At 37.6% G+C, this 57671-nt stretch carries 46 protein-coding genes and 4 pseudogenes (1 of these 50 running past the window's edge); 25 read left to right on the top strand and 25 right to left on the bottom strand.

The features are described 5' to 3' along the window. From lepA to Q0093_RS06365, 4 genes are all read left to right on the top strand, one after another. On the top strand, positions 1–386 hold the final stretch of the coding sequence (lepA, locus tag Q0093_RS06380; protein WP_297303764.1) for a translation elongation factor 4. Its footprint begins 1402 nt before the window's first position; the window shows 386 of its 1788 coding nt (coding positions 1403–1788); the start codon falls outside the window, past its left edge; it ends in the stop codon at positions 384–386. 258 nt (positions 387–644) lie between these two features. Beyond that, the gene (nhaA, locus tag Q0093_RS06375; protein WP_297929079.1) at positions 645–1997 is read left to right on the top strand and encodes a Na+/H+ antiporter NhaA; all 1353 of its coding nucleotides are present in this window, start codon (positions 645–647) and stop codon (positions 1995–1997) included. 302 nt (positions 1998–2299) lie between these two features. After that, positions 2300–3235, top strand: a complete 936-nt coding sequence (locus Q0093_RS06370; protein ID WP_297929077.1) for an NAD(P)H-binding protein — start codon at positions 2300–2302, stop codon at positions 3233–3235. Positions 3236–3419: 184 nt separating this feature from the next. Next, the gene (locus Q0093_RS06365; RefSeq protein ID WP_297929075.1) at positions 3420–4199 is read left to right on the top strand and encodes an META domain-containing protein; all 780 of its coding nucleotides are present in this window, start codon (positions 3420–3422) and stop codon (positions 4197–4199) included. Between the two features lie 93 nt (positions 4200–4292). Here Q0093_RS06365 and Q0093_RS06360 read toward each other — a convergent pair whose 3' ends face one another. The 7 genes and pseudogenes from Q0093_RS06360 to cysQ all read right to left on the bottom strand — a co-directional run bounded on the left by Q0093_RS06360 (position 4293) and on the right by cysQ (position 11393). Continuing rightward, positions 4293–5399 (bottom strand): sulfotransferase, encoded by a 1107-nt coding sequence (locus Q0093_RS06360; protein ID WP_294176952.1) that lies wholly within the window; start codon positions 5397–5399, stop codon positions 4293–4295. 166 nt (positions 5400–5565) lie between these two features. Continuing rightward, positions 5566–7152: pseudogene (gene cysN, locus Q0093_RS06355) on the bottom strand (sulfate adenylyltransferase subunit CysN); the annotation flags it as partial. 11 nt (positions 7153–7163) lie between these two features. Further along, on the bottom strand, positions 7164–8072 hold the full coding sequence (gene cysD, locus Q0093_RS06350) for a sulfate adenylyltransferase subunit CysD (protein WP_009317243.1): 909 nt from the start codon (positions 8070–8072) through the stop codon (positions 7164–7166). A gap of 60 nt (positions 8073–8132) precedes the next feature. Continuing rightward, positions 8133–8741 carry an adenylyl-sulfate kinase gene (cysC, locus tag Q0093_RS06345; protein ID WP_294176947.1) on the bottom strand — a complete coding sequence of 203 codons (609 nt, stop codon included), beginning with the start codon at positions 8739–8741 and terminating at the stop codon, positions 8133–8135. 7 nt (positions 8742–8748) lie between these two features. Beyond that, positions 8749–9636: pseudogene (locus Q0093_RS14860) on the bottom strand (SLC13 family permease); the annotation flags it as partial. Between the two features lie 321 nt (positions 9637–9957). Further along, positions 9958–10563: pseudogene (locus Q0093_RS14855) on the bottom strand (SLC13 family permease); the annotation flags it as partial. Between the two features lie 26 nt (positions 10564–10589). Further along, the gene (gene cysQ / locus Q0093_RS06335) at positions 10590–11393 is read right to left on the bottom strand and encodes a 3'(2'),5'-bisphosphate nucleotidase CysQ (protein WP_297303754.1); all 804 of its coding nucleotides are present in this window, start codon (positions 11391–11393) and stop codon (positions 10590–10592) included. 404 nt (positions 11394–11797) lie between these two features. On the opposite strand from cysQ, the gene Q0093_RS06330 reads away from it, so the two are divergent. From Q0093_RS06330 to Q0093_RS06290, 9 genes and pseudogenes are all read left to right on the top strand, one after another. Continuing rightward, complete coding sequence (locus tag Q0093_RS06330) at positions 11798–12247, top strand: DUF2007 domain-containing protein (protein ID WP_297929051.1); 450 nt, start codon at positions 11798–11800, stop codon at positions 12245–12247. Between the two features lie 130 nt (positions 12248–12377). Further along, the gene (locus Q0093_RS06325; protein ID WP_297929049.1) at positions 12378–13148 is read left to right on the top strand and encodes a peptidylprolyl isomerase; all 771 of its coding nucleotides are present in this window, start codon (positions 12378–12380) and stop codon (positions 13146–13148) included. After that, complete coding sequence (locus Q0093_RS06320) at positions 13148–14395, top strand: pitrilysin family protein (protein ID WP_297929047.1); 1248 nt, start codon at positions 13148–13150, stop codon at positions 14393–14395. Before Q0093_RS06325 ends, Q0093_RS06320 begins: the two co-directional genes overlap by 1 nt. Before the next feature lie 157 nt (positions 14396–14552). Then, positions 14553–15326, top strand: coding sequence for a CRISPR-associated endoribonuclease Cas6 (gene cas6, locus Q0093_RS06315; protein ID WP_294176932.1), 774 nt, complete (start codon positions 14553–14555; stop codon positions 15324–15326). A 171-nt stretch (positions 15327–15497) separates the two neighbouring features. After that, positions 15498–17318 carry a DUF349 domain-containing protein gene (locus Q0093_RS06310; protein ID WP_297929045.1) on the top strand — a complete coding sequence of 607 codons (1821 nt, stop codon included), beginning with the start codon at positions 15498–15500 and terminating at the stop codon, positions 17316–17318. Positions 17319–17422: 104 nt separating this feature from the next. Continuing rightward, entirely contained in the window at positions 17423–18805 is a 1383-nt protein-coding gene (locus Q0093_RS06305) for an undecaprenyl-phosphate glucose phosphotransferase (RefSeq protein ID WP_294176930.1), read from the top strand. 79 nt (positions 18806–18884) lie between these two features. Beyond that, positions 18885–20201, top strand: coding sequence for a UDP-glucose/GDP-mannose dehydrogenase family protein (locus tag Q0093_RS06300; RefSeq protein WP_294176928.1), 1317 nt, complete (start codon positions 18885–18887; stop codon positions 20199–20201). Next, positions 20202–22013: pseudogene (gene recQ / locus Q0093_RS06295) on the top strand (DNA helicase RecQ); the annotation flags it as partial. Next, positions 21996–22331 (top strand): helix-turn-helix domain-containing protein, encoded by a 336-nt coding sequence (locus Q0093_RS06290; RefSeq protein WP_297929147.1) that lies wholly within the window; start codon positions 21996–21998, stop codon positions 22329–22331. The pseudogene recQ and the gene Q0093_RS06290, both read left to right, overlap by 18 nt. A 14-nt stretch (positions 22332–22345) precedes the next feature. Here the strand turns inward: Q0093_RS06290 and Q0093_RS06285 are convergent, their stop codons facing one another. The 6 genes from Q0093_RS06285 to Q0093_RS06260 all read right to left on the bottom strand — a co-directional run bounded on the left by Q0093_RS06285 (position 22346) and on the right by Q0093_RS06260 (position 29069). Continuing rightward, positions 22346–23863 carry a ClC family H(+)/Cl(-) exchange transporter gene (locus Q0093_RS06285; RefSeq protein WP_297929043.1) on the bottom strand — a complete coding sequence of 506 codons (1518 nt, stop codon included), beginning with the start codon at positions 23861–23863 and terminating at the stop codon, positions 22346–22348. Between the two features lie 73 nt (positions 23864–23936). After that, the gene (locus Q0093_RS06280) at positions 23937–24344 is read right to left on the bottom strand and encodes a YbaN family protein (RefSeq protein WP_297929042.1); all 408 of its coding nucleotides are present in this window, start codon (positions 24342–24344) and stop codon (positions 23937–23939) included. Then, entirely contained in the window at positions 24344–25309 is a 966-nt protein-coding gene (fmt, locus tag Q0093_RS06275; protein WP_297929040.1) for a methionyl-tRNA formyltransferase, read from the bottom strand. Before fmt ends, Q0093_RS06280 begins: the two co-directional genes overlap by 1 nt. Before the next feature lie 9 nt (positions 25310–25318). Further along, positions 25319–27094 (bottom strand): chloride channel protein, encoded by a 1776-nt coding sequence (locus tag Q0093_RS06270; protein WP_294176920.1) that lies wholly within the window; start codon positions 27092–27094, stop codon positions 25319–25321. A gap of 1 nt (position 27095) precedes the next feature. Then, a complete protein-coding gene (locus Q0093_RS06265; protein ID WP_294176918.1) occupies positions 27096–28505 on the bottom strand; it encodes a sugar transferase in 1410 nt (469 codons plus the stop codon). Next, a complete protein-coding gene (locus Q0093_RS06260) occupies positions 28506–29069 on the bottom strand; it encodes an L-threonylcarbamoyladenylate synthase (RefSeq protein ID WP_294176917.1) in 564 nt (187 codons plus the stop codon). It abuts the gene before it with no gap. 766 nt (positions 29070–29835) lie between these two features. Here Q0093_RS06260 and Q0093_RS06255 point away from each other — a divergent pair. The 6 genes from Q0093_RS06255 to Q0093_RS06230 all read left to right on the top strand — a co-directional run bounded on the left by Q0093_RS06255 (position 29836) and on the right by Q0093_RS06230 (position 40839). After that, positions 29836–32892 carry a SusC/RagA family TonB-linked outer membrane protein gene (locus tag Q0093_RS06255; protein WP_297929038.1) on the top strand — a complete coding sequence of 1019 codons (3057 nt, stop codon included), beginning with the start codon at positions 29836–29838 and terminating at the stop codon, positions 32890–32892. Positions 32893–32904: 12 nt separating this feature from the next. After that, positions 32905–34329 carry a RagB/SusD family nutrient uptake outer membrane protein gene (locus tag Q0093_RS06250; protein WP_294176914.1) on the top strand — a complete coding sequence of 475 codons (1425 nt, stop codon included), beginning with the start codon at positions 32905–32907 and terminating at the stop codon, positions 34327–34329. Positions 34330–34354: 25 nt separating this feature from the next. Further along, positions 34355–34822 carry a hypothetical protein gene (locus Q0093_RS06245; protein WP_297929037.1) on the top strand — a complete coding sequence of 156 codons (468 nt, stop codon included), beginning with the start codon at positions 34355–34357 and terminating at the stop codon, positions 34820–34822. 40 nt (positions 34823–34862) lie between these two features. After that, positions 34863–36359 (top strand): hypothetical protein, encoded by a 1497-nt coding sequence (locus tag Q0093_RS06240; protein WP_297929036.1) that lies wholly within the window; start codon positions 34863–34865, stop codon positions 36357–36359. A 143-nt stretch (positions 36360–36502) separates the two neighbouring features. Beyond that, complete coding sequence (locus Q0093_RS06235; protein WP_297929035.1) at positions 36503–39307, top strand: pitrilysin family protein; 2805 nt, start codon at positions 36503–36505, stop codon at positions 39305–39307. Further along, the gene (locus Q0093_RS06230; protein ID WP_297929034.1) at positions 39304–40839 is read left to right on the top strand and encodes a calcineurin-like phosphoesterase C-terminal domain-containing protein; all 1536 of its coding nucleotides are present in this window, start codon (positions 39304–39306) and stop codon (positions 40837–40839) included. Before Q0093_RS06235 ends, Q0093_RS06230 begins: the two co-directional genes overlap by 4 nt. Positions 40840–40992: 153 nt before the next feature. On the opposite strand, the gene Q0093_RS06225 is transcribed toward Q0093_RS06230, so the two are convergent. After that, a complete protein-coding gene (locus Q0093_RS06225) occupies positions 40993–42552 on the bottom strand; it encodes a hypothetical protein (RefSeq protein WP_297929033.1) in 1560 nt (519 codons plus the stop codon). A 14-nt stretch (positions 42553–42566) separates the two neighbouring features. Then, the gene (locus Q0093_RS14850; RefSeq protein WP_367175057.1) at positions 42567–42770 is read right to left on the bottom strand and encodes a putative phage abortive infection protein; all 204 of its coding nucleotides are present in this window, start codon (positions 42768–42770) and stop codon (positions 42567–42569) included. Positions 42771–43449: 679 nt separating this feature from the next. Here Q0093_RS14850 and Q0093_RS06220 point away from each other — a divergent pair. The 5 genes from Q0093_RS06220 (at position 43450) to Q0093_RS06200 (ending at position 47920) form a co-directional block, all read left to right on the top strand. Then, the gene (locus tag Q0093_RS06220) at positions 43450–44022 is read left to right on the top strand and encodes a helix-turn-helix transcriptional regulator (RefSeq protein ID WP_297929032.1); all 573 of its coding nucleotides are present in this window, start codon (positions 43450–43452) and stop codon (positions 44020–44022) included. A gap of 81 nt (positions 44023–44103) precedes the next feature. Then, the gene (locus Q0093_RS06215; RefSeq protein WP_297929030.1) at positions 44104–46320 is read left to right on the top strand and encodes a cation-translocating P-type ATPase; all 2217 of its coding nucleotides are present in this window, start codon (positions 44104–44106) and stop codon (positions 46318–46320) included. A 17-nt stretch (positions 46321–46337) separates the two neighbouring features. After that, on the top strand, positions 46338–46550 hold the full coding sequence (locus Q0093_RS06210) for a hypothetical protein (RefSeq protein WP_297929028.1): 213 nt from the start codon (positions 46338–46340) through the stop codon (positions 46548–46550). Further along, on the top strand, positions 46547–47368 hold the full coding sequence (locus tag Q0093_RS06205) for an MBL fold metallo-hydrolase (RefSeq protein ID WP_297929026.1): 822 nt from the start codon (positions 46547–46549) through the stop codon (positions 47366–47368). The genes Q0093_RS06210 and Q0093_RS06205 overlap by 4 nt, the downstream gene beginning before the upstream one ends. Positions 47369–47410: 42 nt before the next feature. Then, positions 47411–47920, top strand: a complete 510-nt coding sequence (locus Q0093_RS06200; RefSeq protein ID WP_222545721.1) for a nitroreductase family protein — start codon at positions 47411–47413, stop codon at positions 47918–47920. Positions 47921–47977: 57 nt separating this feature from the next. Here Q0093_RS06200 and Q0093_RS06195 read toward each other — a convergent pair whose 3' ends face one another. After that, positions 47978–48871: a radical SAM protein gene (locus Q0093_RS06195; protein ID WP_297929022.1), complete on the bottom strand. Its 894-nt coding sequence runs from the start codon at positions 48869–48871 to the stop codon at positions 47978–47980. 198 nt (positions 48872–49069) lie between these two features. Here Q0093_RS06195 and Q0093_RS06190 point away from each other — a divergent pair, with 198 nt between their 5' ends. Further along, positions 49070–49438: a helix-turn-helix domain-containing protein gene (locus Q0093_RS06190; RefSeq protein WP_004319736.1), complete on the top strand. Its 369-nt coding sequence runs from the start codon at positions 49070–49072 to the stop codon at positions 49436–49438. 30 nt (positions 49439–49468) lie between these two features. Here the strand turns inward: Q0093_RS06190 and Q0093_RS06185 are convergent, their stop codons facing one another. The 9 genes from Q0093_RS06185 to Q0093_RS06145 form a co-directional block, all read right to left on the bottom strand. Further along, entirely contained in the window at positions 49469–49987 is a 519-nt protein-coding gene (locus Q0093_RS06185) for a dihydrofolate reductase family protein (protein ID WP_297929145.1), read from the bottom strand. A 409-nt stretch (positions 49988–50396) separates the two neighbouring features. After that, positions 50397–50675 carry a helix-turn-helix domain-containing protein gene (locus Q0093_RS06180; RefSeq protein WP_010803745.1) on the bottom strand — a complete coding sequence of 93 codons (279 nt, stop codon included), beginning with the start codon at positions 50673–50675 and terminating at the stop codon, positions 50397–50399. A gap of 12 nt (positions 50676–50687) precedes the next feature. Then, positions 50688–52730: a bifunctional DNA primase/helicase gene (locus Q0093_RS06175; protein WP_297929018.1), complete on the bottom strand. Its 2043-nt coding sequence runs from the start codon at positions 52728–52730 to the stop codon at positions 50688–50690. Then, positions 52693–53052, bottom strand: a complete 360-nt coding sequence (locus tag Q0093_RS06170; protein WP_008775017.1) for a helix-turn-helix domain-containing protein — start codon at positions 53050–53052, stop codon at positions 52693–52695. Before Q0093_RS06170 ends, Q0093_RS06175 begins: the two co-directional genes overlap by 38 nt. A 218-nt stretch (positions 53053–53270) precedes the next feature. Next, complete coding sequence (locus tag Q0093_RS06165) at positions 53271–54116, bottom strand: RteC domain-containing protein (RefSeq protein ID WP_004319747.1); 846 nt, start codon at positions 54114–54116, stop codon at positions 53271–53273. An 18-nt stretch (positions 54117–54134) separates the two neighbouring features. Beyond that, entirely contained in the window at positions 54135–55478 is a 1344-nt protein-coding gene (gene asnS / locus Q0093_RS06160) for an asparagine--tRNA ligase (protein WP_149923494.1), read from the bottom strand. Positions 55479–55490: 12 nt separating this feature from the next. Further along, positions 55491–55910 (bottom strand): DUF1934 domain-containing protein, encoded by a 420-nt coding sequence (locus Q0093_RS06155; protein WP_149923493.1) that lies wholly within the window; start codon positions 55908–55910, stop codon positions 55491–55493. Then, complete coding sequence (locus Q0093_RS06150; RefSeq protein WP_297929013.1) at positions 55907–56791, bottom strand: radical SAM protein; 885 nt, start codon at positions 56789–56791, stop codon at positions 55907–55909. The genes Q0093_RS06155 and Q0093_RS06150 overlap by 4 nt, the downstream gene beginning before the upstream one ends. Positions 56792–57129: 338 nt before the next feature. Then, positions 57130–57671 (bottom strand): topoisomerase C-terminal repeat-containing protein (locus tag Q0093_RS06145; RefSeq protein WP_297929011.1); only part of this gene is annotated, 542 nt, incomplete at its 5' end.

Below are 57671 nucleotides of genomic sequence, written 5' to 3'. Positions count from 1 at the left end.
TCGATTATCATCTCCATGATTTCAGACCGTCGAAATTAGTTAAACTGGATATTTTGTTAAATGGTGAGTCGGTAGATGCATTATCTACTTTGACGCATTTTGACAATGCGGTTTCGTTTGGGCGGCGTATGTGTGAAAAACTGAAAGAACTGATTCCTCGCCAGCAATTTGATATTGCTATACAGGCTGCAATCGGTGCGAAGATTATTGCTCGTGAAACCATAAAGGCCGTGCGTAAAGACGTTACGGCAAAATGTTACGGGGGTGATATAAGTCGTAAACGGAAACTTTTGGAAAAGCAGAAAAGAGGGAAAAAACGAATGAAGCAGATCGGTTCGGTAGAAGTACCACAAAAGGCCTTTCTTGCCGTGTTGAAATTAGACTGAAATAAGCTTTATACCGGTTTTGATAAAGGAACATTCTTTACGAGGATGTTCCTTTCTTATATCGTTTTTTTGCCGAAAAATATTATTTTTGCACTGTATATCTGATACTGTTTAGATTTGAAGCGTCATATTGCGATATGAGTAGAATTATTTTTTTAATATTTCTGTATAGTTTAGACAGTTTCTTTAAAAAAACAGATAATAATTAAACTGTGATAGCTTGATTTCTGTTCTACAAAAAGTTAAGATTTTTAAGTTATGAAAGATTCTATTTTTGCAATCCGTCGTACATTACAAAATTATACGAATGGCGGGTACGTATTAATTATGGTAACGGTATTGGCCATGATTATAGCCAATTCTCCTTTAGCATCGATGTATTTTTCGTGGTGGAATGTTCCTGTCTCATTGCAGATAGGAAGTTTCAATCTGTTTAGCCACCACGGAGAGCCGATGACTTTGATGCAATTTATAAACGATGCTCTTATGGCAATTTTCTTTTTCTCCGTAGGACTCGAGATAAAAAGAGAAGTGTTGGTAGGTGAATTATCATCGGTGAAGCAGGCTTTATTACCGGTTATCGCTGCGGTAGGGGGTATTGTGTTGCCAATTTTGATATTCCGAATGGTTGCCGAAGGAGAAGATATATTACGAGGATGTGCGATTCCGATGGCTACCGATATAGCATTTTCTTTAGGTATTTTAAGTATGTTGGGCAGAAGAGTGCCTATCGGATTGAAAATATTTTTGGCTACTTTGGCAGTAGCGGACGATGTCGGAGGAATCTTGGCAATAGCGATATTCTATTCAGGAGAAATCTATTTTACCTATTTGCTGTATGCCTTTGGGCTGTTAGTGGTTCTGTTAATGGGCTCGAAATGGCATATTAATAGTAAAATGTTCTATATATTGATTGGTATTGCTGTTTGGTTTTTGTTCCTCAATTCGGGAATACATCCGACTATTGCTGGAGTTTTGGTTGCATTCTGCGTACCGGCACATCCTGTGATGCATACCGAAAAATTTATTAATAAGATCAGAGATACGGTTTCCCGTTTTCCGGCATCTGAAAATCAGGAAAGCGGAGAGACGCATATTTTGAGTAAGGAGCAGTTGAATTTATTAAAATGTGTCGAATCAGCTTCCGATAAAGTTATTAGTCCGTTACAAGATTTGGAAGACACATTGCATCCTCTCATAAATTATTTGATTATTCCTTTATTTGCTTTTGCTAATGCCGGCATAGCATTGGATGGTTTTGACCTTTCTTCTGTTTTTCATGGAGTCAGTCTGGCAATATTTTTGGGACTTGTGTTGGGGAAATTTTTCGGAATATTCTCTTTTACTTTTATCGCAATAAAGATGAGATGGGTGTCTATGCCTCATGGTGCTACATGGAAAACAATTGCAGGAGTATCTGCTTTGGGAGGAATAGGATTTACCGTTTCTCTTTTCATTGCAAACCTTTCGTACGGAGATATGCCCGGAGGCGAATTGTTATTGAATCAGGCAAAAATGGGGATTCTGTTAGGATCATTGCTGGCCGGTATTATCGGTTATACATTATTAAATTTGTTTTTACCGAAACATTTGTCCGATGAAGAATTATAAATAGATGAAAACCATAAAAAAGATAAGGCTGTCATCCCGACAGCCTTATCTTTTTTACTACTTAATTAACCTAAACCTTAATTCCATGAAAATCTGTATCAAATATAAAGATATGTTTTTATACAAAACAAATATGTCGATCGAAATAGTTTTTTATTTAACATGATTTGTTAAATGAGAATAATGTGTTAACAAAATAAAGGTTTCTTGTTAACATTTTTCGGTTTGCTTTTAAATAGACTCTTAGAATATTCGAAGAACTTTTCTCAATATGATATTGTTCTACTATAAAAACTATTTTTATGATATTAGTAACGGACATTGTCAATTGTTTAGGTAATGATGTACTGGTTGCTTTAGATGAAAAAAGATCTGTAATACCTGTTCGAGTAATGGCAGATCGACAGCAGGGTTTGCCATCTCTTAAATATTTAAATACCGAAGTATCTGAAGTATCCTTATTTGATATGCCTTCTTTAGATAAGGCTTTTCAAGGTATCGACCGACTTTTGATTTGTAATTCTAATTTTTTACAAGATTATCGGTCGGCATATACCAATTTAATAAGGTGTGCTCAGGGATCGAAAGTCGAACATATTATGTTTGTCAGTTCTGTTTCTCATTCTGGAATATCTTCCCGGATGGTACGTGAGGACAGGGAAATTGAAAATCTCATAAAGTCGTCGGGAATACCTTATACGATTCTTAGAATCAATATGTTAATGGAATATCTCCCTTTTTTTATAGGAACATCGATCGAAGGTCGGCATATCTATTATCCGGGAGGAAATGGTCGTATAGGTTTTGTATCTTCGAAAGATGTAGCAGAAGTCATTTCTGAATTGTTGATAGAAAATACTCCTGAAAATAGGATATTTACATTGACGCATGAGATTTCATACTCTTTTGAGGATATTGCAGATAAACTTTCTCGACAAATGGGGTATAAGATAGAGTATGAACCAATAGACCTCAGTATATATGAGGAAGCTCTTTTAGATATGAATTTATCGTTATTTGTTGTAAAACGATTGAGTTCTATCGCTGTTGCCATAGTTCGCAATGAATTCGATCAGACTGGTTATACGCTGCAAAAGTTGTTGAATAGGGAGAATTCTTTACCGAAATTGAAATCCGGAATTAAAAGTTGGTTTTTTAAAAAAGATTCTGCACCGTTGGAATGGACTCATTCTTTGACTTCATTATCGGATTATTTGCGTTTGGCGTATTCCGTATGATTTTGATTTGATTGTCTGTATTTTTCTTATCTTTGGAATATGGTTTTGACTTTTTGTGGTGAAATTTAAATCTTATCAAATTTTATGCGGAGTCTGGATATATTTTTATCTGAAAATTTAGATGAGTTTTTAGTAATGAATAAATGTTTTTTATACTGAGAAAATAATTAAAAGTATCAATATTATGAAAAAGAGTTTTATAATAGTATTATCCTTGACGGCAATATTATTGACTGCCTGCAAAGGGAAAAAGCTTATAGATAAACAAGAGTTGGCATCTCAAGAATGGATATTATCCGAGTTTAAGAATGGGGATACACTGCAAAAGTTACCAACTGAAAAATTGACGATACTTTTTACCGATACGAATACTGTTTACGGTATGGCAGGTTGCAATCGTTTTATGGGACGTTATGAGTTATCTAAAGAAAAAGGGTTCATGATGACCCCCGGAGGTATGACTATGATGGCTTGTCCGGATCTCGGATTTGAAGACATATATATGAAAGCATTGTCCGGTACTCATTTCGCATCGATGGAAAATGAGAAACTTATTCTTGAAGGGAATGATGGAAAGACTGTTTTAATATATGAACCTTATGTTGAGGAAGTGGGAGTGGCTATGGATGAACATGGTTGTAATGCCGCCGCCGGATATATGTGGTCTGAAGTGAGAAAAGATTGTATCCGCATATTTGAGACGGGAATACGGATGGATTCGCAAACTGATAAAAATGCTACTTCTTCGGCCTTTTTGGTTTTCTCTCCCGATTCATTGCAAGTAGAGTTATTCCTTCCTGAAGAAGAAATACAACCTGTGTTAGACCGCCGTTCTTTACCGAAAGGAGGATATGCATGGAATCAGGAAGATGATGATACATATAATGTGACGAAAGAAGATGACACCTGGATTATTAGTCGTCGAGGGATTGTTCTATACACTTCTGTTTCGAATGCGAAATGACAAATTTGTATTTATAATAAAAGTCACTCTAAATCATTTGATTTTAGAGTGACTTTTTTGTTTGGGAATGAAATATTTTTAGAGGATGAATGTTTATAATTCATATCCCCAGTCTTTCAAGGCGAAGTCCCAATTGTTTTCTACGATACGTACTGTTTCTTCTTCGTATTTATATTGGTTCTTTTTATATCCTTTTTTGGTATCCAAATAAGCTTCGATTGCCGGACGAGCATTTTCAAAACCGGGAATAGATAGTGATTCGTAAATATTCTTGGTCATCTCCAAGGCATTCTTTTCGAAATCTTCGAATTTGACTTCTATGAGATTCCCTTTGGGGATGAGGTTTTTATCTTTTTCATATTTGAAATATAAATCTCGGTACGTCTTGACAATATTATCTTGGATTTCCTGATTCGAGAACTCTTCTAATTTCAAAGGTTGTATAGTGTTTGTAAAAAAACTTCTTGTCGATTCGAATACGGTATATGGGTTTCTCATCAAATATATAAATTTCGCATTCGGGAACATTTCTAACAATTGAGGTATTCTTCCCGTATGGGGCGGATTCTTTGACAAAAAGCGGCTACCTTTCGTATTCCATAGCGATACTTTAATCAAACGTTCGAAAACAGATTTAAACGCTTCCAGTTCTTCGGGAGTAATATCTTCAAAAAGCAGATATTTTTTACTGTATTCTTGCCAATATTTTGGGAAAAACCAGAAATTGTAAAAAGAATACGGTATCATATTGGACAATGCGAACTCTTCTTCTTGAGGTAAATCGACTTTTAACTCCATGTTATCTGTCGGTCTTTTATCCGGCATGAGCAAAGATGTCTGTTTCTTAAAGAACGATTGTCCGAATAACATCAAGTTGGGAAATACGGTTTGATAAGTCGTATTATATCCGAATTGCTTATCACAAGAAAATACGTTATGGACAAAAGTTGTTCCGCTTCTCCAGTGACCGAGTATAAATATCGGATCATTTTCTATTTTTTTATCAGCAAGTAATTTTTTATACTTGCGGTCTTCGAACGGTTGTAATAGACTTAATAAACGGCATACTGATTTTGTCAGGTAATATTTTTGTTTATACCCTTTATCAACGATGCGTCCTTCGGTAACTCCTTTAAATGTTTTCCAGTCTGCACCTACAAGAGTGTTGATCGGAAGTTTCGAAAATTCTAATAAACCCATATTATGATAACTTGATGTTGATGATGTCCTCTACTGCTGAGGAGATGTTCTGACGGAATACAGTACATTGATCGCTATCGGCACTTATTGTATCGTTAGTCTTTTCGTCGGATAATCGTATCGTAACCGTCTTTTCCGGGACATCGATAATTTCGTCCCGTGAATCGATGCAAATTACAATAATACCTTGTTTTTGTAATGCTGAAGCTAAGGATATCATATCTTTTCCTGAAATGTCCAGTGTCTTAGAATCGAATACGACAGCAATGTGCCCTGTGTCGAATAAGCGTCGTTCCAATATTCCGGAAAGTTCTCTGACCGAAGAGAGCTCTTTCCCGGAAATGACGAATAATTTTCCTTGCTGTCCTAATGTTTTTATGCGTTCTTCTGTCGAGACGAGAGATTTTCCCTGTCTCATACGTTCACAATCTTCTTCTGTAATGGTTGATGCAAGGTCCGATGCATCTACCTGGTCGATGATCATTCCTACGGCACAGGTATTGTTGGTAATCGGGTCGATCAAAATAAATGCTCCGCAACTTTTATTTTGTTTGTAAGGATCAAAAAATAAAGGTTTGTTAGTCATGAACACGGCACGGCCGATTTCATTTAATTGGAGATTCTCGGTCATGGATTGTTCCATGGTATTAACATCTACTTTATAACGGATCTGGTCTATTCTGACCCGAGTCGTGTTTGTCGTATGTTTAATGTAATATTGTAAGTCCCTGTCCATAGGTTTTTCGTCCATCCATACGAGCATTGCTTCAAAATTTCTGCTGATACGAGGAAGATTATCGGGATGTACGAGCATTTCACCTCTCGATAAGTCTATTTCATCCTCTAATGTAATAGTAATCGATTGAGGAGAAAAAGCTTCATTCAATTCCCCTTCATATACATGAATCCCTTTTACATGGGATATTTTTCCTGACGGGATAGCCATGACCTTATCGCCTTTACGCACGATTCCGGAGGATATCTTCCCGGAAAAACCTCTGAAGTCTAAATTGGGACGCAATACATATTGTATCGGGTATCTGAAATCTTTTAAGTTATGGTCGTTGGCGATGTGTACGGTTTCGAGAAAGTCAAGCAAAGCAGGTCCTTCATACCAAGGCATATTGTCCGATTTATCTACGACATTATCACCTTTTAATGCCGACAATGGGATACAGTTGATGTCAGGAATACCTAATGGAGTTACAAATTGCTTGTAGTCTGCTACTATTTTGTCGAATACTTGTTGATCATACTCTACAAGGTCCATTTTATTAACCGCCAAAACTACGTGCTTAATGCCGAGAAGAGATACAAGATAAGTGTGTCGGCGTGTCTGGGTAATAACACCGGTACGTGCATCGACGAGAATAATTGCAAGGTTTGCTGTCGAGCCTCCGGTGATCATGTTTCGGGTATATTGTTCATGACCCGGAGTATCGGCAATGATAAATTTCCGTTTGTTTGTAGAAAAATATCGGTAAGCTACGTCTATTGTGATACCTTGTTCTCGTTCAGCTTTTAGTCCGTCTAATAATAAAGCATAATCGATATTGTCACCTGCATTTCCGACTCGCTTGCTGTCACGTTCCAAAGCATCTAATTGGTCTTCATACAATTTCTTGCTGTCAAAAAGCAAACGACCTATTAATGTCGATTTTCCGTCATCTACCGAGCCGGCAGTTAGTAATCGAAGCAAATCTTTTTTCTCGTCTTGGTCGAGAAAATCGGATATATTTAGTTTTGTTGCCATCTTTTCTGTCCTTAAAAATAACCTTCTCTTTTTTTCTGTTCCATACTGGCTTCTTGATCGAAATCTATTACCCGAGTCGTGCGTTCCGATTTTGTAGTAACCATCATTTCCTCTACAATTTTTTCAATGGTATCGGCATCAGACTCTATCGCTCCTGTAAGAGGATAACACCCTAAAGTGCGGAATCTGACTTTCATCATTTTTGCCTTTTTACGGTATTCTTCAGGCATTCTATCGTCATCTACCATGATTAGATTTCCATCTATGTTGACGATCGGACGTTCTTTAGCAAAGTACAGAGGAACAATAGGAATATTTTCTAATCGAATATATTGCCATATATCGAGTTCTGTCCAATTAGAGAGAGGAAATACCCGAATCGATTCACCTTTGTGCACTCGTGCATTATAAATATCCCAAAGTTCGGGACGTTGGTTTTTAGGATCCCATTGGTGAAAACGATCACGGAATGAAAAAATACGTTCTTTCGCACGGGACTTTTCTTCATCTCTGCGAGCTCCACCAAAAGCAGCGTCAAACTTATATTTATCAAGAGCGTTTAAAAGAGCTTGGGTTTTCATTAAGTCCGTGTGAACTTTACTTCCATGAGTAAAAGGACCGACACCGGCTTTGAAAGCTTCCATATTAGATTCTACGATCAAATTCCAGTCATGTTCTTTGGCATATTTATCTCTGAATTCGATCATTTCTTTAAATTTCCATTTAGAATCGATGTGCATTAAAGGAAAAGGTGGACGTCCCGGAGCAAAAGCTTTTTCTGCCAGACGTACCATTACAGAAGAATCTTTCCCTATAGAGTATAGCATTACCGGATTTTCAAACTCCGCCACTACTTCCCGTATAATGTGTATGGCTTCCGATTCCAGTTCTTTTAAATGACTTAGTTTATAAGTTGACATGTGTTGTTCAAATTTAATTTTAGGCGCAAAAATACTCATTCAGTAAGATACTGAACCGAATTAAATGTTAAAAGAAACTATTCTTGGAAAAACAGTTTTCTTAAGGATTGCTACACTCTCCTCTAAACTTTGAGTAGATGTATCGATTGTCAGATCAGGCTGTTCCGGAATTTCAAAAGGTGAAGATATACCCGTGAAGTCTTTTATTTCACCTTTTCTTGCCTTTTTATATAACCCTTTTACATCGCGTTGCTCACACACTTCAAGCGGAGTGCTTACATAAATTTCCATAAAGTCGTCTTTGCCTATTATATCGGCAGCCATTTGCCGTATTTCGTTTGTCGGACTGATGAACGCGGCGATAGTGACAATTCCGCAATCTACAAACAGTTTAGATACTTCAGCGATCCTCCGGATATTTTCAATTCGGTCGGCTTCAGAAAAGCCGAGATTGTTATTGATGCCGCTGCGAATATTATCGCCGTCGAGGATTCGGCATAATATGCCGTTTTGATACAATTCTCTTTCTAATGCAATCGCTAATGTGCTTTTCCCAGAACCCGATAATCCTGTGAACCAGAGCATAAGTCCTTTTTGTTTCAGAAGCTTTTCCCGGTCGCTACGTTGCAGCATTCGGTCGAATATAGGGTAAATATGTCTCTCTTCCATATTATAATTATTTTATAGGTGTAAATTCCCAAATGAGGGGGATCAATATGATAGATAAAATAAATATTATTAAATTGAGCGGTAATCCTATTTTAAGGAAATCTTTGAATTTGTAACCCCCGACACTTTGTACGATCAGATTGGTCTGGTATCCGATCGGAATAGAAAAACTTGCTGATGCAGCGACACAGATTGTAATAAAAAACGGCATAGGATCTACCCCTAATTCGGTAGAGAGTGATAATGCTATCGGAAAGGTAAGTGCTGCCGCAGCATTGTTCGTAATCGCTTCGGTACAGATGTTGGTGATAAGAAATAATGCAGCTAGTACGGCATGCGGGCCATAATCTTTCACTATATCTATAATTGCGCCGGCAATAATGTTTGCTATTCCTGAATTGGTCATTGCCTGACTGATTGCAAATGCTGAGGCTATGGCGATCAAGACATCCCAGCTTACATATTTTGTATATTTTTTTGCCGGGAATATTTTTAATGCGGTCATGGCAAATAAGGCTGCTGCAGCAAAGTAGAACATATCTATTTTCATACCGTTGACTCTGGGCATATATTCCCCGATTGTCGCTCCGACAATCATAAAAATAAGAATGACCGAGGCGAGCCAGCGACGGCTTTTTTGTTGGGGAGCTTCGAAATCTCCGGCATCGGATACAAGATAAAAAACTTTAGAATCTCCCCATGTCGGTATGAAGGAATCATCTGTAAGTAAGACAAGATTGTCACCCTCCTGCAATTTTAATTTATTCAAACCGGTAGTGATACGCTCTCCATTACGATTTACTGCAGTGACAATTCCTCCGTAATGTCGAAAAAAGTCGAATTTACCTAATGTCTGTCCGATACCGGGAAAACGTGGACCTAAGACTACTTCTACCAATTTTACGGCTGATTGGATGAAGTTTTTATCTGCATTTTGTAAACAAGTCAGTTTTATTCCTTCTATGTTGATAAGCGTTTTTAAGCTGGAAGATTTTCCTGCCAAGATAATTTGGTCTGATGCTCGTAAAATAATACGTTGTTTATCAGCCGGCATGAAGCTGTTGTTGCGATATATTCCGTAAACGCTCATTTGGGGAATTTCTTTAAAATGTCCGTGATCTATCACTGCTCCTGTCAAAAGGCTATTCTCAGGAACAATCGCATCGAAATAATATTCTTTTATTTCTTTTCCCGTATCACCGTTGAGACTATTTCCCGGAAGTAGTTTTTTGCTGGCAATGAAAATATAGATAAGTCCCGCGATTGTTATGATAATGCCGATTTTGCTTAGTTCGAACATTTTTAGACCTTCGTACCCTGATTCCTGCATCATTCCATGAACGACAAGGTTGGTCGAAGTTCCTATTAAAGTACAGAGCCCTCCCAAAATGGTAGCGTATGAGAGAGGAATCAAAAATTTTTGCGAAGGCATATTTACAAATTCCGCCCATTTTTTTATGATCGGGGCGAAAATAACGACTACGGCTGTGTTGTTTAAAAATGCAGAGATGAAACTAATCGTCGGAAGCATCCTGAATTGTGCTTTTCTGACAGATGTTTTAGTTTGGGGTAATATTTTTTTTATCAAGTAATCCAGAGCTCCGGATCTTCTGACTCCTTCACTGACCAGAAATAAGATGGCAACCGTTATCATTCCTTGGTTGCTGAATCCTGCCACCATTTCTTTGGGAGTAATGATTCCCATGAGCATAAAACCGATAGCGACCAGCAACAATGTAAGACCGGGTCTCATTTTATCCATTGCCAAGACGATTAACATGGCTATCAGGGCGGTTAAAACAATAATAGCATCTATACTCATTTCGATATATTCAAAATTGTTCAGGTTTATTCGACTATAAACCAGGGATTAAGTAAATTTTCTTTATTATAGGAGATTGGCGTTTGCCGGTCTGTATGATATATCTCTTTTCCCGCTGCACGGGCTATCGCATGTCCGGCGGCAGTATCCCATTCCATTGTCGGAGCGAAACGTGGGTAAATATCGGCGCTTCCTTCACTAACCAAACAGATTTTTATGGAACTTCCTACTGAAGTTGTTACTAAATCTGAGTGTATTTGTTGTAAATCTGCAATGAAAGACGCTGTTTCGGGACTCAAATGTGAACGAGATGCAACAACCGTGAATGGATTGTTTTTTCTTTTGATCGGTAATTGAATAGCATATTTTCGTAAGGTTTCTGTAGACAAATTTTCCGGTTTAGCATCGATATTTTCGACTTTATATGCTCCGTATCCGGTCAGTCCATAATAAAGAGTTTTCTTTACGGGAATATAAATTACTCCCAATTCGGGAATTCCATTTACAACAAGAGCTATATTGACAGTAAACTCTCCGTTACGTTTAATAAATTCTTTAGTTCCGTCTAAAGGATCTACTATCCATAATTTTTTCCATGATTGGCGGATCGAATAGTCAATGCTTTTCCCCTCTTCACTTAATACCGGGTAGGAAGTTTGATTCAGAAAGGATAAAATTATTTCATTTGATTTTTTATCAGCTATCGTGAGAGGAGAATTATCTGCTTTTTGTTCGATCTTGAAATCTGCGTTCGGATCGGTGTATATTTTGATAATCTCTGATCCTGCTTCGATAGCGGCACGGATAGCTGTATTTAGTTCATTTTGCATATTTTCGGATAAAAACAAGGTATAAGCAAATGCTTGATTCCCTAAAATGAAGTTACAAAGATAATAAAAACTTTATTATATACTGTGAGGAATTTGATAATGAGTAGAAGTTTGGTAGAGATTTTATTGAAGAAAGAATAAATATTTAAAAGAGGGAGGATTATTTTAGTGTCTGTTTAAGTTTTACTCGGATCAGATTTGAGATTTTTTCGAGGGAAATAGCGGGCTATCTGACGGGTGAAAATGCTAAAGTGACCGGATAATATTTATTTGTTGGAAAAATTAGACAGGCTTTTATTACCGGTTTAAATTTTGAATGAATTTTAATCGCTGAATAATAGATTTAAAATAGTATGAATTTATGATATATTCTATATATTTGATTCGAAATAAATTATTGCATCATGGCTGGAGATAGTATCGTCGTTTTTATGACTTTTGGTGATTTGACGGAAGCATATCTTGTTAAAGGGATATTAGATGATAATGCAATTCCGTCTTTTATATCGGATGAGAATGTCTTGTCGGTTTATCCTTTATATAATCAAGGACTGGGAGGAATAAAATTGTCTGTGTTTGAGAGAGATCTCGAGAGTGCGACAAGATTAGTTAAAGAGCAACAAGAGGCTTCTTTTATTCCTGAAGATCAAAAAGTCGTGAATAGTTTGGCGGATGACGGGCCTGTATGCCCTGTTTGTGGCTCACGAAATGTTGCTTATGGAGCTTCTGTCCAACATAAATATAATTGGTTGACTATATTTATATCCATATTCCTTCAGGTATATCCGTTTGCAGTCCGTAAGAGGTTTCATTGCTTTGATTGTGGAACAGATTTTAAATATAGGAAGAATTAAATATATGTCAAAAAGCTGTTTTTTTACGATATATTAGGGCTTGCTGATTATCTTTGTAGAGATTTTAGAGTGGTTTCTCCTTATGAAAAAAGGAATAAATAAATTAATAATCTGTTTAATTTTATTTTGTATGGGTTGTACATCTGTAAACAAAGAGCATGTTTATGTGTTGATTGAGACTGAATTGGGCGATATTAAAATCAAATTATATAATGAAACGCCTCTCCATAGAGATAACTTTGTCAAATTGGTAAAAGAAGGCTATTATAACGATCTTTTGTTTCATAGGGTTATAAAAGATTTTATGATACAAGGTGGAGACCCTGATTCTAAGGGAGCTGCTGCTGATAAAACATTGGGGAGCGGGGGACCGGGATATACCCTTCCTGCAGAAATCGTGTATCCTTTGTATTTCCATAAAAAAGGAGTTTTGGCTGCGGCTCGTCAGGGAGATGAAGTGAATCCGAAAAAAGAGTCTTCCGGATCTCAGTTTTATATAGTTACCGGAAACGTATATTCTGAGGGAAAATTGAAAAATTTGGAACAGCAGCTCACTCAAATGAAAGAACGGAATATCTTTAATCGTTTGGTGGGAGAACATAGATCGGAAATTATGCAGTTGCGTAAAAATCGCGATCAAGAAGGGTTGATGGCTTTACAGGATACACTTGTTGCACAGACTCATGAAATTTTGATGGATGAAGGACCGGTAATGTTTACTCCAGAGCAGAAAGAGGCATATACATCGATGGGCGGAGCTCCACATCTCGATGGAGAATATACTGTATTCGGTGAAGTCGTAGAGGGACTGGATGTCGTAGATAAAATTCAGTCGGTAGCTACCGGTAGAGCCGACCGCCCGAAAAAAGATATTTCAATGCGAATGAAAATTATAGAATAGTGATTCGAATCAATAAATATTGTTTGCCAAACGGATTGCGTTTAATTCATCATCAAGATAAAGAAACTCAGATGGTGGCATTAAACCTTTTGTACGATGTCGGGTCTAAGGATGAAAATCCGAACCGTACAGGGTTTGCCCATTTGTTTGAGCATCTGATGTTCGGTGGGTCTGTTAATATTCCCGATTTCGATACTCCGTTGCAAAAAGCCGGTGGTGAAAATAATGCGTGGACAAGTAATGATATAACGAATTATTATTCGGTAGTTCCGCGTCAGAATGTGGAAACAGCTTTTTGGCTGGAGTCGGATCGTATGCTCGGGCTTGATTTCTCGGAAAAGAGTCTGTCCGTACAGAAGCAAGTCGTAATCGAAGAATTTAAGCAGCGTAACCTGAATCAGCCGTACGGTGATATTCCGTTATTGATAAGGCCATTGGCATATAAAGTGCATCCGTATAGGTGGCCTACGATAGGGAAACGGGTTGAACATATCGAACAGGTAAAACTGGAAGATGTGAAGTCGTTCTTTTATAAACATTATGCTCCGAATAATGCTATTTTGGCAGTTACGGGAAATATCTCTTTTGAAGAGACCGTTGATCTTACCGAGAAATGGTTTGGTCCGATAGAGAGAAGAGATATAGAATTGCGGAATTTACCGATAGAACCTGTTCAGGAGTCTGCACGATTTCAGGAAGTTTCGCGCTCTGTGCCGTTAGATTCGATTACGAAAGTATATCACATGTGCCGGAGAATGGATAAAGAATACCATTGTTTTGACTTGTTGTCCGACATACTATCCAATGGCCGATCTTCCCGGCTGTTTCAACGGCTTGTCATGGATCGAAAACTGTTTGCCGATATAGATGCCAGTATTACAGGTGATATAGATGCCGGATTGTTTATGATCAAGGGAAAAGTCAATAAAGGAGTTTCTTTAGAGGATGCAGACCGTGCTATTGTTGAAGAGTTGCGTAGATTGGGAGAGAATGAGGTGTCGTCGTATGAATTGCAAAAAGTAGTCAATAAATTTGAATCGAACGATCTGTTTTCTAATATTAATTACTTGAATAAAGCAACTAATTTAGCCTATTACGAATTATTGGATAAAGCCGAAAATATCGATAGTGAAATAGAAAAATACAAAGGTGTCACTTCCCGTATGCTGAAAGAAGTAGCAGAAAGAGCATTTGTTGAGGAGAATAGTTCTACTCTATATTATCGTGCAGACGGTAATTTATTGTAAACCGTTTTTTGTGTATTATAGTAAGTAGAGCTGATAAAATCCATTTTGTGATTTTAGAGTAGTTAGATTAATATAATGAAAGACAATCAATACAGGTAGAAACAGGGCTGCAGAGATTTTGCCCGAAGACCTTTATTGTGGATAAATGGGGGAATATATGCGATTTAAGTTGATACTTACAGTAAAATCAGAACATTCGGGAAATGTACTTCCGGTGAGTTACCAATATGAATTATCTTCTTGCATTCATCGGATATTGACTGATAATAAGGAGCTGTATGAACAGTGGTTGAGGATGAATGGGTTTTTACCGGAAATGAGTGTGAAATATAGGTTATTATCTATTTCGAATTTTTATATTCCTAAAATAAAGGTCGAAGCCGATCGTCTTTTTATACTTTCGAAAAGAATACAATTGTGGATTTCTTGTTTGCCGGAGCGTTGTACCGAAGATTTTATAAAGACTCTTTTTGCGGGAAAGATTTTGTTGATAGGTGATCGTCATACTCAAGTAGAATTGCAAGTAGACGATATAATAAAAACGGATATGGATTCTTATCCTGAGACGTTGAGTTATCTTTCATTATCTCCTATTGTATTTGTGCATGTTCGTCCTAATAGAAGTATAGAATATGTGAGCCCCTCTACTCCGGGATACGGAGAGATATTATTGAATCATATTCTGGAAAAGTATCGTCATTTTTATGGGAAAGATTTTTCTGGCGATATGAATTTTAATTTTGAGCTCTTATCTGAACCTAAGCGAAAAGGTATATTTATAAAGCGTTTTACAAAAGAAGAATCGAAGATTATCGGTTATATGTATAAATTCAAGCTGACATTGCATCCTGTTTTGCATCAATTGATTCATAATACGGGATTGGGAGATAAAGTTAATCTGGGTTTTGGTTGCATTGAAATTTTAGAATAATCTGAGAGCCTGTCTGATTTTTTTATTGGAAAAATGAGACAGGCTTTGAATCTTTGTTTCCGAAAAAAAGAAATCTTTGAAAAAAGTGAGGCTTTTTATATGATTTGACAAAATAATTTTTTTATTTTGTCTCTCTAAAGTAATTAGCTTTTTTTCTTAAAGAATTTGAATATGATGGACCTTCATGAAGCTCCTTTGTTGGAGAAGTCTGCTCAGGCAGAGGAGAACATTACCACGGAAAATGTTTCTTTACCGGAAACTGCCAAAGAAAATAAATTGGTTGAAAACAAACTGTCGCGAGAAGAAATAGTAGCGAGAGTAAAAGAGCTTGTAAATCAACCTGTCGAGTCTGTAAAAGACGAGATAGATTTGTTGAAACAAAATTATTATAAGCTTCGTAAAAATGAAGTAGAAGAAGCTCGCCGGAAGTTTGAAGAAGAGACCGGTGACACTTCAGGATTTACTCCTGAGCCTGATGAGTGGGAAGAGGCGTTGAAAGGGTTGCTGAATGTGTTTAAAGAAAAAAAAGCAAAACTTCTTGAGCAACAGGAAAAAGTGAAAGAAGAAAATCTTCTGCGTAAAAAATCTATTCTTGAAGAAATAAAGAAAATTACCGAAGATTCTGATAATATCAATAAACATTATAACGATTTTCAGCAATTACAACAGGCATTCAAAGAAATTACAGATGTCCCGGCTTCTGCTGTTAATGAGTTATGGAAAAATTATCAGTTATATGTCGAGCATTTTTACGATTTATTGAAGATCAACAAAGAGTTGCGAGATTATGACTTTAAAAAGAATCTGGATCTGAAGTTGGCAATTTGTGAATCGGCCGAAGCGTTAGCTAAAAATGATGATATTGTAGCCGCTTTTAAATCTTTACAAGCTTTGCATGATGAGTGGAGAGCTATAGGACCGGTAGCAAAAGAATTGCGTGAAGATTTGTGGAATCGGTTCAAAGCAGCTTCTACAGTAATCAATAAAGCTCACCAGCAACATTTTGAAATTTTGAAAGCTGATGAGCAGAAAAACGAAGAGGCGAAGATTGCGATATGCGAGGAAATTGAAGCTATCGATATGACTGCATTGAAATCGTTTAGTGCTTGGGATGAAAAGACAAAGGATATTATAGCATTGCAAGAACGATGGAAAGGTATAGGTTTCGCCTCCCGTAAAGTGAATAACGCTTTATTCGAACGTTTCCGTAAAACGTGTGATGAGTTCTTTAGACAGAAGGCAGAGTATTTCAAACGGGTAAAAGATGAGATGTCTCTCAATCTTGAGAAGAAGAAAGCCTTGTGCGAAAAGGCTGAAGCTCTGAAAGACAGTACCGATTGGAAAAATACGACTGATCAGATGATTGCCATTCAGAAAGAATGGAAAACTATCGGTCCGGTTTCAAAGAAATATTCAGATGCTGTATGGACTCGTTTTATTGCAGCTTGCGATTACTTCTTTGAGCAAAAAAATAAGCAGACAGCTTCTGTACGTCAGGTTGAACAGGAAAACCTATTGTTGAAAAAGGCCGTTATTGAAAAATTGGATGCTCTTGATGAGGCAATGGCTACGACCGAAGCCATTGCTTTGGTAAGAACCTTGATGGCCGAGTGGAATCAGATCGGTCATGTACCTTTCAAAGAAAAAGACAAGATTTATAAGAGTTATCAGGCTGCTTTGGATAAGCATTTTAAACGCCTGAATATGAATGAAAATAAGAATCGTTTAAATTCTTTTACTTCTGCCGTTCAACAAATGGCGTCCTCTGACCAAGCTCAAAATAAATTATACCGGGAAAGAGAACGACTGATGCGTTCGTATGAACATGTTAAAGCGGAGTTGCAAACATACGAAAATAACATGGGCTTTTTAAATATCTCTTCAAAAAGCGGAGGAGGCATGCTCAAGGAAATGGAACGAAAGATGCAAAAATTAAAAGATGAAATGCAGCTGATTGCTCAAAAAATCGAATTGATCGACGAGAATCTATAAATTAGGTAAAGATTTGTACGGCTCGTAACAGACTGCGGTTTGTTACGGGCTGTTTTATCGATAATCACATAGATGCTTCTATAGTGAAATAAGTGTTTGATAATATGGAGAGAAGAGATAGAGGACGTTTTATAAGAGGATTGGTTGCAGTCGGAGATTTTTGTTGTATCAATCTCGTTTTCCTTATGGTTTATCTGTTTTTCGATTCAGATATGACCCATCAATTCAATCAAAAGATAGTTTGGCTTTTACTAAATATATCTTATTTCCCGGTCGTGTTGATGTTTAATCAGATACATAATACCCGTATTATCTATATCGATTCTTTATTATTGGCGGCTTCTGAGTCGGTAATATTACTGTTTCTGATTTTTATATCATTACTGACATTTTTGCAAATAGAGGTCGGGACGATTGTTTTGCTTACATTTTTTGTCGGTTTCTTTATATCCTTGAATCTTTGGTGGTTATTAGCAAGTAGGGTTCTTAAATATTATCGAAGTAAAGGATTTAATTTTAAGAGAATCATTATTGTGGGTGCTGGAAAAACCGGTTTGATGCTGTTTCGGGAATTACATTCAGATTTAGGATATGGGTATAAATTTTTGGGTTTCTTTGATGATAATGCAGAGTTGAAAGGTCAGATTCCCCAATTGTTGGGCGATACCGGTATGGTCGAAAAATTTGCATTAGAAAATAATGTTGACGAAATTTATTGCGCGCTTCCTGGATCTCAAGATGCTAAAATATTGAATTTACTACAGTTCTCCGAGCGTCATGCTATCCGCTTTTTTATAGTGCCGGAAATCAGCCGTTATGTCTTACGCAGGCTGCATTTTCAGATTATGGGACGAGTACCGGTATTGTCTGTTCGAGAAGAACCCTTGCAGAGGTGGGAGATGAGGGCAGTCAAACGTTTGTTCGATTTTGTTTTTTCTTCGGCTATTCTTTTACTTTCTCCTTTTTGGTTGTTGCCGATAGCTATATGCGTGAAATTATCTTCACCCGGACCTGTACTATTTAAGCAGAAACGTACAGGTTTTATGGGACGGGAATTCAATTGTTTGAAATTTCGGACGATGAAAGTAAATAATGAAAGTGATAAACTTCAAGCAACCAAAGGAGATCCCCGTATAACTCGTATCGGTGAGTTCTTACGAAAAACGAGTCTTGATGAATTGCCGCAGTTTATTAATGTTTTTAAAGGAGAGATGTCGGTTGTCGGACCTCGTCCTCATATGCTGAAACACACAAAAGACTACTCGGCGATTATCGATAAATATATGGTTCGTCATTTTATAAAACCCGGTTTAACGGGGTGGGCGCAAGTAAATGGATATCGGGGAGAGACAAAAGAACTTTGGCAAATGGAAAAAAGAGTAGAATATGATGTCTGGTATATCGAGAATTGGAACTTTATGCTCGATATGAAGATTATTTTTTTGACTTTGATCGGTATTTTTAAAGGTGATAAGAATGCATTTTGATTAAAAAATGTTGGATACTTGTTTAAATTTTGCCGGAATTAATTTGAGAATTAAAGTATTAAATATAGAAGCATAGATTATGAAAACTGCAATTGTCGGAACCGGTTATGTGGGTTTGGTAACAGGAACCTGTTTTGCTGAAATGGGGGCGAATGTTATTTGTGTAGATGTTGACCGGACTAAAATCGAAAAGCTTAAAAACGGTATAATTCCCATCTATGAACCGGGCTTAGAAGAGTTGGTTAAAAAGAATTGTAATGACGGACGATTGAATTTTACGACAGATCTGGCTTCATGTATTAATGATGTGGATATTGTTTTTAGTGCGGTAGGTACTCCTCCCGACGAAGATGGAAGTGCCGATTTAAGTTATGTTTTGGAGGTTGCACGTACTATCGGACGCACGATGAATAAGTACCTGCTTGTTGTTACGAAGAGTACTGTCCCTGTGGGAACTGCAGCTTTGGTGCGTCGGGCTATACAAGATGAGTTGGATATTCGGAATTTGGATATTCAATTTGACGTTGCTTCTAATCCCGAGTTTTTGAAAGAAGGAAATGCCGTGAATGATTTTATGCACCCTGATCGTGTCGTTGTCGGAGTAGAATCGGAAAAGGCGAAAGCTTTGTTGTCTCGCCTTTATAAACCGTTTTTGATCAATAATTTCCGTATTATATTTATGGATGTTCCATCGGCCGAAATGACTAAATATGCGGCAAATGCGATGTTGGCTACTCGCATTAGCTTTATGAATAATATTGCTAATCTTTGTGAGAAAGTCGGTGCTGATATAAATATGGTGCGTGCGGGAATCGGGAGTGATGAACGTATTGGCAGCAAATTTTTGTATGCCGGTTGCGGATATGGAGGATCATGTTTCCCGAAAGATGTTCGGGCATTGATAAAGACTGCGTCGGAAAATGATGTCGATCTTGAGATACTGAAAGCTGTAGAACGGGTGAATGACGAGCAGAAAATGATTTTGTTCAAAAAATTGTCTGCCTATTATTCAAATAAGTTGTCTGGAAAAACGATTGCCGTTTGGGGACTTTCGTTCAAGCCGGAAACCGATGATATGAGAGATGCTCCGTCTCTGTTGCTGGTTGATGCTTTGGTCAAGGCCGGATGTGTTGTAAAAGCTTATGATCCTATTGCGATTCCGGAGGCTAAGCGTCGTTTAGGCGAAGAGCATATTATTTTTGTCGATGATATGTATGACGCTCTGATCGATGCCGACTGTTTGATGCTGGTGACGGAATGGAAACAGTTTAGATTACCTTCTTGGGCGGTGATCCGTAAATTGATGAAAACTCCATATATATTAGATGGTCGCAATATTTATGATCGAGAAGAGGTGAAAGCTTTAGGTTTTGATTACGAATGCATAGGACGTTAGATGACTTTGAACCAGAACACTCCGTTACAGATTCTGAAAAAATATTATGGATATGATACATTTCGTATTCAGCAGGCCGAAATAATCGATACGGTCATATCTGGTCGTGATTGTTTGGTATTGATGCCTACCGGAGGAGGGAAATCTCTCTGTTATCAGATTCCTGCAATTATAAAAGGGGGGACGACAGTTGTTGTTTCTCCTTTATTGGCTTTAATGAAAGATCAGGTCGATACTCTTGATTCGAATGGTATCCCTGCTGCAATGCTGAATAGTTTACAAAATGAGACAGAGACGGCAAAGGTAAAGATTGCTGCTCGGCGGGGAGATTTGAAGTTGTTATATATTTCTCCTGAGCGGTTGATGGGTGAGATAGACGGGCTGTTGCTGGAAATGAATATTTCTTTATTTGCGATCGACGAAGCGCACTGTATCTCGCAGTGGGGGCATGATTTCAGACCGGAATATAATCGTCTTTCTGTTCTTAAAAAATATTTTCCGAAAGTGCCGTTAATGGCATTGACTGCTACTGCAGATAAGTTGACACGTGAGGATATCGTGACTCAGCTTGCTATGGATGACCCTCAGGTGTTTATATCCTCTTTTGATCGTTCCAATCTCACGCTTTCGGTGCGTAAAAATCTGAATAAGAAACAAAAATTATCAGCAATACTCTCATTTATAGAACAGCATCCGCGTCAAAGCGGAATAATTTATTGTATGAGTCGGAACAATACCGAGATGTTGGTCCGAGAACTGTCTCAGTACGGAATTTCGGTGACAGCTTATCATGCCGGGTTATCGTCTCGGGAGAGAGAAACGTCACAGCAAGCATTCTTGAATGATCGAGTGCAAATAATCTGTGCTACGATTGCTTTTGGAATGGGAATCGACAAATCCAATGTGCGTTGGGTCATACATTATAATATGCCTAAGAGTATAGAGTGTTATTATCAGGAAATCGGAAGAGCCGGAAGGGATGGAATGAAAGGCGATACATTACTGTTCTATTCTTTAGGTGATGTGGTAATGCTTTCAAAATTTGCTGAAGAAAGCGGGCAGAAGAAAATTAATTTGGAGAAACTTCGCCGGATGCAGCAATATGCGGAATCTCCGGTTTGTCGCAGACGTATTTTACTCAGTTATTTTGGCGAAACAGTCGATCATGATTGTGGAAACTGTGATGTTTGCAAAAATCCGCCTCAACGGTTTGACGGATCTGTATTGGCACAGAAAGCTTTGAGTGCTATCGTTCGCACAGACCAACAAGTGACTTTTAATTTGTTGATCGATGTTTTGCGAGGGTCGCATAAAGCAGAAATTCTCAAAAGAAATTATGATAAAATAAAAACATTCGGAGTCGGTTCTGATTTAACATTTCGACAATGGCAGGGATATCTTTTGCAAATGTTGCAGTTAGGATTATTCGAAATGCTTTATAATCAGGGTGAACGGTTATCTGTGACAGAATTGGGTTGGAAAGTCCTCCGGAATGAATTGGAAATTAAGCTTACATGGGTAACCGATGAAGTCGTGCAGCCGATAGCCAAAACTCCTAAAAAAACAATGCGTCATGAGGTTTCGGAATTATCTGATGACGAAAAACTTTTTGAAGCACTGCGTGGATTGCGAATGAAGCTTGCGGCAGAAGAAGATAAACCTGCTTATACGATATTTACAGATCGTGTCTTACAAGAGATGGTAGAGCGCAAACCTGTTACACTATATGATTTTGCTCGGATCAGCGGAGTCGGAGAAGCAAAAGTTTCTCGCTATGGTAAGCAATTTGTCGATTTGCTCCGTAAAGAATTGAATGTTAAACGAGAAAGAGGCGATTCATATATCGAGACTTTGATGCTTTTACGTCAAGGCCTAACGATCGAGCAGGTTGCAGAAAGCCGGAATTTAAAGCCTGTTACGGTTTATTCTCATATAGCAGAATTGATTATATCCCGGAAGTTGACAGATTGGAGTGATTATATTTCGGTTTTTGAAATCGAGTCTGTTGCGAATGTCATATCATCTTTCGAAAATAAAACTCAAAATTTGAAGCCTATATATGAAGCGTTAAATGGTGAAATAGATTATGGCAAGATCCGTTTAGCTTTAGCTGTTCTGTCTCTTGAATAATCCTCTGTTCATGTTTATTCATTCGTTATATTTCTCAAAGAACGGTATAACTTTTCCAAATCTTTAGAATAAAGAGATATGTTGATTTGATCTCCCGGTTTGAGTGTATAATTTTTATTAGAAATACATTCATTGTTTCGAATTATATTTTCTATACGGCAACCGTACGGGAGGTTAATTGTTTTATTTGTTCTGCCGGCGAGATAGGATTCCGTATTTATTTCAAACGGAATAGTAATTCTTTCATCCGATTGTGAGTAATCGGCAGGTAATAAGTTTTTGTATAGTTGATCATAAATAGGTTTTACTCCCCAAATCTCACTGATAAAATAAGTTATGCCTACAACAACGGTTATCGGTATTAACATATTGAATTTCTGGGTCATTTCGAGTATTAGAATGATCCCGGTAATAGGAGATCTCACTACCGCAGCAAACAACGCAGACATCCCGATTAGCATGAAAAAACCGAAATGCTCGGGCGAGAGCATTCCGATCCGAATCAAGAGAAGTGCGAATAATTTTCCCGTAAGTCCGCCTATGACCAATAGCGGCAGGAAGATACCTCCCGGAAAGCCAGTTGCATAACAAAGCGTTGTAAATAAAAGTTTTATGATAATAAGAATTACCAATATACCCATTTCGGTATGAATAGCATTTGCCTCTTTTAGTAAGAAATTCTCTCCTCCTGCAACTAATCCTGAAAAGAAATATCCTAAGATATAAGTAACAATGATTATTCCGAGAATACGTATGGAGACCGGTATCCGGCTGTCTCCATATTGCTTTTGAAATCGGAGTAATAAATAGTTGAAGGTTTTTCCTATAATAGTCAATAACGTTGAGAAAAGAATAAATGCAACAGCTATTTCGCCGATATTCATTTCATCAGGGTAGGCCGTATTGATCAAAGTATATGAGTTGACCGTGAATATCTGAGATGCTATCCAGCCGGATATGATTGCAGCTAAAAGTGACGATATGGCGATTTTTACGGAATCGAACTTTTCAACTTCTTCAATGATAAATATCGTAGATGCCAATGGTGCGGTAAAGGCAGAAGAGAGGCCTGCACTCGCTCCGCCTGTATATAAATAACGTTGTTCTGAAATATTAGCCTTTCCCCACTTTCCGATTAATTTTGCAATGAATCCTCCCATTTGGACAGACGGACCTTCTCTTCCTAAAGAAAGTCCCATACCTATTCCGGCAACGCCTCCTATAAATTTAGCTATCAATGTTTTTAGCGGATGGATAAATTGAAATCTTCCGAATATCGCACCTTCGATTTGCGGTATTCCGCTCCCTGAGATAATAGGATATTTTTTTACAAGATACCATATTGCTATTCCGATAATCCACATGATTGTTATGATTATCGGATGAAACCACCAAGAGTAAGATGATGAAAAAAGAATGTCCCGTAAATCAGAAGACTTCACGAGTAAATAACGGAAAGGAACAGTAATAAGTCCGGTCATTCCTCCGACTACGATACAGAGCAGATATAATTTTACATGAGAAAATTTCATTATGAACAAGAAGAATACATATTTTCATAGTATAACGTTTTTGTTTTATGCTCTGTTCGTATAACCCGGAATTTTAATGTATGTCTTTTTTCTTATGTATATCCGAACGTAAAGTCTTATATGATAGAATGTGTATGGTTATACCGGTGGATATTGCAATTAAAAGTATGGCTATCCATAATTCGGCTGTGACCCATATAGATATTCCTATAGTAATCCATAAAGTTGTTATGGTTATGACCTTTCCTCGTAAAGGGATTGCTTTATATTCATGAAAATTACGAATACAGTTTCCGAAAAGAGGAATGTTCATGACTTTATTATAAAGATATGGAGAACTACGAGTATAAAGCCAAGCGGTCAGTAACCAAAACGGAGTTGTCGGGAGTATCGGTACAAATAGACCGATACCTCCTAAAATAAGGCACAAAGTCCCTGATACGATATATATTATTTTTTTATACGAATTAACTTTTCGCATTATCGGCAAATAAAATCTGCGGTGAGAGAGAATCCTCGTAATAGTTCTTCTACCGATAATCTTTTTTTTCCGGGAAGTTGCAGTACTTTTAACCGTACACTACCGTTTCCGCAAGATATTTCAATATATTTTTTCCCGTCTGTATATAAAGTTCCGGGTTTTCCATTTGTCGTATTTATAACTTCGGTTTCAAATATTTTTACTGTATAGACCGTATGGTCGGGAGCTTCCCATTCGCACCATGCTGCCGGATAAGGGGATAATCCCCTTATAAAGTTATATATGTCCTTTGCACTTTTATTCCAGTCGATCCGGCAGGTTTCTTTAAAGATTTTGGGAGCAGGCCTTAACGGTTCGTCTACATTGACAGACTCTTGATCGACAGGGGAAATCCTCCCGTCGAGAATTGCATCTACCGTTTCTGTTACCATCGAAGCACCCATAACCATCAGTCGGTCATGTACTGTTCCTGCATTATCATTATCTGCAATAGGGATGCGCTTTTGCATGATTATTTTGCCGGTATCTATCTCATGAGTAAGAAAAAATGTAGTAGCTCCGGTCTCTTTGTCACCATTGATTATCGCCCAGTTGATAGGCGCTGCCCCACGATATTGGGGCAGGAGGGAAGCATGCAGATTGAATGTCCCTAATCGGGGCATGTCCCATACAACTTCAGGGAGCATACGGAATGCTACGACGATTTGAAGGTCGGCATTCCAAGCTCTTAATTCGGTCAGGAAAGTTTCGTCTTTTAATTTCTCAGGTTGTAAAAGGGGAAGACCTTGAGAAATGGCATATTCCTTTACCGGAGAAAACTGTATTTTGTGTCCTCGTCCTGCTGGTTTGTCGGGCATTGTAATTACTCCTGCGACATTATATCCTTCCTCCACGAGATGTTTTAAACTCTCTACGGCAAATTCGGGAGTTCCCATGAAAACGATTCTTATATTTTCCTTTTCCATATATATTTGTTAATCTTGAGAATAATGCACTAATACACGTCGGTATGAATTGAATATTTTTGATTTTGAAACAAATCCGACGTACTGGTCGTTTTCTACGACCGGAAGATTCCATGCATTTGTTTCGTCAAATATTTTCATTACCTTTTCCATTGTCATACCCACTTCTATTTTTCCCGGAGGCGAGATCATAAATTTTCGGACAAACATACGATTGTAAAGTTCCGGGCGAAACATAATATTTCTTATATCATCCAATAATACGATGCCGAGTAATTGGTTACGATGGTTTGTGACCGGAAATATGTTACGATGCGACTGAGATATAACTTTTACCATATCTCCTAAACTCATTTCGGGATGGACTATGAGAAAATCTTTCTCTATAACGCTGTCCATTTTTAACAATGTCAATACGGCTTTATCTTTATGGTGAGTAAGAAGCTCTCCTTTTTTGGCCAGACGCATAGTATATATACTGTGCGGTTCGAAAATTCTGATTGTGCCGAATGCTACGGTAGAGGTAATCATCAACGGAAGGAAAAGATCATACCCTCCGGTTAACTCGGCAGTGAGGAAAAGAGCCATTAACGGTGCATGCATTACTGCCGACATGACACCGGCCATCCCCATAAGCGCGAAATTTTTTTCGGAGAGAGGAATCACTATTTCGAAATGATTGATTGTATAGGCAAACAGAAAGCCTCCCATACAGCCGAGATAGAGACTTGGGGCGAATGTCCCTCCGACACCACCTCCTCCGTTTGTTGCACTTGTTGCGAATACTTTAAGTAACACGATTAAAGCTAAAGTCATAAAAACGACCCAGAAATTATCTCTCCACGGGTAAAAAATACTACCGTCTGTGATAACGTCAGGGTGTCCGCTGAGCAATCGGGTGATAGATTCATAGCCTTCTCCATAAAGAGGAGGAAGTAAGAAAATAGACAAACTTAAAATTATAGAACCTAATCCGAATTTTTTCCAAGGATTTCCGAGTTTACGGAATTTCCCTTCGAGCCAGTTCATGACTCTGGTAAAATAGAGAGATACGAACCCGCAGAAAATTCCCAGAATAATAACATACGGAATTCTTTCAGCGATAAAAGGTTCGGTTTGAACGAAACTAAACTGAGCCGTCGGTCCGGTGAAAATATAAGCAACGGTAGCAGCCGTTGCAGAGGAGATAAGTAAAGGCATCACCGATGTTGTAGTCAAGTCCATCATAAGTATTTCCAGAGTAAATAGCAAACCGGCAATAGGAGCTTTGAAAATTCCGGCTATACTGGCAGATGCTCCGCATCCGACAAGAAGCATAAGTACACGGGTATCCAGTCTGAAAGCACTACCGATATTCGATCCTATAGCTGCACCGGTATATACGATGGGAGCTTCAGCACCGACAGATCCTCCGAATCCTATCGTGATAGAACTTGCTACTACTGAGGTGTACATATTATGAGGTTTTAATCGGCTTTTACGCTGTGAGATGGCATATAATATGCGGGTTATACCATGACTGATATCATCTTTAACAATATATCGCACATATAAACCGGAAAGAAGAATACCTATGATCGGATACACAAGATATAGATAGTTTGCCCCACTGATAGAAAAATGTTCGGTGAGCAGATTTTGTATAAAATGTATCAGGTATTTTAGTATAAGAGCTGCTCCTGCGGCTAAAATACCAATAATGAAGCTGAGAATTAAAATAAAATTTTTTTCCTTTATATTTTTTTCCCGCCAGACAAGAAGCTTTAAGAACCAATCTTTTCCCATATTAAATGCCTTTCCCTGTAAATACTGTTTTTACTGTGTAAATAATAATTTTTAAATCAACTAATAAAGACATGTTTTCAAGGTAAAGAATTTCATATTTAAGTCGTTTTATCATTTCGTCGATATTGCGGGCATAACCGAATTTTACCATTCCCCATGATGTGATTCCCGGACGAACTTGATGCAATAAACTGTAATAGGGGGCACGGCGTATTAGCTGGTCTATGAAATATTTCCTTTCGGGACGCGGACCTACAATAGACATGTCTCCTTTTATGACGTTCCAGAATTGAGGTAATTCATCCAATCTATATTTGCGCATGATATGTCCGAAAGGTGTTATACGGGAATCATGCTCGTTAGATAGAGCCGGACCGTTTTGTTCGGCATTGTTTATCATCGTCCTAAATTTGTAAAGAGTAAATTCTTTTCTTCTGTATCCGATGCGCTGTTGTTTAAAAATAACAGGACCTTTCGAGCCGGTTTTTATTTTTATTGCTAAAAACAGGAATAATGGAGAAAGTATGATTAAGGCAAGTGCCGACAAGATTACGTCTAACAATCTTTTAATATTTTTTTGACAATCGGAAAGGGAACATATACTGATATCGATAAAAGGTGTTCCGTATATATTTGATAATTTTATGCGGGATGTCAGCATTTCATATTCGCTTGCCTCTATTTGTATCGGTAACTCGAGAGGATATAAACTGTTGATCAGTTTGTGCATATTCTTGCGATTATGATGCTCCTGAGCGATGATGAGTTCTTCTATGGAAAATTCTTTGATTTTTTCAGGAAGTTCCGAGAATGAAAATATCGGTAAATCAGAGGAAATACATTCTTGTTGGTCATCGGTTTTTACATATCCGATAATTTTGTATCCCATAGATTTTTGCATGTGATTCAGTTCATAGCCCAAATTTTGAGCTTTCTTACCTGCCCCGATAATCAATGTATTGAAACCCCATATACGGTTATGTATTCGAGATGTCGCTTGTTGTGTGATAATCGCCCGACAGGTATATACACAGGTGAACAATATACCGAATAGACCTAAAATTAATTTATAACTCGTATAAACATGTGGTTGGTCATTGAGCAGAGCTACGAAGAAAACGATGAATGTACAAAGTAGAATAGAAAGAAATGTCGTGAAAAATTCGTCTAATCGGGATTTGAGAAACGGACGATTATAGTATCCGGATAAATAAAATATGAAAAGGAACATACATGGAAAAACGATCTGTCCCTCTATTATCTTCGATGAATTTAGATAACCCGATAAAGATCCGAATGAATATTGTATATTTAGTAAATGATAACGGAACAAATTGAACAGAAACCAAGCAAGGCTGACTGAAATGGTGTCGCCGACAAAATATTTTATTATTTGTAATTTTTGTTTCATTTATGGCCGTAATATCTTAACTATCCCGCCTTCTTCTAATTTTATGACACTTGATGGTGACGGATGGGTCATTTCATTTTGGCGGTATTCGACAATATAATCTACTGCATCTTTTATTTCTTGAGAGATTTCTGAAAAATTGCGTGGAGAGGGAGTTCCACTGATATTGGCAGATGTCGAAACGATTGCTTTTCTGAATCTTTCACATAGTTTGTGAGAAAAAGTTTCTTTCGTTATGCGGATACCCACACTTCCGTCTTCTGCCAATAAGTTATGGGCAAGGTTACGGGCATTCGGATAAACTATGGTAAGGGGCTTATCTGCGACATCTATCAGATCCCATGCTATATCCGGAATATGATCGGTATAAAAATCTATTTTTACAGGACTGTCCACTAAAACGATTAAAGCTTTGCTGTCGATTCGTTTTTTTATTTCATATACTCGTTTTACTGCGAGCTCGTTGGTGGCATCACATCCGATTCCCCATATCGTGTCGGTCGGGTACAATATGAGTCCGCCTTCTTGCATGATTTTACATGCCTCTTTTATATCGTTATCCATGTAAAAAGATGTTATATAACTGACAACTCGCAAAGTTAGAAAATCACTTTCCGATTACAAAATAAATATCTCTATTTCTTTTGGTGGAGAATATCGGTTTTGTATAAGAATCTGTTTAAATTTAGACAGGCTCTTGACATGGACATTTTTGGGTGAACTGTTTTCGAGGGAGTTTTTCTATTTCGATAAGGAGCGTAGCAGGTTATGTGACATGCAGAAACATAAAAATAAATCGTAAGAAGGCTCAAAAAAGTCTGGATATATAAATTTTATTAGAAAGTTTAGACAGGCTTTTAGATTTAAAGAATCATCTTGGTTGTATCTAACGGGGATAAGAAATTAAGAAATATTCTCATAAAATTGAAATGCTCTTTTATCGTTGTTTTAAAAATGCTATAAAGATTTTTTTGTATTGGATAGAGTTTTTAATACTTTGCAGTGATATTGGATTTTACAGCTTTGGGTGAATAATTTATTAATACTGTAAATTCATTTATTTTAAAATATTATTATAACCTGCTTTTTATTAATAGTTTCTCTTTTTTGTGGTTTTTATTGTCTGATTAAAAATGCGAATTTGTTTATATGTTTTAGACTTATATAGGAATAAATAACTTATTTGTTGTATGTAAATTTAAAAAAAGGAACATATTATTAATTTTCTTCAAATCTTTTGCACTTCTCAAATTCGTTTTACACATTTGTAAAATTATTTAAAAAATGAATAGAAAGGCTTTTTTGATAGACTTTATTTAATCTGGGAAATATGCAAAGGTTTTTGTTTCATTTACTGATTATAATTTTATTATTATCGGTAAATCAAATTGTAGAAGCTCAGGAATCCGGATTCAGGAAAGTAACAGGAGTTGTTATTGATGCTGAACGCAATCCGGTTGTCGGGGCCTCGATTCTTGTAAAAGAAACCAAGAAGGGGACTACTACGGATATAGATGGAAAGTTTACCGTATCTGTTCCCGTGGGTAAGGCTACTTTGGTTTTTTCTTTCATCGGAATGCAATCTGAGACTATTATCGTTACTAAGCAGACTGATTTAAAAGTTATTTTGAAGAATAATGATCATCAGATTGGCGAAGTTGTAGTTCAAGGGGCGTATGGTACTATTCAGAAAAGATCCGATATGGTAGGAAGTGCATTTCAGGTAGGATCAAAAGAGTTAAAGTATCTTCCGGCCGGACGTGTTGATGATATGTTGGATGGTTTGATACCGGGTATGCGTATAGAGCCTAATACTGATTCTCCCTCGGTTAGAACTCGTAATAATGTCCGTATTCGAGGTGATGGTTCTTTGAATGCGTCGAGCGAACCGATGTGGATTGTCGATGGTGTGCCTGTATATACGGGTACGGCAACGAATATTATAGAAGGAATGAACACGAGCATAAGTCCACTCTCTTTTTTGAATCCGGATGATATCGAATCTATTACGGTTTTAAAAGACGCTTCTGCTACAGCGATTTACGGTGTTAACGCTTCGAATGGTGTTATTTTGATCACTACTAAAAAAGGCCGTTCGGGAAAGACCGTGTTGAATGCTACGGTGCAGTATGGAGTTTCGTTTTTGAATGAATCGACACGTTTTAAAACTACAAACGGCTCACAATACCTTGAGTTGGCTCGGGAAGCTTGGCTGAACGGGGGCGAAAAAAATCTGGATTATTTCCCATATACAGATAATCCTCATGATTCATATTCGACGACAAACACCAATTGGCATGATCTTCTTTTCGGGAGTGGACAGACTTTACAAGTTAACGTCTCTGCAAGCGGGGGAGGTGAACGAATGTCCAACCGTTTGTCTGCATCTTATTATCAAGAGGATCAAATTGAAAAAGGCAATCGTCAGCAGCGTATTACATTAAGATCGGTTACGGATGTGCAGATACACCCTAAATTTTCTTCTTCCGTTACGTTAGGAGTTTCCTATAACCCAAATAATTTGTTTGCCGTATCGAAGAGCTATTATCAGTTATTGCCGATTTTTTCTCCTTATGATATGGACGGAACGACTTATAGGCTGTATGATAATATAATCGACGGGACGACGACCGATAGTTTTGGAAATGTGGTTCCGAATTGGAAAAAGAAGAAACTTTATAATTCGTTGGCTTATAGGGATGAGAATTCTGATAAGCAGCGTGCGGTACAGGCTGAAGGTAATTTTTCTTTAAAATATGATATTATTCAAGGGCTTAGCGCCACAGCACAATTCGGTGTAAATTATTTGAATAATCATGGTGCTTCTTATGATGCCCGGACAAACTGGGCGGGAATGGACTCTAATGGAGAAGGAATCGGTTATTCTCGTAGAGAAGAATCGAATGTGCTTACATGGGTCAATGTTTATCGGGTGAATCTTGATCGCCGTTTTAGGAAACATGGCGTAAATGCCGTTGCCGGTATAGAGTTGAAAAATGTTTCTCGAGATTCTCATAACGCTTCAGGCAGCGGATTTATGAATGATTTTATTCAAGAAGTCGGATATGCTGAGCAGGATAGCCGACTGGGTTCTAGTAGTTCTGATATTACCCGGAATCTTTCCTACTTTTTTTCGGCAGGATATAATTGGGCTTCTCGTTATTATCTGACAGTTTCGGGTCGAAGAGACGGAAGTTCTGATTTTGGAAAGTTTGCGCGCTGGGCTAATTCGGCATCGATCGGAGCTTCTTGGAATATTCATAACGAACCGTTTTATTCATGGGATTTTATGGATGTATTGAAGTTGAAAGGTTCGTATGGAAATACGAATAATTCACGTTCGAGCGTTTCCGCAAAAGGCGCTTATAATTATAGCGACTCTTATTTTTATGATAACCAATTAGGGGCTGTCATGTCAGAACCGCCTAATCCGGGATTGACGTGGGAAACTACTTACAAAACTAATGTCAGTATTCGTGCACGTTTTTTAGAACGGTTTGATATGGAATTGGAATATTATCGGAATGTAACAGAAAATATGCTGAGTAAGTTGGGAGTATCCCGTGCTGTGGGTAGTACCCGGATTTATCGTAATGCCGGATCGATGCGAAATCAAGGTGTGGAGTTTAATATGAACACGATCAATATACAGATGAAAGATTTTGAATGGACTACCGATTTCAATATAGCTCATAATAAAAATAAAATATTAGAACTGTATAATGACACGGAAGTCGGTCGTATAACTAATGTTTGGAGAAAAGGAGAAGATAAAAATGTTTATTATCTGGTCCGCTGGGCAGGAGTAGATCCTCGTGACGGAAGTCCTCTGTGGTATGATAAGAACGGTAATATAACCCGATCGTTCAGTTATGATAACAGAGTTCCGTATAAAACTTCTTCTCCGACTGTTTATGGAGGATTCCACAATACATTCAGGTGGAAAGATCTTTCGTTGCGTATAAATATGACCTATTCTATCGGTGGATATTTGTTGAGTTCATTTATGTCGGGATCATTAGATGACGGGTATAGTGTACTGTCTTACAATCAGCCGATCGAGGCGCTCGATCGTTGGCAAAATCCCGGGGATTTGGCGGTGAATCCGAAGTTTGTCAATAATAATCCGAGTAAATCGAGTATGTACTCGACTCGGTATCTGTATAAGGCGACATATTTTGAATTGAAGAATATCGTTTTGACATATAATCTTCCGAAGTCGATTTGTAAAAAAATGAATATGAGCGGATGTACTCTTTCTCTTATCGGAGATAATGTGGCGATATTTACTCCGGATCAGAAAAAAGGGAAAAACAGTTATAAAACTTTAATGAACGGATTCCCGATGACAACGACCTATTCGGTGAGCTTGGGCGTATCTTTTTAAATAACGAATACGATGAAGAAAATATATACGATTTTATTTTGCATTGCACTTGTCGGTTTTCAGGGGTGTAGTTTTCTGGAAGTAGAGAAATTCGGTAAAAGCGATATAGAAACCTTTTTTTCGGATGTTGACGGATTACGGTCTGGATTGGCCGGTTCTTATCGTTTGTTGTATAATTTTTATGACGGAGAGTTTTCTGAATATCCTGAAGTTGCGGCAGACATGTTGTATTTATCTAATTCAGAAGGAGTAAGTATTGCCGATCAGTATAATTATACTTCCGATCCGGCGCAGGAAACCGGTGCTGTGGGGTATATCTGGAGAGACGGTTTGGAGATAATAGGAAATGTAAATAATATATTGCAATATGCTCCCGATTTGAAAGAAAAATATCCGGGAAATGCGGCAGAGATAGAGCTTATTCGGGCTCAAGCTCTTTATATCCGGGCATTAGTTCATCTAAACCTTTGCTGCTGTTATGGCCAACATTATACTTATACGCCTGATGCCTCACATTGGGGAGTTCCCAATCTCTCTATTTTGCCCAGTGCGAATGATCCTGTATTGCGGGCTTCGGTATATGATGTTTATAATAAACGTATTATTCCGGATTTGGAAGAGGCTATAGGAATTTTCGGATCTACGACAATGGATTGTTATCACGCTTCTGCAACAGCATGTGAAGCTTTGCTTGCCAGAGTATATCTTTATATGGAGCAGTGGCAGAAAGCAAGCGATTATGCGACAACAGTTATTGCTAAAGTTCCTTTGACTTCGTATGAAAATTATGTCAATATGTATGTTAATATAGAGGCTGGGAGTGAGGCTATATTCCGGTTAAACGGTTTTCGGGCTTCAAAAGATCTGTGGAAATTTTATGATCCTGTGTCTCCTATCGCTCGTCCGGCAGATACATTATATACCTTTTTTGATCAACCTGACGATATTCGTCTCGAACTGCTTTATGATACGAAAGACGAAGTTAAAACTAAAGCTTGCCGTAAATTTTATGTAGCTAAAGATGTGGTTGAGGATGACAAGCATTATGATCCGTTCGTTTCGCGAGTGTCGGAGATGTATTTGATTAGAGCGGAGGCGAATTGTTATCTTCCCGGAGGAGAAACAACTGCGGCAAATGACATTAAAGCATTGCAGGCAAGGGCTTTAGGAAAACAGCCTTCGGAAATTAATTTAGTTTATAGCAGTGTTGAAGATTTACTGAAATTAGTTGAGAAAGAACGTATTAAAGAGCTTTGTTTTGAGGGGCATAGATTGTTTGATATTACTCGGAAAAAGCAGAATATGGTGCGTGAATCAAGTACGAATTCTATCGTAAAAATAAAAACTTATCCTAATGATTGGTTTGTGTTACCTATACCTATGGATGAGATTGAGGCTAATCCTGAGATACAGCTTAATCCGGGAGTTAATTATTGATTGATAAAATTAAGTAGTTATAGATATGAAATTTGTAAAAATATTATTTCTCCTGGCTGTAGCTATTGGACTTTCTTCTTGTTCTAAAGATGAAGAACCCTTCGATCATCCTTTCATTTATATTACTGATGCACAAGGGGGATCATCTGCGATTATAGATTGTGACGGTACTTTTGTCGCTACTTATTATGTGTATATGAGTACAAAAAAAATTTCGGAAGATGTCACGGTTAATTATGAACTTGTCGTAGGAGACGGTTTACAGGAAGGTGTTGATTTTAGACAAGTCTCTCCCGGTTCTTCTATCGTGTTTCCCAGCGGTGTATATGAAAGGCCTATTCGTATAGAGTGGTTGAATCACATGATTGAAGCAGGGAAAAATAATACGGTTAAGATTGTATTGAAAAGTAACAGTAAGAATTTTACTATCGGATTTCCGGGACCAGATCGCTTGAATAGTGAATATACGATTACCAAGCAAATACCATTTTAAATTGTTTAATGAGAGGGATTTCCTCTATAAAAATTTGAGTATGAAGAAGTTATTTTTAAATTTACTCTTATTGAGTATGTGCAGTGCATTATTTGTTGCCTGCTCTGATGATGACAATGACGGGGATGTTACCGCTGTTGTCGGTTTAAAGTCTTTCGGGTTTTATGCCGAAGATAATTCTGCCTTGGCTGAAGATTATATCGTTCCTGAAATCACAGGGGATATGAGAATAGCTGTACCTGCTAATACGGATATTTCAGCTTTGGTTGCTCGATTTACGACAGAAGATGGGAATGAGGTGAAGATAAACGGCGTGTTGCAAGAAAGCGGAGTGACTGCTAATGATTATACTTATCCAGTTGATATTATCGTAACGGATACCAAATCGAATACTTCGAAAAGTTATGTAATTACTATCGTGTTCCAATCTCCTAAAATATGGAAAAAGATAGCCGATTTTAACCCTACATCAGAACTTGCCGGAGATTTTGCAATGAAAGTGAATCCGAAAGATAATATGCCTTATATTGCTTATACGGTAGATGATAATGGTTCTGATAAGTTATGTGTTGCCAAATGGAATGGTTCTGCTTTTGAAAATGTAGGTGCAGGAAGTTTCTCAACCACGGTTTCAGGAGGTATAGATATTGCTTTTGATCCGGATGGCATTCCTTATGTATTATATATAGATAAAGATAACGGAACTGCCGCAACTGTTATGAAATATACGGGTGGAAATTGGAGTGTCGTTGGAAATTCTGGATTTTCTATTAAAGCCAATGCTAGTTCTGGAACAACATTAGCTATCGATCCTCAGACAAAAAATCCGGTTGTCGTTACCATATCCAATAATGCTTCAGCCGCTATTGCTCGTCGTGCTCCCGAATTGTCTTATTTCAACGGGTCAAGTTGGGTAACGGCACAAGTATTTACCGGACGTCCGGGAGTGAGTGGCACGACTTATGCTGCTTTTGTTCCTGTAGCCACAACTTATGGAAATAGTGTTTATATTGCAATGTCGAATAACGGTGCCGGCTATTCTTTGTACAAATTTACGAATGGTACGATCGCTCCGGTAGTTGAAGGGGGATTCCTTAAAGAAGGTGCGACTTCAAACGGTATTAAAGATTTGTCTATAGATATCGATGGTAATGGTAATGTATTCCTTTGCACTGTAGATAATGCGGATACGGAAGACGGAAATCCAAGATTGTTTAAATATAATCTGGAATCGGGACAATTGGCTATAGTAGGCGGTGCGATAAATAATGTTTTTGAATCGCACAATTTTTACAAAGTCGCTGTTGATGCCCAGAATACGCCGTTTGTAGTTTATCGTGATTATAAAGGGCTTAAGAACTCATTTGTTATCAATCTTGATAATACGACCAAACAGTGGAGCGATGCGTTTGCTTTGAATACAGCTTCTTCAGAACGTGCGTTTGTCGATTTCAACAGTAATAACGATGGTTTTATCGGTGTGCTTATGGAAGAAGGCAATGTGATAGAACTTTATACTTATACCGATGCTAATTAATTGTCGATAAATATTAATGAGTGAAACAGGAGCATAGATACAGCTATGCTCCTGCTTTTCTTTCTGCTCAGAATAATTGTAACTAATATTGAAATAACTTCGGAAAACATCTCATATATTGCTATTTCTGTATGATTGATTTAATGAAAAAAATACTTCTGTTATTCTTTTTGATCGGTAGTACACTATTGTCGGTCAGTGCGAAAAAAATACCGCAAAATCCGAATCTTATCAAGGGAAAATTGTCTAACGGATTAACATATTATATTTATCCTAATGATTATCCGAAAGGAGAAGCCATATATCGACTTTTTATAAAGTCGGGATCGGTATTCGAGACGGAGGATCAGAAAGGGTTAGCACATTTTCTTGAACACATGGCTTTTAATGGAACGACTCATTTCCCCGGAAATTCCATGATCCGTTTTTTAGAATCTCATGGTGCGAAGTTCGGAAAAGATTTGAATGCCCATACTTCGATGAACGAAACCGTCTATAAATTGCAGCTTCCTTCTTCAGACCGACAGATGGTAGATAGTACTATTACTATTTTGGCCGATTGGGCGGGACATTTGTTACTTGATAGTATGGAAATAGAAAATGAGAGAGGAGTAATTTTGTCTGAATGGCTTTCCAGAACCGGACCTGAAAGCGAAATCGGTGAGGCATTTTTGATGGAGATACTGAACGGTTCACGTTATTCAGAACGAAAGACAATCGGAGATACTGCAATTATCCGACATTTTAAACATGAAGAAATTAAGAATTATTACAAAGATTGGTATGCACCTCGGCTTATGGCTGTTGCCGTTGCCGGAGATGTAGACTCGGAGTATGTAAAAAATTTGATTGTTGAAAAATTCGGTCCTTTGAGAAATGGCTCTATAAAAAAAATTCCAAGTTATGGTATCGATGATTATGATCGTATATCTGTTAAGAGAGTTGCTCACTCTTCGTTAAAAAAAGAGGAGTTGAATATTATTCGTCTTTTGCCGATGCCTGATCCGGTACAAACCGAAAAAGATTATAAAAATTATTTACAGCGGGCCATGCTCAACAGATTGACAAAAGCTCGTTATAATGCACTTACTTTTGATGATGTCCCGTTTAATGGGGGGAGTTTGTCCCATTCTTCTTTTCTGAATATTAAAGGAGGACTATTTGCTTCCGTTGAATTGATTCCGGGAAAGATAGAAGCCGGTATTACGGAATTTGCCAGAGAAACCGAGCGTATGGTTCGTTACGGTTTTTCCAAGAAAGAAATAGATAAAGAAAAAAAACGGCTTTTAAATACATTGCGTCGTAGGGCAGAGTCTAAGAATCCGGAACAGTCCTCTTCTTTTATTGAGGAAATGTATCAAAATTTTTATATCGGTCACCAGATATTTACACCGGCCGAAGAGTATCGTATGGCGAGAAAATTTATAGCACAAATAGATTCTTCGATATTAGTAAAACAGTTACAGAAATTAGAACGGTCGGCATTTCCGCATTATCTGATTACTTCGTCCGAAAAGAATAAAGATGAATTTCCGGATGACCGAAAACTCCTTTCGATCTTTGAACAGGTAAAAAAAGAATCCCTTACTCCCTATGTCCTGCAATTTGAAGTGCCGGATCAGTTGTTACCGGAAAAACCGGAAGGTGGAAAAATTTTGGAACGTAGAAACATAGACGAGATTGATGCTCAGGAGTTGATCCTGTCTAATGGTGTAAAAGTAATTTTTAAGAAGAACTATTTAGATAAAGATAGGATCGTGGTTAGCGGTTTTCGTAAAGGCGGACTTTATGCATTAGACTCGACACGTTATGTTTCGGGTATTTTTTCAGGGTCTGTAATTCCACTGAGTGGAGCAGGCGAGTTTTCGAGGGATGCCCTTAGTTATTTCTTGTCAGGAAAAGATGTTTCCTGTCGTTTTTTGGTGGAGAAACATCGTTCGGGTGTTATAGCGACCTCTAAGATAGATCAAATGGAAACGATGTTTCAATTACTTTTTTTGAGGTGGACTCAACCTAAAGTCGACATAGACTTGTTACGACAGGTAATGGATAAAAGTATTGAAAAATACCGAACGACACGTAAAACCGATGCAGATTTATTTAATATGGAGCTGAGAAACATTTTACGGACTCCTGATTATACCGATCGGGAAATATCGGATACTATTATTGAGAATGAAGTAAAAGCCGAATGGCTGTTGCCGGCTTATAATCATTGTTTCGGTGCGGCGGAAGGGTACACTTTTATCATTACTTCAGATAACTCGTTACAAGATATAGAGCCTTTTATCGAAACTTATCTCGGAGGATTGCCGACCGGAGAATCATGCATGGAATATGTACATAAAGGTGGTAAAATTCCTGTTGAACCGGTTGTTTTTAGCCGCAAAGCCGGAGATTCGCCTAAGGCTGTCGTTTCTTTGATATTTCAGCAAGACAGCATTGAGGGGAATATAATGGATCTGAATTTAAAGAATGATGTAGCAAAAGGTATTCTTCGTATGAAATTGTTGGCAGCCTTGAGAGAAGAGATGGGCATGGTTTACAGCGTGGGAGTGTCGGTCGGAGCTACTCAGCATCCTTCGGCCTTATGTCGTGAAACGATAAGCTTCAGTTGTTTGCCGGATAATGTGCAGGCATTGGTTGATAGCACTTTCCTTGTTATCGGGAAAGTATGCGATGATCCGGTATCTTTTTCAAGTGAATTAGAAGATGTCAAGACGAATCTTATAAAAGATTGGAAAATTACAAATCAAAGAAGTTCTTTCTGGACGACGCAGATACGGAACACATTATATAATAATATTGCAGATTGGAAACATATAACGGATTATGAAGCTCGCGTGAAGAATATAACAAGTAAAGATATTGCAGACTATATTCGCAAATGTTTTTTGAAAACTCCGGTCGTAAAAGCGGTTCTATTACCTAAAGAAGATAAAGAATGAAAAGTATTAAAAATTTTCTGTTTCCTATATATTTAGCCTGTTTTATGCCCTTGACGGCACAAAATATTGTATCGGGAAAAGTTTTTTTAGATAAAAATGGTAATGGTATTCAAGACCGATCGGAACACGGAATAAAGGCTGTTCCGGTATCGAATGGAAGAGATGTGGTTCTTACGGATAAAGACGGAAACTTTTCTATATCGGTAGCGGACGGAGAAAGCCTTTTCCCTATCTTCCCTTCAGGATACACTTCTTCGTCCGGAGATATAATCAGAAGTTCCGATTTTGTTTTTAGAACAATGCGATCGGAAGATAAAGTGGATTTTGCTCTGAAGAAAGAAAAACAGCCGAAACATTTTACATTGGGTGCTATCGGAGATATACAAATGGGAAATCCTCAAGAACTCGATTATGCTAATCAAACTATTATACCTGAACTTGCCGGGAGAAAGGATATTCAGTTGGCTGTATGGTTAGGAGATTTGGTAAATAACCGTCTTGAACTTTTCGAAGATGTACGTGAGATGATTCGTTGTACGGAAATACCATCTTGGGTACTTCCCGGAAATCATGATCGGATTACGACCGGACATACATTACAAGACTCTCTTTTTAATCGCTATTTCGGAGCTTCTACTTATGCATTCAATTATGGAAATGTTCATTTTATTGTTTTGAATAATGTCGCTCCGGACGGTAAGAGAGGGTATAAAGCCCGTATTTCCGACCGGCAGATGGCCTTTATAAAGAATGATTTGTCTTATGTACCGAAAGACCGTTTTGTCGTTTTTTGTCAACACATACCTTTGGTGCATACCGAGAATATCGAGGATTTGAAACTCCTATTGGATGGAAGGAGCAAATTGTTTGCATTGTCTGGTCATACACATAGAGTCAGTCGACATTTTATACCGGTAGGAAATTCAGTAATGCAGGAACTGGTTGCAGGTGCTACTTGCGGACATTGGTGGGTCGGAGAGAAGGATTGGCTCGGAGTTCCGTCGGCTTTAATGCAGTGCGGTGCTCCTCGTAACTATTTTACGATAGAATTTTCTCCTGATGATTATCAAATACATTTCAAAGGTGTCGGCTTAGATTCTGAAAGACAAATGGATATATGGGTGCAAGGTTGTGATACGACAGACCGGCACGTGAAAGATTTTCAAGAGTTTGCACGAGGAGAGGTTTTTGCTAATATATATGGAGGGTCGGATAGTACGGAGGTTAGTATACAAATAGGCAATACTCCGCCTGTTCGTATGGAAAAAATTGAAGTAACAGCGCCTACGGTTACCAGACAGAACCAGTGGTATAAGGATAAAATATACCCTACTAAAATAAGCCGTAGAAGTCCTTTACGGAAAAGTGCATCTACACATTTATGGCATTTTAGATTGCCGGAGAACCTTATGCCGGGTATATATCCGATACGTATCGAGGCAAAAGATACTTACGGGTTCTCTGTTTCCGGTGTTCGAATGGTTCGTATCGAAGATCCTGATACTCCGTTCGATTGGAGAAAAAGGCGTTAAGAGTTCGTCTAAAGTATTATCAGGTCATCTTTACGTTTTCTTTCGGGCTATAACCGTTGTTAACGGTGTCGGTACGGTTCTCCTCTCAAGAAGAGAACCGGCTGTTTATGAGGATATTTTACCCGGATCAAATTTAGATAGCCTTTAAGAGCTCTATATATAATTTGAGTAGGTTCGGTAAATCGAGATTAACTCCTCTATTATGTTTGGCTTTTGTTTATAATAATCGGATATTGATCTTTTATCTCTGTTGTCTATGACTAAAGAGTCGGTATCCTCGTCATATTTTATATAATTATTGAAAATTGAGTTACCGTCTTGTATAACGATCTTTTTTGAGGAAAAATATAAGTTGGATAATGTTAAGATCAGTTCATCATCGAGTAAACCTAATTGCATTTTCATAAGAGTGTCGAAAGGAGAACTTTTTCTGTTAAGAATAGAGTAGTTGTTTTTTTCCCCGTTCCAAGCAATATCTCCATTATAAATTTCAATAGTCGGTTGATCGATATATACGATTATCAATTGATAGAAGGGTGCGTAATCTTCATAATTCAAGGCTGCGGCAAAAGCTAAAGCACGAAGAGTCGATTGTGGATTATAGATATATAAGCCTATCCTGACCTTTTCTTTTTTGATTAATATCTGCTTTAGTCTGAATGATATTAATTGATACCAAGCTTCTGCATTGGACAGACAATTGATACTTTTCTCCAATACTTCAGTAATTCGTTTTTCTTGAGAAGATTCTCCTATAAAAGAATACCGCTCATAACTGTTGCCGTCCAATCCTTTGATCTCGGATATAAGCATTTCATTGCTATATCGAGGATCATCTGCAAATATACCGTATTTATAGATAGAGGGTACAATCCAGTTTCCGGCACTTAGTTCGGCATCGAATTTTTCAGGATATCCGGCTTCACTGGCATCATAATTTGCTCTTTTACACAAAGCGATAATCAATTCTTCTTCTAAGTGCTGGGTATATTCCTCCTTCGTTTCATATGAATCGGCTTTGTTTTCAAAAGTATTACCGGTTATAAGTCCTATTTTTTGAATTAATTCCATATCGCTCATTTTTTGCCAGGTAAAGACAGATGCATACGGATATATGATTTTGTGAGTAGAATCCATATATATCATTACATAATCGGAAATGTGTGCCTGAGTGCACAATGATTCGAATGTTCGTCTAAAAGATTCCCTTTTTTCTTTAGTATAAAAGAGATTGAGCGAATATATTCTTGGAAAGTGTCTGTCAAAAATGTTGGGAGGTAAAGCTTGTTGTTCTTCTATGGAATAAGGGATAAATGAGACTGGATCGATTTCGATTTTATATCCTTTAATTGCATAGGTCGTGTTATTGACAAGTTCGGAAAAAGCCCTTATTATTTCAGACCAATGAGTAGAAATAATTATAATGCGAATTTCCCCGTCTTTAGCTTTATATTTTTGTTTTATAAGTGCATGGTATTTAAGAATTTCTGTTATAGTATCTCTCGCCGAGTTATTAGCTCTTTTAACTTCGATGATAACAAAATTGTTGAATACATCTTTAGCCAGAATATCAATGAAGCCTTTGCTGCCGATGTGATCGGGCAAAGGGAATTCTGTTCGTATCAATGATAATTCCGGAGCAATGAATGAGAGGTTTTGAGCCAACCAATTTCTTATCGTGTCTTCAATATTATTATACTGTCTGTTACTCATATTATATAAAAATATTAGAATTCATATTCTATTTCAGAATAAAAGTCTTTGACATCTATTTCTCCTAAAAAACGAGGAGGTATGTTTTTTATTAATTCATATTTCTCAATTAAGCATTTTTTGTTTTTTTCTCTCCAAGGTTTTCCCAGATTTGACATTGAATTAAAGAAAAATAGAGCCTGTTTATAAGTTGTGCCCGATACATTTTCGTATAAGATTTTTTTGTTGAAAGTCTAAATAAGGGCATTCGTCGATATATTTTATAGTTCTATAAATATGTCTGAAATAGTAGCCTGATTTAGATTGATGTCCTCCGTAAAATACGATCTTATCGGTATTTAGGAATTGCTTTTTCGAAGAATTAAATTTGTTTGTGGATATAATTCGTTTGTTTCGACTTTTCTTTAATACAATTAAGTATTTGATTTTGGATATTTATTAGGTATTATTTATTTAAGATTTGCGGAGAGACAGGGTAATGAACCTATCTCCTTATGTCGCTTTAATTCAACTCTTTATCAATATGTCAATACCTTAGGGGGTACAATTTAGGTTTCAAAAAAGACGTTTATCTGTCGTCCTTTGGCTGTTCATTGTCTGCCTAAAACTCCGGTTCAAAGATACTGCTTCCTTTTGAATTACGCAAATGTCTGAATATAAATATTTCAGCTTAGGTGTAAGGTGCAAGCTATATATATAGATATATACTTGCACCTTACACCTAATTCAGATTACTCAACTTTGCAATTAGGTTGCACTACCCGATTCGTAAATTTGCAAAAATGAAGAAACAATAAACGCTATCAATAAATTGCAAGCCTTAAATATTGAGAATATTCAGAGCTTGCCAAATGATAAGCAGTGCATTGTTATTAACTTTGCAGAAACGATGGATATATGATGAAAAGCAATACTATTCACATTAAGAATATGGTTTGTAACCGTTGCATTATGGTTGTAACAGAAGCACTGAAAAGAATGGGGTTTACTCCACTTAGTGTTGAACTGGGGACAGCTATTTTGCAAGAACCGATAAATGCAGAGGAACGTGCTGCCATAAAACCTGTTCTCGAAGCATACGGATTTGAGTTGATAGATGATAAACGGATGCGAATTATCGAACAAATAAAAGTTGCGGTGATTGAATTAGTGCATTATAACGATAATTCGTCCAAGACAAACCTGACTGATTATCTTACGGATAAGTGCCATCACGATTACAGTTTCCTTAGCAAGTTGTTTTCCGAAGTAAATGGCATAAGTATAGAAAGATACTACATCATCCAGAAAATAGAACGTATAAAGGAACTGTTGGTGTATGATGAATTATCAATCAGCGAAATTGCCGATAAACTTAATTACTCAAGCGCAGCCCATTTAAGTACGCAATTCCGTAATATGACTGGCATTTCTCCAAGCCAGTTCAAGCGTTTAAAAGAACACAAACTAAAACCTTTGGATGAAGTCTGAAAGATATAAGTCATATCCATAATTATGTAAGAGGCGCAGTATAAAAGCACCTTACCTTTGCATCCGATAAAAATCATCAATATGGAAAAAGGTAAGAATACAAAAAATACATATCCGGTATTGGGTATGAGTTGCGCTTCATGTGCGGCTCGTGTGGATAAAACATTAAATGGTTTGCCGGGAGTATATCAGGCAACAGTGAATTATGCGACTGCGATAGCACAAGTAGAATATAATCCGAAAGTATGTTCGGATGCAATATTACAATCTGCCGTACAAGATGCAGGGTATGATTTACTAGTCGATACAGGTGAGGACGTTACCAATAAAGCGGAAGAAATTCGTTTAGCAAGATACCGGAAGATAAAAAGGCGTACAGTGGTAGCCCTGCTGTTATCTCTCCCAATTATGGTTATCAGTATGTTTTTTGAAGATATATCCTCTTTAAAATATGTACTTTGGATTCTTGCCACGCCCGTAGTTTTCGGTTTGGGACGTGAATTTTATATCAATGCGTGGCGGCAATTAAAGCATAGCACTTCCAATATGGACACCCTTGTAGCTGTTAGTACCGGAATAGCCTATACATTCAGCGTTTTTAATCTACTGTTTCCCGATTTTTGGTTGTCAAGAGGGATTGAACCGCATATTTATTTTGAAGCGGCAAGTGTTATCATTGCATTCATCTTGTTGGGACGATTACTTGAAGAGCGTGCGAAGCAAAACACTTCAACTGCCATAAAAAAGTTAATCGGGCTGCAACCTAAGACGGTAACTATTATCGTAGATTCTGATGAACGTACCGTTCCGATAACAGCCGTACAAAAAGGTGATACAATTCTTGTTAAACCCGGAGAACGCATTGCAGTAGATGGCATGGTTGTTACAGGAGAATCATACGTGGATGAAAGTATGTTGAATGGCGAACCCGTCCCCCTGCACAAGCAATCCGGTAAAAAGGTATTTGCGGGTACAATCAATCAAAAAGGAACATTCCGGTTTGTTGCCGATAAGATAGGTTCTGACACGATGCTGGCACAAATCATCCGCATGGTGCAGGATGCACAAGGCAGCAAAGCTCCCGTTCAAAAGTTAGTGGATAAAATAGCCCGATTCTTTGTCCCGGCTATTATTAGTATTTCGATTATAGCCTTTGTTGCATGGATATTTTTAGCACCAACGAACGGCTTCACCAATGGATTATTGGCAATGGTCACTGTATTGATAATTGCCTGCCCTTGTGCATTAGGCTTGGCTACTCCCACTGCCATCATGGTAGGTATTGGAAAAGGTGCTGAAAAAGGAATTTTAATTAAAGATGCCCAAAGCTTGGAGATTGCCCAAAAGATAGATACGATAATTCTCGATAAAACAGGGACTATCACAGCAGGGCATCCGGTAGTTGTCGAAAGCCTATGGGAAAACGGCTTTGAACATACCCGGAAGATACTGTACAGCTTAGAGAAGCTATCGGAACATCCTCTTTCGGATGCCGTAGTCAAGACTTTGCAGAATGAAAAAGAGATTTCCATTGATAAGTTTGAAAACGTTCCGGGAAAAGGTGTAAAAGGTATGGTAGGCAGTCAGACTTATTACGTAGGCAATCTGTCATTATTGAATGATAACCATATTACGATAGCCAGTCATTTGCAGGAATTGGCAAACAAATGGACACAAAAAGCTAAAACATTGGTATGGTTTGCTGATTCCACACAAGCCATTGCAGCTATAGCCCTTACCGATGAAATTAAACAAACTTCGGCAGAAGCCATATCACAACTACAGAAAATGGGTGTTGAAGTGTATATGCTGACGGGAGATAATGCAATTTCAGCACAAGCCATATCTCGGAAAGTAGGAATAAACCATTATAAAGCCGGAGTGTTGCCGAACGAGAAAGCTCAATTCATAAAAGAATTGCAAGCCAATGGGAAAACAGTAGGCATGGTGGGTGACGGAATTAATGATGGTGCCGCTTTAGCACAAGCGGATTTAAGCATAGCCATGGGGCAAGGCAGTGATATTGCTGTAGATACGGCAATGGCGACCATACTCTCATCTGATTTACTGAAAATACCAGAAACCATCCGGCTGTCGCAATTGACGATTAAAACAATTTATCAGAATTTGTTTTGGGCGTTTATTTATAACTTGATTGGTATTCCCATTGCGGCAGGCATATTTTATTCAGTAAACGGATTCCTTTTAAATCCGATGTGGACAAGTGCGGCTATGGCATTCAGTTCTGTGTCTGTGGTGTTAAACAGCTTGCGTTTAAAAAGAAAAAGAATAGAATAACTCAATAATCAATTAAAATGGAAACAATGACTTTTAAAACAAATGCCAAATGTATGGGCTGTCTTGCTAAAATAGAAGAAATATTGCAAGGTAAAATAAACAGAGAAGAATGGAATTTGGATTTGTCCGATTCCAATCGTCCCCTGACTGTAACGTCCGATAAGTTGGCAGTAGGTAAAATAGTAGAACTGATAAGCAAAGCTGGTTTCAAAATAGAACAAATGAAATGAGAGTAATAGCACTAGTTGAAAATACAAGCATATCCAAAGACTATAAAAGTAAACACGGACTATGCTTGTATATTGAAACAAAGAAGCATAAACTACTATTTGATTTAGGCTCAAATAGTTTGTTTTTAGAAAATGCAGTCAAATTAGGTGTGGATATTACGGATATTGATTCTGTGATTATTTCTCACGGGCACAATGACCACGGGGGAGCTTTGAAGTATTTTTTAGAAAATAATGCCAAAGCGAACATTTACATTAGTCGATACGCTTTTGAGGAGTATTATGCTAATTTCTTAGGTATGAAGTGGAACGTTGGTCTCGATAGAAAATTAAAAGATAATCCAAAAATTATTCTTATCGAGGATGAGTATGTAATAGATGAGGAATTGCAAATATTTTCCAATATAAAGGAACATCTTTATTTACCCACAGCAAACAACAGTCTATTCGTCAAACAAAATGGGACGTATGAGCATGATACATTTAAGCATGAACAATATTTGATTATAACGGAAAGCAATTATAAAACTTTATTCAGCGGTTGTGCTCACAATGGAATAGTCAATATTCTAAATCGAGCCGAAGATATTGCAAAACAGGAAATGAAATATTGCATATCAGGTTTTCATCTTTATGACCCATTAAAGAAAAGAACCGAAAATATAAACCTAATTAAAGATATTGCAAATACGTTTTTATGCCGAAATACAACATTTTATACTTGCCATTGTACTGGTGAAAAAGCCTATGGAATATTGAAAGGTATTGCTGACGAAAAAATAAATTATATCAGTACAGGACAAATAATACAGTTATAAGACATAGCGATTTATTTTTTAACTCAATTAATATTATACATCATGGATTTTTTAGAATTAACAAAAAAGCGTTATTCCGTAAGAAGCTATACTTCCCAAGAAGTAGAGAAAGAAAAGTTGGATTATATTCTTGAATGCGCCCGGTATGCACCGTCTGCCGTAAACAAACAGCCGTGGCAATTTATAGTGATACAAAGTGAATTGCAGAAAAAAAAGCTGCAAAAGGTTTACCCTGCCAAATGGTTTGTGGAAGCCCCCTTATATATCATTGTATGTGCTAATGATTCGGTTGCATGGACACGTCAGTATGATAATAAGAATCATGCAGATATTGATGCTGCTATCACTACGGAACATATCTGTTTGGCAGCAGCGGAACAAGGGTTAGGAACTTGTTGGGTTTGCAATTTCGATATAGATGAATGCAAACATAGCTTGGGATTATCTGCTAATATTCATCCGGTTGCAATAATTCCTATAGGTTATCCAGTGGATTCCAAGCACAATCCAACAGCCCGCAAAAGCATTGATGAGATAGTAACTATATTATAACGTCATCATGCCATAGAAAGAGAGAAACAGGGAAATTACCCCCGTTTCTCTCTGCTTTTATAATGACCTTATGCCGTTTCTATACTGCTTTAATTCTATTTCACTGCTTTGTCGGATTGCAGCATCCAGTTCATTCAATATTCGGACTTTATCATCGGGAACCATACCCACAAAAGGTATTGTATTTGAAACTGTATTTCCCAATAAAGTTGTCTTTACGCTAAGGGCAGAAATAAAGGTTCTCAACTCAAACAGACGTTCCTGCTCCGATGCCTCAATAAATTTACCCTCTTGTATTTCCTGAAAAAGTTCCGATTCAGGAAATACAGTCAAAGAAACGAAGTTTATAGTAAAAGGATGTAGCTGATTAAATATTTCAGCCGTATGGACTGCATTCTGCTGTCCTTTCCCCTTTCCCGCAAGCCCTGTCAGATAAACCAAATTATAACGAATATTGGCTTCTTCCAGCTTTCTGCACTGTTCCAATATATCTGCTGCCGTATTACCCTTATTCATTCTTGACAAGGTTTCATCATCTCCCGATTCCGTGCCAATACTAATACTGTCAAACTTTAAATGACGCAAGTTCTTCAGTTCTTCTACACTCTTGGATTTAATGTCTGCTATGCGGGAAAATGTTCCTATTGTTTCGCAATAAGGGAGATACTTCCGAATCAATAACCCTAAATCCAACAATCTGTTATAGCTCAAAGCAAAAGGATTGGCACCAGTCAGAAAGACACGCCTTGCCTTAGGCTGGTATTCCTGAATTATTTTCAAGTCTGATTCAACTTCCGAAACAGGAGATAATCTAAACTTAGTTCCATGATACAGGCTACAAAATTTGCATTTATGATATGTACATCCTGCTGTTACCTGTAACAGTTGCGAACTTGCTTCATAGGGTGGTCGCCAAATTTGACCGTCAAAATGCATTTTCTCTATTTCCATACTCTTAATTTTTATAAGTTTCAGTCTTTGCTAAATATTTAGAAAGACCGAAAACTTTGTATATTTAATATATTTAGTTACTTTTGTGCGAACAAAGTTACTAAGATACTTAGTATAAAAAAAGAACTTACCATTAAGTAAGATAGTAACGTAGAGGTAACTATTATTGATTGATAATGAATTAAATAAGAAAAAAAGATGGATGATACTCATTATAGAGAAGCTATTTGTCCTGCCTGTGGAATAATTGACCGTTTCGGTGATAAATGGTCGTTACGCATATTGTTTCTTCTGCATCAGAAGGGAACCTTGCGCTTCAATGAGCTATTAAGAAACACTCCGAATGTGTCACAAAAGATGCTGGCTACAGCATTAAAGAAATTAGAAGCCGATAAGTTAGTGAATCGTAAACTGTACCCGGAAATACCACCAAAAGTGGAATACAGTCTTACATCGCTTGGAAAAAGTTTAATGTCGCCCTTAGATGGTATTATTCAATGGGCTTTGGAACATTCCGATGAAATTTTAGAACACCGTCAAAAAACGGAAAAACAGAAGAAAGTATAGAACTTCAATGTTCTATACTCTCCCTTTTTATCATCTTGCATTCACATATTTATATGAGGATAACAAAATATTGTTATCTATAATTTTAGAACTCTCCAAATGCCAATTTGAGCCAAAAGTTTCACCTATGAAACTGATACCTTTACCAAGCATAACAGGAATAGTGTAAAGGGTCAGACTATCCAGCAGTCCCGCTTGAATAAGTGTAGTCAAAAGTTTACCACCACCGACTAACAGTATATCATTATCACTTTTCATTTCATGTACTTTCCGAAGTGGAGCATCTATAAGAAATTCCACTCCACAATCCGGCGTAACATTTGCATCGTGGTGGGAAACTACAAAAGTACGTTTACTTTTATATAACCATCCACCCCAATGCTCAAATAAATAGGTATAAGTATTAGCTCCCATCAGCAAGCAAGTAGCTGCTTCGTATTCTTTTCCAATAAGCGATTTTACATTTGAAGTAATCCAGTCCAGTTCATTGTCCGATGTTGCGATAAAACCATCGAGAGACACAGCGATATGCGCTTTAATTTGTTTCATATTGTTAGGCATTAAACAGTTTATATTTTTACGGGTGACCCGTTTATAATCTTTATTCAAACTGTCCGCTAGTATCTCAAAAAAGAAGCGTGAACTCACACTGCTCCACTACGAGGTACTGGCATACCTAAATGACGAAACAGGCAAGCCCACGCTATGTTAAAACATAGCATAGACATTGCGCTGAAAATCTCGTCATTTTGAAAAGTGCCAGTTTTCGTAGTGAGATGTTCGGCGAACGAATATGATATATATAAAGGCAACATCACAGGTTACTGTTCAATCGCCATTATCTTCTATGTAACTTTTGCAAAGTTAGCCAAATCCCTGAAAACTCCTATATACAAAACAAGAAATCCTGCCTTATCTTACGACAAAACAGGATTGAAAACCATTAGAAAAGAAAAAATTAATCGGTTTTCTCCCGAATTAACTTGTGTACGTCCGTTGCACGGTAATAACACCTGCCATCCAGCATAAGGAAAGGGAGTATTCCCTTTTTCCGGTAACGGGTCAGTGTTCGAGGAGCTACTTTTAGCAGCAGGCACAAGTCCTGATTATCCAGCAGTTCTTCACCATCCAAACAGTTACGACCTTTTATAACTTTGTCTATCTTCTTGTCCTGCATATCGAACCTATCCATGATACGTTCCATCCATGCGGTAAAATCTTCTCTGTCTATATACATAAGGCTATCTGATTAAATTAAACCAATCATAAAATAACTTTGGTTGGACGGGTCTTTGATGATAATATCCCGTTCCCGCATGAAGCGGATATAACTTTTAGCTGTCCGTTCCTTGACATCCAAAATCTGTTGTATCTGCTCGCACAAATCTATATAGGTTATATGTTCCTGTCTGCCAAACACGTCACGGGCAACGCCGACCAATTCCTTTTCCTTTCGTTTTTCTTTTTCCTCTCGTGGCTTTTCTCCTTTGTAAAGGTGCATCCCGGCTGCTTTATCCCATGCGAACAGCATCAAAGGAACATCCAACGGGCTACCATCCCTTACTTTCAGGGCTTTTACAACCGACAGCGTAGGTTCATCGTCTTTTTCGATGGAAAGAATTGTAGCCGCTTTACGCTGTAGTTCGCTACCCAAGTGTCCCCGTAGTTTTAATCCGTTCGGTACGAAATGTAGCACGCAGAGAATACAGGTATTATAAATTCCTGCCAGTCGGTATAGTTCATCTATCACTGCCACACTTTCCACTTCATCATTGGCACTCTTTACAAGGTCGGCGATGCCGTCAATAACTACCAACTGGATGCCGCCATACTGGTAATAGAATTTATCCATACTTTGTACGATAGCGTGCAGGCGTTCTTTACGGGACATACCCGTCAGGCAGAATGCTTTCAGTTCTTCCGGTTTGTTCGGTTGCTTGGCACGTGTCAGCAGGTTACTTACATTTTTGAACAGTTGTACTTCGGACTGTTCCGTATCATAGAGTAACACCGCTTTGTGTTTACTGTTGGCGGCTATCTGTATGCCAAGCGTATCTATTTCTTTATCCGGTTGGCAAATACAGCCCGCTAACATGGCAGCTATATAATTACTCTTTCCTGTTCCCTCACCGCCTGTAATACCAAACAGGTTTCCTTGTGTCCCCAATGGAACGTCTCCGGCAGAAATTATTACTTGCGCTTTTGCCGGGGGATTATTGAAGTCTATTTCGCACGATTTGAGCATAATCAATGTATCACTATATAGGTTATCTAAAAAATCGATAAACAATTTCAGGAAATCTTCACGGGTATTTCCTGCCTTAAAATAATCGGAAATATCTTTTTCCTCTTTTGTTCCAGGAAGCGGTAGAAGTAACCGTCTTATTCCAAATTCTTCCAACTGCTTTTCCTGTTTGCGTGCGCTTTCCTTTCCCGTCTTGTCTGTATCATATAATAAGATTATATGCTTAAAACGGAACGTCAATTTATAAATCAGCGTAGGTGGGATAGTCACCGTTTCACTGTTGAAGCAGATAGCATGAAAACCATGTGCCGCCAATGACATGACATCTTTTTCACCACCTGTGATAAACAGCGTATCACCCTTTGCGGGTAGTTGCTCCAATCCAAAACAATAGTTTTCCCCGAAATTGCCACCATAGAGGAAACGGGCTTTCGAGAATGGACGGTACAGTTTTATGTACCGTTTGTTCTTATACCCGTACATCGGTTCTGTTACAGATGAAGTATAGGTAAACGGTGTTCCATCCGCCGTTACGCTCTGAAAGTCCCGTAAGGAACACACCTTATAAAGTTCCAATACTTCCGGTGTGATACCATACTGCTGCCAGTACATCAATTCGGCAAGCGGAAATTTCTGTTCCCTGAACTGGTAGGGTTTGCTTTCCTTTTCAGGTGTTTCGTCCGGCATATCATTTACTATATGGGAAGAAGTACGGGTAACTGGTATCGGATTACCTGTTGTCAGTCCCAATCCCAAATCCCGGTCTATGGTTTCCAGTATCTCCACAAAATCCATTGAATTGTTGCAGTCCAGCCCTTTAAGTTGCCCCACGAAAAAGAAACAATCACCGCTATAACTGTCGTTGCCGAAATCTTTCATCTTATAGATACCACTTCGGCGGTCGAAATAGATGTTACAGGACGCTTTGTTATCCTCATAAAGCGGGTTTAAGAAATTGCGTCCTATCCGCCAATTACCGGATATGTAATGCTTGAACACGGATAACCCATTATTTGTCCTTTCTAATATTTCTTCTTTCCTTAACATATAGCTGGTGGTTGGTTATCAGGTCGTTAATACTGTCTTTATCTCGTTTAATCAGGCGTTCTTCCAATAATCGTTTTATTTCTCCAATCTTGTAGAAATAATGTCCCTTGATATTGGAATAAGTGACTGTCCCGGCTGCCCGCAAGCGTTGTAATGTCCGGTCACTGATTTTTAGAAATGTGCAGACCTCGTAACTATCCACCCAAATTTCATCCTCATTGGTACTTTCCGCTTCTGTGTGATTAAATATATAATCGGCAATAGCGGTAATCTTGTTGTCTAATTCCTTATAGGCTTTTGACTCAAATGTTATTATCTCCATTTCGCTAATTAATTGATTTGCTGCAAAGATGGTGGGTTTCAAAAGATAAAAATTACAAGGTATAATCAAGTTGGTGAATATTTATTTTTCTCTTTTTCAGTAGCAAAAGCAGGGTGTTATTACCCGAAAATGCCGCATTTCATATCTAAATCGTATAAAAACAAAAACTACCAAGTTGGTAATTACTTGGTAGTTTTTATGTGGACTAAATATCTTTATTACAGTTCGTCCGATTCCATTCGCTTTAACAGTTGTTCGATTACTGATGTAAAAAAGGCAGTTCGATTTTTCTTTCTGCTTTTGAGAGTTAGATATGTTCGATAATAATCTCCTAAATCTATATCAAAAGCTGCTTCAATGAAAGCCATGATTTCTTTTATTGTCACATTTCCATTATTGAGTGTTGCAATAGCAACAAGTCCATACCCAAACTCTACTGCATCTGATTTAGAGCCAGTCCATTTCAGATTAAAGTCAGAAAGTGCCGCTCGTATTTTAGATATTTGCATTTTCCTGTCTAACAATTGTAATTGTCTATTGAGATATATTCGTAGCATTTCATTCGACAAAATTTTAGCTACTTTGTAATCATATCCGGTAGAAAAGGCTGGGTCTTTATCTAAAAATGCGCTATCAACACACAATCTGAAATTCGCTTTATATCGAACAAAGTAATAAGAATCTAAGTGGGTTGCTTTCGAACGATAATATTGGTAGAAATCAAGATTTTGGTCAAAGAAATATTTCAAATTATCCAATTGGCAATGAAGATACTCTCGTTGTACATCATCACTGCCAATCGGACGTTTCATCTCAATTCTTGTTATTTTGTAAAAGTATAAATACCGACTAAGAATGTCTGGCTTTATATCTTTAAAGAAATGAATTTCTTCTTCTTCGTTCTGAAATTCATATTTTACAGTCATGCTCCGCAAGTTATCGAATAAAGGTCGTATGACATCTATCATATGCAAAGCATCCTCCACGCAGACATTTTCATCAATGCCAAGCAACTCCATTTCTTCATTTATTCGATGCAATATTTCATTGATATAATCTTGCATGATTGAATTTCGTTATAATCAGAAATTTGCATTTCGGGGTGTGCGTGGAAACGGAATAACATCCCGAATGTTTGTCATGCCTGTAATGAACAGCATCAACCGTTCAAAACCCAATCCAAAGCCTGAATGGGGAACAGTGCCAAATTTGCGTGATTCAAGATACCACCACAGTTTTTCGGTATTCATATTCAATTCTTTCATTCGCTGCAACAATTTTGTATAGTCGGCTTCCCGTTCAGAACCTCCTATGATTTCCCCAATTTTCGGAAATAATACATCCATTGCACGAACTGTTTTCCCATCTTCATTCTGTTTCATATAGAATGTTTTTATCTCTTTAGGATAATCTGTAATAATCACAGGACGGCGAAAATATTCTTCCACCAAATGACGTTCATGTTCAGCACATAAATCAATGCCCGGTTTTATCGGGTAGTCAAACTGACGTCCGGACTCTTGTAAAATCTCTATAGCTTTAGAATAAGGTAAACGCATAAATTCATTATTTGCAACGAAATATAATTTATCCATTAAACCATTATCTACGTTGTCATTTAAAAAAGCTAAATCACTTTCGCAATTTTCAAGTGCATAACGGATTAGATATTTCAAAAAGTCCTCTGCCAAATCCATATTGTCGTTAATATCATTAAAGGCAACTTCCGGTTCAATCATCCAAAATTCGGAAAGATGACGGAATGTATTTGAATTTTCTGCCCTAAAGGTCGGGCTAAAGGTGTAAATTGCCCCCAATGCTAACGCACCAAGCTCGCCCTCTAATTGTCCTGAAACTGTTAAATTGGCTGGGGAACCGAAAAAATCATCTTTTAATTCCGTTTTGACTTCAAAGAGTTCTCCTGCTCCCTCACTATCCGATGTTGTTATTATAGGAGTATTGAAATAGAAGAATCCTCTTTCATTGAAATAACGATGTATGGCAAAAGCCATATTATGGCGCATACGAAATATTGCACCAAAAGTATTTGTACGTAAGCGTAAATGAGCTATTTCCCGTAAGTATTCTAAAGAATGTTCCTTTTTCTGTAAGGGGTATTCCTGTGGGTCTGCTATTCCATATACTTCAATATCCCCGGCTATTACTTCTACTTGTTGTTTATCTCCGGCAGACTGGATAAATTTGCCCTTTATACCGATTGCACTTCCCGTAGTAATAGTCTTTAGCATGTTCTTTTCAAACTTTACATGTTCAATCACAATTTGAAGATTGTGTACAGTAGAGCCATCATTTAAAGCAATAAAGCTTATATTTTTACTCTGCCGATGCGTACGAACCCAACCTCTCACATAGACATCAATTCCATAAATATCTGATTTTAATAAATCTACGATTCTTATTTTCATAACATTATTCTTTTATGCAATATCTCCAATACTTATAATAAGAGCATTATTAGACGTAAACTTGTCATTAAGAAATAAATCATAATTCAATTCAACACGAATGCGGTCATCATATATTTTAAGCTGATAAAGCAATGTCCTTACTTTTATATTAATATCTCCATCAGCGGTGATATAATCCGATTCCGTTAATTCCCCATTTAGGAAAGACATTTCAGTAAAAATCGACCCTGTACGATATAAATTAGCTTTTTCCGGGTTGATTATTAGTCGGTTTTCAACAACATGGCCTCCTGCACATAATTCTCGGTATAAAACAGAATGACTACTACCGGAACGTGAATAGTTTCCAAGGGCATTAGTTACTATTTTATCCGTATAGTCGTCATACCGTTGAATATTTTGAACGATTATTCTAACATCCTTTTTCATAAATGAGGCAAGTTTTCACGGTATTGCCGCAAATAAGATTCATCTTGATTATGGATTTGTTGTTCCAAAAAATGAACCATCTTTTGCTTATCTGTTTTTAAGTTACCACGGACTTGGATTAAGTTAGAAGCTCCATCAGTAGCAAACCTTGCATTTACCGTCAAGCTCTGAACCAGTGTTTTTAGCTCCTGCAATTTTTCAATCTCTGTTTCCTCTTTCCAATTTCCTGCTTGAATTTCTTGAAATAGCTGAGAGGTTGGATAGATGGTTAGCATGGAAGCATCTATGATTTGCGGGTGAAGCTGGTTGAAGATTTCCGCAGTTGCCTTTGCGCCAATTTCTCCTCTCCCTGAACCGGAAATACCAGTCAAGTAAAAGAAATTATAGCTCATATCCACTTCTTCTAACTTTTTGCATTGTTCGATAATATCTTTAGACAAATATCCCTTTTTCATAAAAACAAGTGCTTCATCATCTCCCGTTTCAATTCCAAACGTAATTCCATCATAACCGAGGTCTTTCAACTCTTGCAAGTCTTTGACGGATTTTTGGCTAATATCAGTTATTCTTGCAAAACAACCGATGCTCTGACAGTTTGGAAAATATTCATGTACCATCTTCGCCAATGTTTTGAGCTTATCCACACTAAGTACAAAAGGATTAGCTCCTGTAAAGAATACTCTGTCTGCATCTTTATAGTAGTAATTAGCTTCTTTCAAATCTGATTTAACTTCTTCGAGCGGTGACATTCGAAACTTGAAAGGCAAGTCTTCATAAAGAGTACAGAACTTGCATGAATGGTGAGTACATCCTGCTGTAACTTGAATTAAAAGGGAGTATGCCTCATAAGGCGGTCTCCAAATAGTTCCTGTGTAATGCATAATTATTTCTCCTTTTATTTATGTAAACAATGACCAAAAACAGTAGAATATCAACTGTTATTTAGTTTCTTTTTCGATGGCAAAGTTATAAATACACTTAGTATAAAAAAAGAAGTTACTTAAACGTTAGGCAGTTACAAAGGGGTAACTATTTTTGCATATCAGATAGTTATGTGCGAAAAAAAATAAAAAAAGATGGGAATGGTATATTTATAGGGTGATGTAGAGAAGATTTATAAAAAGCACCCGGTGTCCCTCCGAGTGCTTCAACCACAAAAATTTCAATTATAAATCTATCTATAATGAAACCTTCTGTGGCAAATATAACGATTTCCATTTTATTTCTTCGGTTTGCCTTTCTTTTCAGGGAACACGAAAGTAACATTAAACTGATCGTCAAAGGCAAGTGAAGCGTCAAAGACTTTACCGTCCCTGTTCTTGAATCCTTTGATTAGCCCGGTTTTCCCGGTAGTCACCAGTTCGGTAATCTGTTTGTCCGTCAGTTGCTTGTCGCTCTTGTTGCGGAAGATGGTAACGGAACAATCCACATTGGAACATTTGGCGACTTTCGGATAGAAAAGGATGCGTCCGGTCTTGCATTTGGGACAAATGCAACCACTACCCGAAGCGAAAGAAAGCTGAACGTCCAAAAGTTCAGCCGTGATTTGCCGTGCATATACTTCGATGCCTTTACGGAACGTATCGGGGTTCATTTCGCCGCTTTCTATTTTGGCAAGCGTATTTTCCCACATTCCCGTCATTTCAACGTCTGCTATCTTCTTGTCCCGGATGATATTGTAAACGGCAAGACCTTTCTCGGTCGGGACAAGGTTCTTTTTCTCCCGGACGATATACTGGCGGGAAAATAGCGTTTCGATAA

The organism is uncultured Coprobacter sp., from assembly GCF_947855755.1.
Lineage (GTDB): Bacteria > Bacteroidota > Bacteroidia > Bacteroidales > Coprobacteraceae > Coprobacter.
The sequence above is the reverse complement of the archived record's forward strand: the minus strand, read 5'-3'. Positions and strand labels throughout refer to the sequence as shown.

What these genes read in the sequence shown, in the direction of transcription:
- nhaA (WP_297929079.1), top strand. Translation starts at nt 645, where the DNA reads ATGAAAGATTCTATTTTTGCAATCCGTCGTACATTACAAAATTATACG.
- Q0093_RS06370 (WP_297929077.1), top strand. Translation starts at nt 2,300, where the DNA reads ATGATATTAGTAACGGACATTGTCAATTGTTTAGGTAATGATGTACTG.
- Q0093_RS06365 (WP_297929075.1), top strand. Translation starts at nt 3,420, where the DNA reads ATGAAAAAGAGTTTTATAATAGTATTATCCTTGACGGCAATATTATTG.
- Q0093_RS06360 (WP_294176952.1), bottom strand. Translation starts at nt 5,399, where the DNA reads ATGGGTTTATTAGAATTTTCGAAACTTCCGATCAACACTCTTGTAGGT.
- cysD (WP_009317243.1), bottom strand. Translation starts at nt 8,072, where the DNA reads ATGTCAACTTATAAACTAAGTCATTTAAAAGAACTGGAATCGGAAGCC.
- cysC (WP_294176947.1), bottom strand. Translation starts at nt 8,741, where the DNA reads ATGGAAGAGAGACATATTTACCCTATATTCGACCGAATGCTGCAACGT.
- cysQ (WP_297303754.1), bottom strand. Translation starts at nt 11,393, where the DNA reads ATGCAAAATGAACTAAATACAGCTATCCGTGCCGCTATCGAAGCAGGA.
- Q0093_RS06330 (WP_297929051.1), top strand. Translation starts at nt 11,798, where the DNA reads ATGGCTGGAGATAGTATCGTCGTTTTTATGACTTTTGGTGATTTGACG.
- Q0093_RS06325 (WP_297929049.1), top strand. Translation starts at nt 12,378, where the DNA reads ATGGGTTGTACATCTGTAAACAAAGAGCATGTTTATGTGTTGATTGAG.
- cas6 (WP_294176932.1), top strand. Translation starts at nt 14,553, where the DNA reads ATGCGATTTAAGTTGATACTTACAGTAAAATCAGAACATTCGGGAAAT.
- Q0093_RS06310 (WP_297929045.1), top strand. Translation starts at nt 15,498, where the DNA reads ATGATGGACCTTCATGAAGCTCCTTTGTTGGAGAAGTCTGCTCAGGCA.
- Q0093_RS06305 (WP_294176930.1), top strand. Translation starts at nt 17,423, where the DNA reads ATGGAGAGAAGAGATAGAGGACGTTTTATAAGAGGATTGGTTGCAGTC.
- Q0093_RS06300 (WP_294176928.1), top strand. Translation starts at nt 18,885, where the DNA reads ATGAAAACTGCAATTGTCGGAACCGGTTATGTGGGTTTGGTAACAGGA.
- Q0093_RS06285 (WP_297929043.1), bottom strand. Translation starts at nt 23,863, where the DNA reads ATGAAATTTTCTCATGTAAAATTATATCTGCTCTGTATCGTAGTCGGA.
- Q0093_RS06280 (WP_297929042.1), bottom strand. Translation starts at nt 24,344, where the DNA reads ATGCGAAAAGTTAATTCGTATAAAAAAATAATATATATCGTATCAGGG.
- fmt (WP_297929040.1), bottom strand. Translation starts at nt 25,309, where the DNA reads ATGGAAAAGGAAAATATAAGAATCGTTTTCATGGGAACTCCCGAATTT.
- Q0093_RS06270 (WP_294176920.1), bottom strand. Translation starts at nt 27,094, where the DNA reads ATGGGAAAAGATTGGTTCTTAAAGCTTCTTGTCTGGCGGGAAAAAAAT.
- Q0093_RS06265 (WP_294176918.1), bottom strand. Translation starts at nt 28,505, where the DNA reads ATGAAACAAAAATTACAAATAATAAAATATTTTGTCGGCGACACCATT.
- Q0093_RS06260 (WP_294176917.1), bottom strand. Translation starts at nt 29,069, where the DNA reads ATGGATAACGATATAAAAGAGGCATGTAAAATCATGCAAGAAGGCGGA.
- Q0093_RS06255 (WP_297929038.1), top strand. Translation starts at nt 29,836, where the DNA reads ATGCAAAGGTTTTTGTTTCATTTACTGATTATAATTTTATTATTATCG.
- Q0093_RS06250 (WP_294176914.1), top strand. Translation starts at nt 32,905, where the DNA reads ATGAAGAAAATATATACGATTTTATTTTGCATTGCACTTGTCGGTTTT.
- Q0093_RS06245 (WP_297929037.1), top strand. Translation starts at nt 34,355, where the DNA reads ATGAAATTTGTAAAAATATTATTTCTCCTGGCTGTAGCTATTGGACTT.
- Q0093_RS06240 (WP_297929036.1), top strand. Translation starts at nt 34,863, where the DNA reads ATGAAGAAGTTATTTTTAAATTTACTCTTATTGAGTATGTGCAGTGCA.
- Q0093_RS06235 (WP_297929035.1), top strand. Translation starts at nt 36,503, where the DNA reads ATGAAAAAAATACTTCTGTTATTCTTTTTGATCGGTAGTACACTATTG.
- Q0093_RS06230 (WP_297929034.1), top strand. Translation starts at nt 39,304, where the DNA reads ATGAAAAGTATTAAAAATTTTCTGTTTCCTATATATTTAGCCTGTTTT.
- Q0093_RS06225 (WP_297929033.1), bottom strand. Translation starts at nt 42,552, where the DNA reads ATGAGTAACAGACAGTATAATAATATTGAAGACACGATAAGAAATTGG.
- Q0093_RS06220 (WP_297929032.1), top strand. Translation starts at nt 43,450, where the DNA reads ATGATGAAAAGCAATACTATTCACATTAAGAATATGGTTTGTAACCGT.
- Q0093_RS06215 (WP_297929030.1), top strand. Translation starts at nt 44,104, where the DNA reads ATGGAAAAAGGTAAGAATACAAAAAATACATATCCGGTATTGGGTATG.
- Q0093_RS06210 (WP_297929028.1), top strand. Translation starts at nt 46,338, where the DNA reads ATGGAAACAATGACTTTTAAAACAAATGCCAAATGTATGGGCTGTCTT.
- Q0093_RS06205 (WP_297929026.1), top strand. Translation starts at nt 46,547, where the DNA reads ATGAGAGTAATAGCACTAGTTGAAAATACAAGCATATCCAAAGACTAT.
- Q0093_RS06200 (WP_222545721.1), top strand. Translation starts at nt 47,411, where the DNA reads ATGGATTTTTTAGAATTAACAAAAAAGCGTTATTCCGTAAGAAGCTAT.
- Q0093_RS06195 (WP_297929022.1), bottom strand. Translation starts at nt 48,871, where the DNA reads ATGGAAATAGAGAAAATGCATTTTGACGGTCAAATTTGGCGACCACCC.
- Q0093_RS06190 (WP_004319736.1), top strand. Translation starts at nt 49,070, where the DNA reads ATGGATGATACTCATTATAGAGAAGCTATTTGTCCTGCCTGTGGAATA.
- Q0093_RS06185 (WP_297929145.1), bottom strand. Translation starts at nt 49,987, where the DNA reads ATGAAACAAATTAAAGCGCATATCGCTGTGTCTCTCGATGGTTTTATC.
- Q0093_RS06180 (WP_010803745.1), bottom strand. Translation starts at nt 50,675, where the DNA reads ATGTATATAGACAGAGAAGATTTTACCGCATGGATGGAACGTATCATG.
- Q0093_RS06175 (WP_297929018.1), bottom strand. Translation starts at nt 52,730, where the DNA reads ATGTTAAGGAAAGAAGAAATATTAGAAAGGACAAATAATGGGTTATCC.
- Q0093_RS06170 (WP_008775017.1), bottom strand. Translation starts at nt 53,052, where the DNA reads ATGGAGATAATAACATTTGAGTCAAAAGCCTATAAGGAATTAGACAAC.
- Q0093_RS06165 (WP_004319747.1), bottom strand. Translation starts at nt 54,116, where the DNA reads ATGCAAGATTATATCAATGAAATATTGCATCGAATAAATGAAGAAATG.
- asnS (WP_149923494.1), bottom strand. Translation starts at nt 55,478, where the DNA reads ATGAAAATAAGAATCGTAGATTTATTAAAATCAGATATTTATGGAATT.
- Q0093_RS06155 (WP_149923493.1), bottom strand. Translation starts at nt 55,910, where the DNA reads ATGAAAAAGGATGTTAGAATAATCGTTCAAAATATTCAACGGTATGAC.
- Q0093_RS06150 (WP_297929013.1), bottom strand. Translation starts at nt 56,791, where the DNA reads ATGCATTACACAGGAACTATTTGGAGACCGCCTTATGAGGCATACTCC.